Raw genomic sequence first — 57,671 nt, 5'->3', positions numbered from 1 at the left:
AAATTTTCCTTGTTCAGGGTTATTATTTTTTCATTGGCCATTTTTATTTCTCCTTCTTTTGCTAAAGTGCTCCATCATTATATAATACCTTTGATCAAGATAAAAGACAAATTTCTATAATTAAGAAAGATCCTTTGTGTTAAAATAGAAGGATGAAGAAAAGTATTTTAAAAAAACAATTAGATCATTTGAATAAAAACAATCATTTTCGTTTTCATATGCCCGGGCATAAAGGCTCTGGAAATGACTTTGATATTTTCACCTATGACACCACAGAAATACCCGGAGCAGACAATCTTCACGATCCTAAAGGGGTCATTGCAGAGGTTCAGGAGAAATGCGCAAAGGTTTATGGAAGTGAAGAAACAGCTATTCTTGTGAATGGCTCAACCACCGGCATCCAGAGTGCGATTTTAGGAGCCTGTTCTCCGGGGGAGCAGCTGATTGTGTCAGCCAATTGTCACCGATCTGTTTTTGGAGCCCTGGCGCTGGGGCGAATTAAAGGGGTGTTTATCACGCCTGAATTTGATGAAGTTATGGGCTTCGCAAAAGAAGTGTCTTTGGATAGTGTAAAGGAAGCCATTATAAAATACCCACAGAGCCGTGGAATGATATTGACCAACCCTACCTATTATGGGACAACCAGTGATGTTAAAGCTATTGGAGAGTTCCTGCATGGCCTGGGAAAATTTCTCATTGTGGATGAAGCCCATGGGGCTCATTTGCATTTTAATAAAGAACTTCCTCTGGATGCCATTGCCGCTGAAGCAGACGTGAGCATTCAAAGTACTCATAAAATTTTGGGATCTTTAACACAGAGCTCATTAATTCACTTCCAGGGAAGTCGGATCAATCGCCAACAGGTGAAGTTCTTTCTTTCCTTGCTCCAAAGTTCATCTCCCAGTTATCCACTGATGATTTCAGTGGAAGAAGCGGTGGATCAGGCTTGTGAAAAAGGGACAGAAATATTTAAAATAATAATCGATGCCCATGAGGATTTTTCCAAAAATCAAAGTCCGAACGCCCCGATTTCTCTTTACAAAGGGCATGACTCAGACAGCGGTTATGATCAGAGTAAATGGCTATTTCATACCCGGGGAATTTCAGGAGACCTGATAGAAGAGATTCTTTTAAAAACCTATCGTATTCAATGTGAACTTTCAGGCAATGATCATGTGTTGGCCATGACAGGCATTGGAACTACCCAGTCCGATATAGATGCATTAACCGGGGCCATCGACGATTTAAATAAAAAAATATTGTCAGGGGAATTAAAGGATCATGCTATTATTGCAAGTCCCGATTTACCAACAGAAAAATTGATAGCCGGAGCATTAAAAACTGAAGTTCCTTTATGGAAAGGAATTTATGATGAAAAAGAGAAATGCCCGTTGGCAGAAGCCAATGGGCGATTAGCAGGGGATTTTATTATCCCCTACCCACCGGGAATTCCGGTACTGCTTCCGGGGAGTCGAATTAATAAAGAAATGATTGCAGGTTTAAGCCATCTCATGGATAATGGGATTATAATAGTTGGTATCAACAAAAACCGGGAACTCTTACTGCTCGAGGAAAAAGGAGTCATAAATGATGCATAAAGGAAAACTCATTGTTATCGAAGGGGTGGATGGGAGTGGAAAACAAACCCAAACCGAACTTCTTTACAAGCGATTAATTGATAATGGACAAAAAGTGATGCTGCTTTCCTACCCCCGATATGACAAGGCGTCCTCGGCTATGGTAAAATTATATCTCAGTGGTGCTTTTGGAGAGAATCCCGGGGATGTCAGCCCTTACATTGCATCCACTTTTTATACTGCCGATCGGTATGCATCGTTCAAAGAAGATTATGAAGAATTCTTAAATGATGGCGGAATTGTTTTAGCTGACCGATATACCACATCTAATATGGTCCACCAGGCTGGAAAAATAAAGGATCCCATTGAGCGCAAACGATTTTTGACCTGGCTATGGGATTATGAATTCAATCTATTTGGGCTACCCATACCGGACAGGGTTTTCTTTTTAAATATTCCACCTGAGATTAACCTAAGATTAATGAAAAATCGTACTAATAAAATCACCGGAAAAGCTGAAAAAGACATCCATGAAAAAAGCCCGGAGCATTTAACAGATGCCTATGAAAGTGCTTTAGCATTAGTCGATGAATACTGCTGGACTGAGATACGCTGCATTAATCAGGGGGAACTCAGGAGCATTGAAGATATAAATGAAGAAATTTGGAACGAAATAAACAAAAAGGAGCGTAAAGCTGATGATTGAAAATCAATTTACATATTTAACAATGGCCCATTCGGATATAGATATGATCCTGTTAAAGAATTATTTAAGCGCTAATGGTATACCGGTCATTACCCGGGAAAAGGGTTTTGGTGGTCCTATTCGCAGTATTTTTATGGGAAGCTTTTCTCCGGCCCATATTGAAGTCTTTGTGAAAGAAAGTGATTATGATGAGGCCATGATGCTTATTGATTATGAGGAGTTCAGCGCTGAACTGGATGAAGAATTTTGGATGGAAGAAGAAGACAAACCAAAAAAATCCCATTAAAAATTGGAAGGGAAAAAAGATGCTTGAAAAAATTCAGGGACATCAAACCATTACAGAGCACCTTGAAAAGGAAATTCTCACAGGTGGGGTAAGCCACGCCTACCTATTTTCAGGTATTGATGGTGTAGGGAAGAAAAAAACTGCCCTGGAATTTGCCAAGGCGCTACTTTGCATGAGTGCGGAGAAGAAGCCTTGTGGTCATTGTTCAGTTTGCAGTCAAATTGAGCATGGGAATCATCCTGATGTTCAGGTGATTACATCAAAACAAGGTGAAACAACGATTAAAATTATTCAGGTTCGGGAAATGATCAGCGGACTGTCAATAAAGCCCTATACCGGAAATCAGCGAGTGGTTATCATTGATGGTGCTGATCATATGACACCGGAAGCCCAAAATAGCTTACTCAAATCGCTTGAAGAGCCGTTAAGCTATAATCTTTTCATTCTATTAACCAGTCATCCCCAGTCCATTTTGACCACCATTCGTTCCCGATGTCAGAGTTATTATTTTCATCCTCTGGATAACGACCTGGTGGCTGAGATCCTTAAAGAAGAAACTGAATATGACCGAGAATCCATTCAAGGGGTGCTACATCAAGCTGGAGGTTCTCCTGGGATGGGGATTTATCTTTTGGAAAACAGTGAGATTCAAAATGAAAGAAAACATTGCTTAAGGGATTTATACAGTCTTCTAAAAGGTGATGAGCTTAAAGTATTTTCATTGGCAGATACCTTATCAAAAGATAAAGCCACCAGTGAAGAAATCCTGGTTTTTTTAATTCAGTGGTTTTATGAGGTAGGGCTCCTTCTCCAAAGTCTTGAATTACCCGGAGCGGTGCAACCAGACAAAGCTCATATTGCCTACTTAAAAATACTGAATTATGAAAAGAATCAGGTCATCCTGAAAACTTTGTTTGATATGATGATGACTTTACAATATAATGTTAGTTTAAGACTACAGTGGGAAAAGGTTTTTATTAAAATAATGGAAACTCAGAAAGGATACAACTAATGGGAAAATCAGTCGTCGGCGTACGATTTAAAAAAGTTGGAAAAATATATTACTTCGATCCGATGGAATTTGAATTAAAACAATTTGATCCAGTGATTGTTGAAACCGTCAGGGGAATTGAATACGGACAGATTGCTCTGGAAGCCCGGGAAGTGGGCGAAGAAGAGATTGTGGCACCGGTAAAGCCGGTTATCCGTAAGGCAACTGAAAAGGATACAAAAGATTTTGAGAAACTTAAATCAAGAGAATCCGAAGCGAAGGAAATTTTCATTTCGAAAGCACAGAAGCACAAGCTTGAAATGAAGCTTGTTGATGTGGAGTATACCTTCGATCATAAAAAGGCGATTTTTTATTTTACTGCTGAGGGACGGGTAGACTTTCGCGAGTTAGTTAAAGATTTAGCATCAATTTTCAAAGTTCGTATTGAGTTAAGACAAATCGGCGTCCGGGATGAAGCAAAGCTTTTTAAGGGTCTCGGAGTTTGTGGTCGAACCACTTGTTGTGCCCAATGGTTAGGGGAGTTTACACCGGTTTCAATTAAAATGGCAAAGGAACAGAATCTTTCCTTAAATTCGACTAAGATTTCAGGTATTTGTGGTCGTCTGTTATGTTGTCTGACCTATGAACAGGAATTTTATGAAGAGGTATCAAAAAGGCTTCCTAAAGTGGGACAACGTGTTATTACCGCAGATGGTGAGGGAGAGGTCTTTAAACTCAGCATTCTGGAGGAAACCGTTTTCGTCAAAATACAGATAAATAAAGATGAAACTGAGGTTATGAAGTATAAGTTAGAGGAAATTGAAGTAAAAAAATTCGAAAAAATAAAAAAAGATAAATAATCATCTTGATTTTAGAATTAAAAAGGATATAATAAGAATGTTCTTAATGTTAAAAGGAGGGTTTTTCAATGGCTTATAAAATTTCAGACGAATGTATAGCTTGTGGATCTTGCGAGGATGTATGTCCAGTAGAAGCAATTTCTGAAGGCGACATCTACGTAATTGATCCAGCTAAATGTACCGACTGCGGCGCATGTGCGGATGAATGTCCAGTAGAAGCAATTGCGGCTGAGTAATTAGCAGCAATCAAAAAAGGACACCTTTTGGATTAAACAAAAGGTGTCTTTGGCGTTTTAAGGTAAAAATAATAGTTAAAAGTTTTCTTAAGTGTGGTAGAATGTCAAAAATTCGGGTATTTAAAAGACATAAAATAAAGAAAGTTGATATTGTTATAATATCAAATGGAGGAAGAAAATGCAAAAATATGTATGTGATATTTGTGGTTATGTGTATGATCCAGCCACCGGAGATCCAGATAATGGCGTAGCAGCAGGAACCGCGTTTAAAGACATTAAAGAAGATTGGGTTTGCCCAGAATGTGGCGTTTCCAAAGATGACTTCTCGCCAGAAGACTAAAATCCATTAAAAAAAATGATCAGCAAAAAGAGCCAAGGCTCTTTTTTTTTATGGTATTTATAGCTCATAAAAATATTTGAGACTGTTTTATTTCGTTTGGTTCGGGTATAATATGAGTATTATCATACATGAAAGGATAATCACTATGGAAATTTGTGCTATTATGGGAAGTCATCGGACTGGACACAATACTCAAAAAGCCTTGGACTTTTTTTTAAACGAAATCCAGGGAAATCATGAGGTAAATATCTATAATGTTAATAAAATAAACGTACAGCCGTGCAGGGCTGATGATTATTGCATACCGCATCAGGGAGAATGTATCATTAAAGATGATGATATGACAGAGATCTATGACAAATTTATAAACTGTGATTTACTGGTGATTGCAAGCCCTGTGTATTTCAGTGCTTTCCCTTCCAAGATTAAGTCTATCATTGATCGAACTCAAATGATTTATAATCTAAAGGATCGTTCAATTGTCAAAGAAAAGAAAGTGGTTGTCATTGCTCTTGGGGGTGCAAAACACTATCCACGGCAATTTCAGGGGGTTGATAATACATTGGAATGGTATAAGAAAGCTCTTAATTGTACCGAAATTGGCTTTGTTCAGTTTTCCCACACCGATGAAGTGGGAACCATGGAAAATAAGGCATCATTGAAAGCTCTGAAAGATCTTGGAAAAATAGTCAACGAATTAGCAATAAGCAAATAAAAACAGAAAAGGAGAAACGATTATGGCAAAGATAATTGATGCAAAAGAATTTGGTAATCTTGTATTAAAGAATAAAGGTGTTGTATTGGTGGATTTTTTCGCGACATGGTGCGGCCCCTGTAAAGCTCTGGCGCCTATATTAATAGAAGTTGGGGAAGAACTTAAGGATAAGGTTCAGATTTATAAGGTTGATATTGATCAAAACCAGGCTCTAGCCCAGGAATATAAGGTTATGAGTGTACCGAACATGAAGATCTTTAAAAATGGCGAAGTTGTAGAATCCATTGTAGGCCTTCAATCAAAGGGTGTATTAATTGAAAAATTAAATTACTATGCTGGATAGTCAGTATTTTATTTAAAAGATCATCTCAATAAATGAGATGATCTTTTTTTTTTGCAGTTTAACCGTTAGCTAATTAAAATAAGAGGCTTACATGTTATAATGATTTAGCAAATTATTGAGAGCTATTCTCGATTGTAAAAAGAGCAGGTTAAATGATTTATAGAAGATCTCAAAAGGAGAATAAAATGTATAAAAACGAAGACATTGAATTAAAGATAGAAGGCATTGTTTTTCCTGGAAAATCATGGGGAATGGCCGGTGAAAAGAAAATAGTAATAAAAAATGGTCTGCCAGGCCAACAGGTATTGGTACGCATGAAAAAGAATCGAAAAAAATATGAAGGTCAGATTGTAGAAGTTTTAGAAAAGGCGCCCAATGAAATTGAAGCGCTTTGTAATGTTTTTTCTAAGTGTGGAGGATGCACTTATCAAAATCTGCCCTATGTTGAGCAATTAAAACTCAAAGAAAATTATGTGCTGACACTTTTGGAAGAAGCAGTAATTGCAGATTTTGAGTATGAAGGCATTACCCCGAGCCCTGAAGTATTTGGATACCGCAATAAAATGGAATTTTCTTTTGGTGATAATGCAAAGGATGGCCCGTTAATGTTGGGACTTCATGAACAAGGGAGCTTTTATAATATTGTCAAAACAGACGATTGCAGGATAACGGATAATGACTTTAATCTCATCCAAAAGGCTGTATCGAAATTTTTTTCAGAAAGTGGGCTAACTTATTTTCACAAACGAAGCCACATCGGATTTTTAAGACATTTAGTCGTGCGTAAGGGCAAATATACCGGAGATATTTTATTGAACCTTGCCACAACAACCCAAGGGGAACTGGATGAATCGGTTTTTGTTAAAATACTCATGGATCTGCCGTTAGAAGGTCAGATTCGAGGTATTCTTCATACCAAAAATGATGGGGTTGCAGATGTGGTTAAAGCCGAAACCTCAACAATCCTCTATGGAGAGGATAAGATCGAAGACAAAATTTTAGGATTAACCTTTGAGATTTCCAGTTTTTCATTTTTCCAAACCAACACATTAGGCGCTGAAAAACTGTATTCGGTTATTCGGGACTTTGTCGGACAAGGTCAAAATGAGGTTATCTATGATCTGTATTGCGGAACCGGAACCATTGCCCAGGTTCTAGCCCCGTTGGCACAAAAAGTAGTAGGAATTGAATTAGTACCGGAAGCGGTTATGGCTGCCAAAGCTAATGCGGAGAAAAACGGGCTCTCAAATTGCAGCTTCATTGCCGGGGATGTAATGGTGGAGGTGGAAAACCTCTCATACAAAGCCGATGTGATCATATTGGATCCCCCCCGAAACGGCATTCATCCCAAAGCGATTTTTAAAATTTTGGATTTTAAACCTAAGCTGTTTGTATACGTGTCCTGTAAAGCCAGTTCTTTAGCCCGGGATCTGCCATATTTTGTTGCAGCCGGTTATGTAGTTAAAAAAGTACAGTGTGTGGATATGTTTCCTCATACCGGGCATGTGGAGACCGTTGTATTGATGGAGAAAAGATAGGCATATTGATTTTATAGGGATAGAGCATGAAAATTTTAAATTACTCTTGTTTCTTTTTGCCCATGCTCTTATAATTAGATTATCAACTTTGTCTGGTTGAAATAATTTGAAAAGTGGTAAAATCAATGACAAAACAAGAATTGATCGATATCTTCAACAATGTTCAAAAGAAATTTGATGACGAAATCACAGAAGATTATTTTCTTCAACGACTGAAACCTTATGCTGACAGTAACGGGCTAATTGATAATCATAAATTAGTCATGTTCGCATACAATGAATCATTAGCATCCTCAAAAGGGTTTCTCTTCGAAATCCTTGCTGAAGTATTGGTAGACAAAGAATAGAACGCATTGTTAAAAACCGAAAAAAAATAAGCCTCTACCAAACGGTATGGGCTATTTTTATGCCTGTTTTACAGAACTGAGATAATCAAGGATGCAAGTATGGATAATATTGTTCTCATCGGCGAGAAATGAATCTGATTATAAATTTCTGACTTCAGCAGCGGGAAGGATCCATATTGATTTAAGCGACGTTTTACAGTTTAAAAACTTAGAAAAACATTGCCTTCATTTTTTGAACAAAAATGGCTTTGTCATTAAAATTGATATATTTGTTTTTTTTTACGATTTATGGTATTCTTTTATGGGTGTCAAGGTATCAGGAAAGAAAAATAGATGAGGGAAATGTGAGCTTAAAATGAAAATACTTAGATATTTACTGATTTTTGTTCCAATAAGTATCATAGGAGAATTTCTACATCTTTCTCCGACATTAATGTTTGTTCTTGCGGCTTTGGCGATTATTCCGTTGGCAGGATTAATGGGGGAAGCAACAGAAGAAATAGCCTTCTATTCCGGGCCAAGGATCGGAGGATTTCTCAATGCAACCTTTGGGAATGCAACAGAGCTGATTATTGCTTTTTTTGCGTTAAAAGCAGGACTGTTTGAGGTCGTCAAGGCGTCTCTTGCCGGTTCGGTCATCGGCAATATTCTCATGGTGTTAGGTCTCAGCATGCTCGTTGGAGGAATCAAATATAAATCACAGTCTTTTAATAAAAAATCCATTGAAGTTTCTTCAAGTATGTTATTATTTGCAGTCATTGGATTAACGGTCCCAGCAATTTTCACACATACTGTTGCATCAGATCTTCTCAATACACGGTATGAGGGATTAAGTGTTATTGTTGCAGTAATTATGTTCAGTATTTACCTTTTAAGTTTATACTTTTCGTTCTATACCCACAAGGATATATATTTTGTGGAACATGATGAAGACGCGGTATCAAAATGGTCTCTTAAAAAAGCAATAACTGTATTAGTGGGAGCAACGGTACTCATTGGTATAGAAAGTGAGTTATTTGTAAGTGCGGTTGAACCCATGACCCAGGCGGTTGGGCTGAGTGAATTTTTCGTGGGTATTATTTTAGTACCGATTATTGGAAATGCAGCAGAGCATAGTACCGCTATTGTTATGGCATATAAAAATAAAATGGATGTCGCCGTTGAAATTGCTATTGGTTCAAGCTTGCAGATCATCCTTTTTGTGACACCGGTCCTCATATTTCTCAGTTTAATATTTACTCCCATGAGCATTGTATTCAATGAGTTTGAATTGGTCGCGTTATTATTTGCGGTTTTCATTGCCAACAGGGTAGCCAGTGATGGTGAATCCAATTGGCTGGAAGGTGTTCAGCTTCTTGCAGTCTATTTGATTATGGCCGTTTCATTTTTTGTGTTATAATTAAGAAGTGAAAGAAAAACTGAAAAGGAGAAAAATGTATGACTCGGATAAATCGTGTTAAAAGAGAAGTAATCAGATATATTTTCCTTTTTATTGGTTCAATCATTGCAGCAGTAGGTTTGGAAATATTTCTTGTTCCCAATAATATCATTGACGGAGGTGTTATTGGAATTTCAATCATTGCGAGCTATCTCACCGGAGTTCCTCTCAGTGTGTATATTATTGTTTTGAATCTTCCGTTTCTTATTTTTGGATATAAGCAGATTGGGAAGACATTTGTTTTTTCTTCATTATTTGCTATAATATCGTTATCATTCTGGGTGTCAGTTTTTCATCCCATACCTGGACTTACCAATGATATCCTCCTTGCAGCAGTATTTGGAGGGATTGTTTTAGGAATTGGCGTAGGTTTAATCATACGTAACAGTGGTTCACTTGATGGAACTGAAATGGTGGCCATTGTTTTTAATAAACGCACATCATTTTCCGTCGGCGAGATTGTTATGTTCTTTAATTTATTTATCCTAAGTAGTGCAGGACTTGTTTTTGGATGGGACAGGGCAATGTATTCACTTCTTGCCTATTTTATTGCTTTTAAAGTTATTGATGTGACCATTGAAGGTTTAAACGAGGAGAAAGCGGCTATTATTGTCTCGGATAATTCCTATGAGATTGCAGAGGCAATATTGGCCCGATTAGGAAGGGGTGTAACCTTTCTTGAGGGTAAGGGAGGGTTTTCTAAAGAGCCTAAAACCATCATATACTCAGTGATTACACGCCTGGAGATTGCCAAATTGAAAGCGATCGTATATGAAATTGATGAAAATGCATTTCTCACCATCAATGATGTCTTTGATGTGATGGGCGGAAAACAAAAAAAGCGAGCAATACATTAGCATTACGGATTGCTTTGGAAAAGCTCCAGGTCCTCAAATGTTTTTTTAGTACAGTTATAGGAGAAAGAATAATGCCAGAGTTAAGAAAAATACTTGTTTTTCTTTTTGTTTCCCTTCTGCTTATTTATACGTTTAAACTTCTTTACGCAACCCGATATAAAAAGGATAAATCATATATTTTTATTATCATGATTTGTGGTTTATTCCTATTAGTTGTTGCTACATTTTCAGATATGATTGCAAGTAATGCATGTATTGCCTATATTTATGTAATTATAAAATTATGTTTTACGTTGGGCTCAATATTATATATTATTGGGATAATACTATGGATGGATTTCACTAAAAAAATCATCGATGAGCTTGAAAAAATGGCTTCTACAGATTCCCTAACAGGAGTATTGAATAGAAATGGTTTTCTGAAAGTGTTTGATAAAGTGATAAAAAATATGAAGTCATTCTCTATTATAGTATGTGACCTCGATGGCACTAAATTAATTAATGATAACTTAGGGCACATAGAAGGTGATCAATTTATAATTAATTCATCTCAAATAATGGTTGATTCCATCAGAGATCATGGTAATATTTCAAGATTTGGCGGAGATGAGTTTATAATATTATTGAAGGATCAGGAATTACAGGAAGTTGAGACAATCATTGATAATATTAAAATGAAAGTTTTAAAGCTTTATCCACAATATAATAGTGGTGTCAGTATCGGTTATTCTTCTTTTCCCAAAGATGGCCAAAGTTTCGATGATTTATTTAAGGCCGCCGATACTAGGATGTACAGAGATAAAAAAAAAACATCCAATGACTTCTGAATAAATTTATTGAGAAAAAAAAGAGAGCTATACGAAACCAGTTTTCAGGTTTGTATAGCTCTCTTTTTCATAAATAATTTAGATGCAAATTCCTTACCCGGCAAGTTCGTAAAACCGCCGTAATAAAGCCACTCCATTGGGATTATGTTGATTTGAGCCACAGATGGAGTCATTTATGCATTCCGGATGAAACTGCACGCCCCAGACTTTTTCACCAAAAGAAATAGCATGAAAAGACTCGAAATCATTTTTTGCAAGAACACAGGCATTTTTGGGTAATTTTGTTACCGTTTGGGAATGAGATGCATATGCAGAAAACGTAGATGGCAATACACTGAGCAAGGGGTCGTTTTTTCCTTCTTTAGTAAGCTGAATTTCAACTTCCCCTTGTTCTTCGCCTAATGCGTGATAGTTTACGGTTCCACCTAGGGTATGAGCTAAAAGCTGATGTCCAAAGCAGATTCCCAGGATTGGTATATTCTTCTGAATAACGTTTTTGAGCCACTGTGATGTAGCGACACTCCAGGGTTCAGAGTCGGTGACCATTGATGGTGAACCGGTAATAATGATCGATGAGATATCTTCCTTGAGAACAGGTCTTATATTTTCATAGACTGAGATAACTTTTACATCTTCATAGGGAATTCCTGCACAGCTTGCAATGCGAACATCACAATCACCGCATTTTTTAATCACTGATTTATTGGAAACCCCTGTTTTAATAATAAGTAACTTGCCCATAAAAATACCTCGCTAATTCTATATATAATTATTTATATCATATTAAACCGATATGATATAAATAATTATAATCCAAAAGTTAAAGAAAGTCAAACTATTTAATAAAAAGACTTAGCAGTCAACTGAAAAAATGATATGAATGAAAGGGAGAGGTTGGAAAACCGGGATTGAAGTTTAAAGAGTTTGCAGGTACCATACAAGCTAATACTCAAGCTATCAATCAATGGCTTGGCAAGGGATTGACAAAATATAATAGAGTGATTGATTGACTGGAAAGGCATTATATAGGGGGCTATACCATTTGTGGATCAATCAGTTGACAAGAAAATTGACAAGAAATTGAAAAACTATTGAAAATAGAAAATGCGGAAATTAGCGATTTTCCGGTATTGATTTTCATTTAAAACTGCCACTGTTACCGATTGATTGGTTTGGGAATAGTTGGAAAGAAAAAGGACTGTTGCAAGGAGCATTTCCTTGTAGCAGTCCTGATTTTATTAATGTAAATATAAAATTATTGCGGTATAACTGAGGATGAAGACTTATAACGGCATAATTGTTTTTCCATACTCTGCATTGATAATCTGTCCCATTGCATTGTAAATAGCTGAAAGACCACAAACGATTCCAACATATCCGGCAAGGGTATGTAAAGATTCGATACCTGTGAAGTTAGCCAGAGCAAGAAGTAGGAATAGAATAGTCAGGGTACCGAATACTACCTGAGTAGCGCGGTTATGCTTTAGAGTTGCAATGAACATAAATCCGGTGAATATGCACCAAAGTGCTAAGTAATATCCCAGGCTCATAGGATCCACAGCATTTATTCCAGAAAATGGATTAATCCAGATTAAGATTAATGACCACCAAAAGAATCCATAAGCAGTGAATGCAGTTGCGGCAAAGGTGTTGCCTTTCTTGAATTCCATAATCCCTGCAATTATTTGAGCAGCGCCACCTACGGCAAAGCCCATTGAAATAATAACGATTGAAAGAGGAATGAAGCCGGCATTGTGTAAATTCAGTAAAACGGTTGTCATACCAAATCCTAAAAGACCAAGAGGCCCCGGATTAGCGATGTTTGATTGTGTTGTTTGTGTTGACATTTTTTCAGTAACATCCTTTCATGATTTATTTGTTAAAAAATCCACTCGGCATAGGATATCATCTTTCTGTCCAAAAATCAATAACTATTTAATAAATTTACTATAAGAAAAAGATGCTCTCATAGACTAAATTCAATGTAACAAAAAAAAGCCCCAGCGGGATAAAAAAAGGCGATGAGCAGAGGTGATAAACATGGATGATAGTCATTTACTATGAAAGAGCTAACAGATCTTCCAGGAAAAGCACTTAAGCGATTTATCAACCAATTGACAACACCTTGACAAGGATTTGCTGAATGCGATAAAGTCCTTGTATCGCTGAAAACGAGCAATATAAACAATTGTAACTGCTCTAAATTCAATCAGTTGAACAAGTTGTTGATCAACTGATTGACAAAAATTGAGGGATTGCTTTAAAATCTTTGGAAGCAGAAAAACCTTAATGGAAATGCTTTGGATTAAAATAGATTAAAACCAGCAGATCAACCAATTGGTAATAAATTGGCAGGAATTACAAAGAGGTGAAAGTTCAACAGCGATGAAAGTTGCTGAGTGTTAATCATTTATATAAAAAGGTCAAGGCAATACAACCCTTAGTTGCAATCATTTGAAACCCATATTTTCAATAATATTGCTTGACAAAAAAAAAATTTGGGATATGATAAATATTGCTACCTTACGATAGGTAGGCAACCTGAAAGAGAGGTTTTATCCTTGGAAACAAAGAAAAAGATTATGAACTCGGCATTCAGATTGTTCTCTGAAAAAGGGAATGAATTTTCATTAACTGAACTAGCAAATGAAGTTGGGATAAAAAAAGCTTCTATTTATGCTCATTTTGCAAGCAAAGAAGTTTTACTTTATGAAGTCATTGACCAGGAAATTTATGAATACTTTTTTGAGATTGATGAGCAAAGCCGTGATTTAAAAAGTACCTTCTATATGATATTAAATTATTATAATAAGTCTAAAACAAAGCGATATTTTTGGAAAAGACTATTATTGTTTCCGCCAGCAGCCTTTGAAACGACACTTATCCAGAAAATAAATAAGCTCTCTGAACATCGGTATGAAATAATAAAAGACTTAATTAAATCAAATATGGAAACGGGCATCATAAAACCTCAGGATCCGGGAACAGTCCTATACTCATTTCTTGCTATGATTCATGGGTTGGTATCAATCACAATGATTTATGAATCAGAGGATTTAACAATAAATTACGATGGACTATGGCAAAATTTTTGGAACGGCATCAGTTAAGGAGGTCAGAAAATGTTACTCATCATTCAAAAAATTGGCGAACAAAACAGTTTGTTTCTGGTTGCTATTTTACTTTATCTCATTGCTGCTGTTGTATCTCTTATTTTAATGAAGCAACATAAATTGTGTAATATCGCTTCAAATATCATATGTATGGTTGCAGCTTTATTTGGAGCTATCGCTTCAATAATCAAAATTTTTTCAGGTACAGCACAAACAGATATTCCCATGCTTCAATCCACAATTCCACTCATATCAATGGAACTAAAAATTGATAACCTTTCCGCTTTCTTTGTACTTTGCCTGTCGGTTCTTGTTATATGCGTGTCACTATATTCGATTGGCTATAATTCCCATTACTATGGCAAAAGAAATGTGGGATTCTTTAATTTTCTATATTCAACCTTTATTTTGTCAATGCTCTTCGTCATGATCTCCGGAAATGCGATATTTTTCTATATTGCCTGGGAGGCAATGTCTTTAATTTCATATTTTTTAGTTATTTTCGAGTCGGAGCACGAAGAAAATCAAAGAGCCGGTAAGCTTTATATAATTATGACGCATCTGGGTACGGCATTTTTATTAATCGGTTTTATGATAATGTTCAGTTATACAAAATCCTTTGATATATTTGGAAGTTCAGCTGCCATACCCGAATTTGCAAAGAATCTGATGTTTGTTTTTTTCCTGATTGGATTTGGTACAAAAGCCGGAGTGGTTCCACTTCATATCTGGTTGCCCTATGCACATCCGGCGGCACCCAGCAATGTGTCTGCCTTAATGTCCGGGATCATGATTAAAACAGCAATTTATGGAATGATACGTTTTATATTTTGTTATTTGCAGATACAGGATGTTTGGTGGGGGGTTGTTATATTATGTATCGGTATTATTTCCGCGGTTCTTGGGGTTGCTTATGCATTAATGGAGCATAATATTAAAAAGCTTCTGGCCTTTCACAGTGTTGAAAATATTGGAATTATCCTGATTGGATTAGGCGTATCCTTTATAGCATTTGCTCAGAACAATGAATTTTTAGGTGGACTGGCTTTGGTTGCAGCACTTTTGCATACCTTTAACCATACCCTGTTCAAAGGAGGTTTATTTCTTGGGGCCGGGTCCATACAATACGCCACTCATACAAAAGATATTGATAAACTGGGTGGATTGATTAAAAAGATGCCAATCACAGCGGTTATGGTATTGTGCTTTTCTCTGGCAATATCTGCAATTGTTCCTTTTAATGGATTTGTAAGTGAATGGCTCACTTATCAATCACTGTTTTTGAATATCGGTTCGGTTTCAGGAGGACTTAATATTCTATCGATCCTATCAATCGCTGCCCTTGGGTTGTCAGGCGCTTTGGCGGCAGCATGTTTTGTTAAGCTCTTTGGTATTTCTTTTTTAGGGCTGCCAAGAAGTGATCACGCATTAAATGCGAAAGAAGTTCCAGTTACAATGAATATCGGAATGGGAATACTTGCCGGGTTTTGTCTTGCAATCGGTCTTTTCCCTGCCTTTTTCATTAATATCGTTGATAAAGTTGTTTTCAGTCTGATCGGGTCATCAATCATGGGAAACCTTCAGGTCGGATTTTTAAACGCTTATTCGCCATTGCTTGTCTCAGGAAACAGTATTACTCCGGTAGAAATATTGATTGCTTTAGCAGTTGTCATTCTGGCGGCGCTTCTGATTACACGATTAATCGGCGGAAAATATGTTGAAAGAAAAGTCGGAACCTGGGATTGCGGCTTTGATGGACTTAATTCAAGGATGCAGTATACCGCCACTGGATTTTCAAAGCCCCTGAGAATTGTTTTTAGTATTTTATACCGACCCGGAAGAAAAGTTGAAATAGAGGAAGGGGTTTCTTCTTACTTTCCAACCTCAATTAAATATAAAGTATGGACAGAACCGATTTTCGAAAAGTATTTTTATGATCCGGTGTTGCGGTTGGTAAGAAACTTTTCATCGAAGATAATATATTTGGTACAGACAGGAAGTGTTCATGCTTACCTGATATACATTTTCATAGCTGTTTTAGCATTAATGCTTTATAACAGGCTTGCATAGAAGGAGATTCAGTAATGATTGAGGCTACATATATAATTGTTCAAATATTCGTTATTATTCTGGTTGCACCATTAGTCAATGGTATTATAAAAAAAGTCAAGGCATTAACCCAAAAAAGAAAGGGCGGACCTCTTTTACAAATGTATTTTGATTTGTTTAAAATGTTTGGGAAAACTGCGGTTGTATCGGATGTATCTTCATGGATATTCAGGGTGACCCCTTACATTGTATTTTCCACAGCAGTCGCCGCAGCCCTTATGGTTCCGGTTACGACGCTGATTAAACCGGTGTGGTATCCGGGAGACATCATTATGTTAGTCTACATATTCGCCCTGGGCAGATTTTTTATGATGCTTGCAGCTTTGGATACCGGCAGTACATTCGGAGGCATGGGTGCCAGCCGTGAGGCGATGATTTCATCACTCATCGAGCCGTCAATACTGGTTTCATTAATAACAGTTGGGCTCATTGCTAAATCAACTGCTGTTTATCAGATTATGATTTTTATGCAGGATGTGAATAATCCTTTAATTCATCCTGTTTATATCATGGCTTTCTGTGCACTGTTTATTATCATTATTGCAGAAACCTCGAGAATCCCTGTGGATGATCCAGGAACACATCTTGAGTTGACCATGGTCCATGAAGCCATGGTCCTTGAATATTCAGGAAGAAGTTTGGCATTAATGGAGCTTGGCGCGGCCATTAAGCAATTGGTATTTATTACCTTGCTGGTTAATATTTTCATTCCTCACGATCAGATCATCGGTCTGACAGGATTTGGTGCTGTTGGAATTTCACTGCTGATTTATTTGATAAAAGTTGTTCTGGCATCAATACTCATTGCCATAGCCGAGGTCAGTACCGTCAAACTCAGGCTTTTCAGCATTCCAAATCTTGCGGCGCTGTCGTTTATCTTATGTTTTATCGGATTTTTACAATATTTTGTTTTTGGAGGATAAAAATGTCGAATTATCTTGATGCATTATCAGTTTTAATCTTAACATCAGCTTTTATTCTGATGGGAAATAAAAGAATCAAATCCTATATTAATACCTTCAGATTTCAGTCAATCCTGATTGCCCTGTTAACAGGAATCATGGGAATAGACAATTTCTATAAAGAGGGAAATATTGATATCCTAGTGGTTTGTTTGGTTGTAATAGCCGTTAAAGTCATATATATACCTTTTCTTTTAAATAAAACGTATGAAAAAGTTGAGTATAAGGTTGAAAAGGATTTTTTTCTTAATATACCGATACTCATTGTCGGCTGTTGTTTTATTGTGGTATTTTCCTATTTTTCAATTTCAACGACTACCGGAATAAACTCGGGAACAATCAATACCCAAGTTGTGAATTCAATTTCACTTATTTTAATCGGTTTGTTTTTTATGATCAGCAGAAAAAAAGCAATCGGTCAAATCATCGGATTTCTGGTGATTGAAAATGGGATTTTTGTCACAGCTTTGTTTGCCACTCAGGGAATGCCATTTATCGTAGACATCGGCATATTAATCGACATATTGGTTGCAGTCATCATCATGGGTATCATGGTGTTTCGAATCGATGAAACGTTCGGATCTACTGACACAAATAAAATTAGAGATTTGAGAGGATAAAATAATGGGATTTGTATTACTGGCAGTACCAGTCATTGCAGTTGTGCTATTTTTTCTTTTAAAGAGAAAGCACTACCAACATGCAATCAGCGTAACTGCTTCAATTATCCTGATGCTGGCCGCGGCAGTTTTGACCCGGGACGTTATGCTTTTTGGGACAGTTGAATATTCTGCTTTAGGTGGTTTTTTTTATATTGACTCTTTGAGTATTATCGTACTGGATATCGTCGTCATTATTGGTTTTATGACAAGCGTTTATTCCATTGGTTATCTGGAAGAAGAATTAAAGCATGAGAAGCTTGATGAAGGCAGACTTCGAATTTACTATATGCTGATGTACTCTTTCATCTTTACCATGTTACTTGCATTGACCGTTAAAAATATCGGAATTATGTGGGTAGCCATTGAAGCCACCACACTGGCTTCTGCATTTCTTGTGGGTTTTTATAATGGGAAGGACGCCATTGAAGCCGCTTGGAAATATGTAATTATCTGTTCTGTGGGAATTGCCATAGCACTGCTGGGCATCATATTTTTGCAGCTTTCATCCATTGGCGTTTTAGAAAGCTCCCAGTTTTTGGACTGGACAGCATTATTTAACAATGCAACTGATTTAAAAGGTCCAACATTAAGATTGGCTTTTATATTTATTTTAATCGGCTTTGGAACGAAAGCAGGGCTGGCACCCATGCACACATGGCTTCCGGATGCACACAGTCAGGCGCCTTCACCCATCAGCACACTGATGTCGGGGGTTTTGTTAAACGGCTCAATGTACGGCATTATTCGAATCGTCGCCATTATCAACCATAGCTTTGGTAGCAGTGTCTTTGTTGGCAGAATTATGATCACCATCGGGGTTTTGTCTGTTGTCACTGCCGCAATATTTATTTTCACCCAAAATGACTACAAAAGACTGCTTGCCTATTCGAGTATAGAACATATGGGAATTATTGCCATTGCAATAGGATTTTTTACCCCGCTATCCATTTTCGGAGGATTGCTCCATATGATCAATCACTCATTTACAAAATCAATGCTGTTTTTGTCGACTGGGAACATACTGCAAAAATACCATACAAAAGAAATCCCGAAAATAAAAGGAATGTTTAAATTGCTCCCTGTGACAGGAACGGTATTTCTGCTTGGATTATTTGCCATCGGAGGAACACCGCCCTTTAGTGTTTTCGCCAGCGAATTAGTGGTGATATCATCGATTTTCCAGGAAAATAATTTTTTCGTTGGAATACTTTTAATTCTTCTTCTGGCAATCATTTTTACAGGAATTGTTCTAACCATGTTTAAAATGTTTTATGGCAATGATATTCCAAAGGATACAAGCCCGGGTGAATTAAATATTCCGGGAGTTTTTGTGATTGTTGGACTTTTAGTGATTATAACAGCTACGGGTCTTTATATACCAAATGAGTTGAGAGAGCTCATTGATAATGCTGTAAAAATAATTATTGGAGGATAAACTTTTAATGGACACTGAAATAAATATAAAACTAATGGAAATCTTTTCTGATGATATTATTAAAAGGTTGACTTGCAACTCTAATGAACTTTATATCACGATTAACCCTTCTAAAATATTGGAAGTTTCCAACTATATTAATAGTGAAATGGGTTACCCTCTGGTTTTAATGTTTGCCAATGACGAAACCGGCTTAGGCGAGAATTTTGCAATCTATTATGTCTTTGCGGACAGAGAAAGAGGGCTGTTTTTAACTATTAAAACCTTAATTGACCCGGCAAAAATGACCTTTAAATCAATCACCGGAGAGGTTCATGCAGCGGCACGTTATGAGCGTGAAATCAAGGATTTATTTGGGCTGACTCCGGTAGGACATCCCAATCCAAAAAGACTGGTGTTTCACGGCAACTGGCCGGATGAGGCATTTCCCATGCGTAAATCCTTTGATTTGAAACACAAGCCCGATTTAGCCAGAGAAACAATAAATTTTGCTAAAGTGCTCAGTGAAGGTGTTTATGAGATTCCGGTAGGTCCGGTTCATGCAGGTATTATAGAACCCGGGCATTTCAGATTCAGTGTTGCAGGTGAACCCATCATTAATCTTGAAGCACAATTATATTTTGTACACAAGGGCATTGAAAAAATGTGCGAGGGACAGAGCATTGAAAAGTGTTTGTATGTGTCTGAGCGCATATCCGGGGATGAAAGCTTTACAAACTCAGTTGCCTATTGTCAGGCCATTGAAAAGATTGCAAAGATCAAAATTCCGGAAAGAGCCGAATTTACCCGGGTTATTTTTGCGGAGCTTGAACGGCTGACAAACCACCTGGGAGACCTAGGAGGAATATGCACGGATGTGGCCTATGGCTTTGCTGCCTATCAATTTAGAATGATGAAAGGCTGGGCTTATTTAATTGCAGATGAACTCTGCGGTATGCGGTTTTTAAGAAGTGTGAACAAACCTGGCGGAGTAAAAAAAGATTTTATTGCCGGCAAGGAACTGAAACTCATCGAAGATCTGAAAAGAATAAGAACGGAGTTTAAGGACACGGTTGAAATCATCAAATCAAACACGCTGTTCATTGACAGAGTCGAAAACACCGGAATACTGAGTAAAAAAATTGCCACCGATCTAAATGCTGTAGGACCTGCGGCACGGGGATCCGGAATTTGTTATGATGTTCGGAAATCTTTTTCAAATGCGGCTTACAGGCAACTTGAATTTAAAATACCAAAGCATAACAATGGGGATGTTAACTGCAGAATCAATGTAAAAATAGAAGAGTGTTATCAAGCCATTGATTTAATACTGCAAGCCATTGAAATAATGCCAAAAGGCAGTGTTATTGAGCCTATTCACCGGGTAGAGCCTTACCAGTTCGCTTTTGGTATCACAGAGTCACCAAGAGGAGAAAACATCCACTGGGTGATGACAGGCGAAAATAACACACTGTTCCGGTACAAAATAAGAACACCATCATTTTGCAACTGGCCGGCATTGTGCCATGCCGTAAAGGGCAATATTGTACCTGATTTTCCCCTTATTAATAAGAGTTTTAATTTGTCATATGCTGGAAATGATTTATAAAGGAGGACAAAATGTTTAAAATAATCAAGAAAATACTAAAGTACCCAAGACTGACACAAAATTATCCCAAATATCCTCTTAAATCAATTCCGTTTATAGGCAAACCAGAAATTGATTTAGAAAAATGTACTCGATGTGGGGAGTGTGTGAAACGTTGCCCTTCAAATGCCATTGTGTTGGATAAAGAAGCAAAAGACATTGGCATCAATTATGATGACTGTGTATTCTGTAGTTTATGTGAAGAAGTTTGCCCGGTTGGGGCAGCACAAATGACATCAAAGTTTGAACTTGCGCAAAAAAATAGAAACGACCTCAGGAAGAGTCCAATCATCATTGAAGAAAGCCGGTTTTTAGATCAATCATACGAATTAGTGTGCAGTGAGCTAAGGACAAATATTAGGAAGACCTTCGGAAGAAGTCTTCATATAAGAGAGGTGGATGCAGGGTCCTGCAACGGCTGTGACAGTGAAATCAACGCTTTGAGCAACCCGTTTAACGATATTGAACGATTGGGAATTAATTTTGTAGCATCGCCAAGGCATGCAGATATGCTGTTGGTTACAGGTACAGGAACAAGAAATATGCAACGGGCACTGGTTAAGACATACAACGCAACCCCTGATCCAAAGCTTGTGGTTGCGGTCGGCGCCTGCGCCTGCAGCGGGGGAATATTTAAAGATACCTATGCCACAGGCAACGGCATTGACTGCATTGTTCCAGTTGACGTCTATATCCCCGGCTGTCCGCCAAGGCCCCAGGCCATAATTTACGGTATATTAAAAGCCCTGGACAGAGTTTAACCAAGTAATATTTTGAATAAAAAATCAGCCCGGCAACTCACGACTTAGGTCATGAGTTGCCGGGCTGTTATTATGCTTAACTTATTTTTTAATTTTACATTCTTTGTGTGGCATCCAGCGCCAATGCAGAACGCAGGCATTCATCCACGAACATGGTCAGCTGGAAACACAAAGGGCTTCCTTTCATTTTTTCAGAAGCGTAGCTTAAGCCGTTTGTTTTCTCGTCCAAAAGAGGATGGTCTATCTGCTGGGGATCTCCAAGCAAAACAACCTTTGTGCCTTTACCGACCCGGGTGATTATGCCTTTAACCTGTTTTGGAGTAAGGTTCTGGGCTTCATCGATAATTAAATAGGTATGGGTAATCGAACGCCCTCTGATAAAGTTCATCGCTTCTGCAGCAATGACGCCATGTTCAAAAAGTTCTTCGATTTTGCGATGGGCTTCAACCTCATTTTGAAATCGCGATTTATCGCTGCGGTCCATTAAAACCTCTAAATTGTCAATGATGGGGCGTAATAACGGGGCAATCTTTTCCTGTTCGCTCCCAGGCAAGAAGCCAATATCATCATCAAACTGCACGTTTGGACGGGTAATTAAAATTTTACGATAGCTTCTTAAATCCGGGTCCAGAGTCTGATCCAACCCTGCCGCCAAAGAATAAAAAGTTTTTGCCGTTCCGGCAGGGCCTTTGACAATGACCAGGGGCGCTGTTTTTGCATCCTGCATTAAAGCTTCCTGCAAAAAACGCTGGCCGACGTTTTTAGGTTTCACGCCAAATGGTTCCTGATTTGAGCTTTTTAAGGCTACGATTTTTTTCCCGTCAAACCGGCCAAGCAATGTTTTCTTTTCCTTTGATTCTGAATGTATGATAAAAAATTGATTGTTTTCGGGTGATATATCACATTTATTTCTACCGTCCATCACATAGAGTTCTTCAGGTAAAATTCCTTTTTTTTTGAATTCATCCATTATTGCATCTGGAGCATAGACTTCCATTCTACCGGTATACTGTTCTTTAAATACAGGGGACTGTTCAGCGGTAAAATCCTCGGTTGGAATAGTAAGCATTTGAGCTTTGAGCCGTACAATGATGTCTTTAGTAACAAGAATAACCGGTTCGTCTTGATTGATCAGACCTTTGCATACTTTCAAGATCCGATTATCATTGGTATCATTTTTAAAGCCGTAGGGAAGTTCAACTGAGGCAAAATTTGCTTCAATTTTAATGATGCCACCTGTTTCAAGCGGTACACCCTCAAATAAATTCCCGATTTGTCTTAAACCCTCTAAAAATCGAATCGATTGCCTTGCATTGGCACCACGTTCACCATCATCGTTTTTAAGTTTGTCCAGATCTTCCAATACAGCTATTGGAAGTACGATTTTGTTGTCTTCAAAGGACAACAATGCGTAAGGAGACTGGATTAACACATTAGTATCAAGAACATACGTTTTTTGCATAAAAACCTCCATAAAGTCTGTTTTATGTTTTTTGTTCCATTTTAACTTTACCATAAAAAAGGAAATGAAATGTTGGCTGCATGTTAAATTTACTCAAGTATATTTTCATAAATACTTGAGTTAGCATAAAAGGGCAAAAGAATACAGAATAACGAGTTCAAAATTAATAATATTGACAACGAGATCACTTGTGGATAGAATTAGAGTCAGTTATCGATAAAGAGAGTGTAAAAAATTTAAATGTTAAGATTTAACTGTACAGGTAAAATAAAAAATAAGGGGGATATGAAATGTTAAACATTGCTTCGCGTATTGATAAACTGCCAATGACGCCTATGCTAAAGAAAATTCTTCTCTTGACTGGTATTGGCTGGATGTTCGATGCTATGGATCAGGGGATGATATCCGGGGTTATGGCTGCCATAGGGACAGAGTGGGCCCTGAGCATCACTCAGTTAGGCCTTCTTGGCAGTATAGGACTGTTGGGAATGGGCTTAGGAGCTGGATTATCAGGTATGGCGGCGGACAAATGGGGAAGAAGAACCGTCATTATGTGGACTTTAATTATTTATGGCGTAGGAAGCGTACTTTCCGGCTTTGCTGTTAATTTCACCATGCTTTTAATATTGAGATTTATAACCGGCTTTGGCCTTGGCGGTGAATTACCGGCTGCGTCCACTTTAGTCAGTGAGTACTCACCAACGAGAATACGTGGTCGAAATGTTATTATTTTAGAAAGCTTTTGGGCCTGGGGCTGGATTGTAGCTGCACTTATTGCTTATTTGCTTATTCCGGTTTACGGTTGGAGAATGGCTTTTTTTATCGGTGGCGTACCGGCACTATTTGCTGCTTATTTAAGACAGGCTGTTCCTGAATCCCCACGTTTCCTGGAGTCAGTCGGAAAAATCAAAGAAGCGGATGATTTAGTCAGCAAAATGGAAAAACAGGCAGGGATCAGGGATCAGTCTGTAGACCACTCCACACCATTACAAAACCAAGTCAATAAAGTGCGCATATCATTTCTGGATTTGTGGTCAAAAAAATATGTCAGAACCACAATAGTCTTGTGGGTGATCTGGTTTGGAATCAATTTCGGTTATTACGGTTTTGTTTTATGGACACCGACCCTGTTGGTGGCCAAAGGTTTTACTCTGGCAAAAAGCTTTGAATTCACACTCATTATGTGTTTGGCGCAGCTGCCGGGATATTTCAGTGCGGCATATCTGGTCGAACGGGTTGGACGAAAAAAGGTATTAGCCATTTACTTTGCCGGTACAGCATTGGCAGCCTGGTTGTTTGGGCATGCCGGAAGTATCAGTGAAGTTTTAATATTTGGCTGTTTACTTTACTTCTTTAGTCTGGGAGCATGGGGATGTGTTTATGCCTATACTCCAGAAGTATATCCCACCGCTTTCAGAGCCAGCGGTTCAGGTTGGGCAGCGGCTTTCGGCCGGATTGGCGCGTTTATTGCACCGTTTATCGTACCGGTTATTTATAAGTTTTATGGAACAGAAACGGGTTATACCTACGTCTTTATCATGCTGACAGGAGTATTTGCAGTGGTTGCTCTGGTTGTAGCACTCTTTGGAAGAGAAACCATGGGCTTATCGCTGGAAGAAATTTGCGATAGTTAAAAATTCATACAAAATTTCAAAGTATTGGCTACGAATGAAAATCAACGACAGGGCTCGGAATTTAACCTGGCTCCTGGCGTTTTTTTATTTTAATAACTTTTCTGATATTTTCAAGACCGTCATGTGGTAATGTTTTTAAAAATAAAAATTAATGGGTATATAGTAATTGAGTTATTATAAAGTTAAATCCATATTAAACAAATTAGCTGAAAACATCCAGAGAGAAGAAAACAAAAATTGATTTTACTCCAGGCTCATAAAAGAAAGGATCTATATGCTTACATTCGACATATCAAACCATTATAAAGGAATTGGAGTTTCTCATGGACTTGATCGGGGACTTCTAGTGTATAGTGACGATAATTTGCTATTGGAAGAGGGAATGGGCCTTGGGGCCTGTGCGTTACAAACAGATGGATATACCTATTTCACATCAATAAAAAGCATTAAAAAAGTGAAAGATTCGTTTGAGGTGGAATGCACCATAGACAAGAAACTTGTATGGCAGGTATTAGGGATCAAATCCAACTTTTTCACAAAGATCCTGGAAGATATGACCACAAACATCTATATGAAGCAAGAGAAAAGACAAAAGAAAATCCTTAGGCAAGGAGACCTTTTACGCAAGCTTTTCAACGTGAAAGCGTGTTTTGTCAATGTTTCGAGTCATGGAAAAGTCATGATCACATATAAAGTAGGCGACAACGAGATATTGGTGGATTTAAGCTGTGAAACAGAAAAAACCGGAAACAAGTTGTTTGTGATGAACGAACTGGGAGGAAGCATATTTGACAAGGGCATCATAAATGACGAATTGACAGCGTCACCAACAGGATGGCAGAAAATCGAGAGACCATGTGAACTTTACAGCCCCAGTCTTGCACTGGCATTTACGCTTATTGAAACACATGTTCCGAAAAATGTCCAGAGCACTTTATACTGGGGCAGGGAGTTTGCCAGCAATAATTATTGCTGGGCTGGATTTGAAAGCGAGATTTTATGCGATTCAAGCAAATTTATAAATTACAGATATTCGATAAAATTCAGAGAGGTTGCGAAATGAAAATGAAAAGGGTTATGCTGGTGTATCCATACTTTTATACGGGAATAATAAAAGACCAGCTTTTTACGCCAATTGGCATAGGCATCCTTTCTGCGGTGTTAAAGCAAAATGGAATAGATGTGATGAAGCTGGACTGTACCTTTCTGACAGAGGAAGAGGCAATTGATAAAGCAGCAAAGTATAAGCCGGACATTACCGGTATCTATGTGATGACGACGCTTGCAAAAAATGCATTAGGATTACTCGAGAAGTTAAGAGAAGTTAATCCGAAGAGTATTTATACAGTAGGAGGGCCTTTGCCTTCGCTTTATCCTGGAAAGTTTGCAAAGAAATTCGATTATGTGTTCAAAGGAGAAGCCGCTAAAAGCTTCCCTGATTTTTGCCGGGATTTTTTCAATGCTGCAAACAGAATTGAATTCCTGGAAGAGATTAAGACATCAAAATATTTGGGAATAGTCAGCAGTCAAATGGGAATTGCGGATTCTACAGTTATGCATCTTACCAAGAAAGAAATTGATGCATGCCCAACTCCTGACAGAGAGGGATTTGACCATGAAAAGTACCAGGAATTATGTTATGAATGCACCGGTACAAAAAGAGCTTCTATTATGATGACTTACGGCTGTCCGTTTTCGTGTGATTTCTGCTCCAAACCCATCTTTGGCAATGAGGTCAGATTCAGAAATCTCGACAGGATTTTTGAAGAAATAAGAGATATCATTTCTTACGGCTATGACTCGCTTTGGATTGCAGATGATCTTTTCACTCTTGATCCAGAATTTTTAAAAAGCTTTTGCACAAGACTTATAGAAGAAGACTTGAAAATTTCCTGGAGCTGCCTTTCAAGAGTTGACAGTGTAACAGATGACATTGTTAAGGTGATGAAAAACGCAGGCTGCAACAAAGTGTACTTTGGGATAGAATCTGGAAACGACGATGTTTTAAAGCTCATGAATAAGAAAATTGATATAGCAAAAGTAAGAAAAGGAGTAGAAGTCTTCAATAATAATGGCATAGACTGTGCCGGATTTTTTATTGTCGGTTATCCTGGGGAAACCATCAAAACAATAGAAGAAACATTCGAGTTTGCATTGTCCCTGGGCCTTGATGAAAGTTCATTTAACGTTCCTTATCCATTGCCCGGCTCGAAGCTTTACGAAAGAGTGTCGGGTGTCAGTGATGATGACTGGACGATTGAAAATGAAACACGATTTTTATACAAAAGCGAATTCGATGAAAAATGGCTAACGAAGAGAATCCAGGAAACCCATGAGACAATGAAGCAATTGAAACAATTAAAGCCAGGATTGGAAATACCATGACCCACTAGGGCGGAGCAGCCACTGTGTTCATAAAGAGCCACTATTACAGAAGGCGGTAACGGACATGGATAATAATGAAATAATTTATCAACGACTATGGAATCAATTGATTTCGAAACCAGAGTTTAAGACCCCTGCAGAAGTGGTTTCATGGCTTGGCGCAATCCAGGCACAGAATTATGCCAGTGCCAAATGGTCAATCGGTGCCCGGAACCCTGAGATTACCAATGCTGATGTGGAACAGGCAATTATTGATAAAACAGTCATTCGAACATGGTTGATGCGGGGTACACTTCATTTTGTAGCAAAAGATGATATTCATTGGATGCTGGAATTGCTTACCCCCAAACTAATTGCAAGGAGTGCGCTTCGTTATCGGCAGCTTGATCTTGACAATCCAACATTTGAGAAAAGCAAGGAAGTTTTTTATAGAGAATTGATGGTTGCCAAGCAGTTGACAAGGCATGAAATGGTTTTAGCACTTGAAAAAGCAAAGATTTCTACATCTGGACAGAGAGGTTATCATTTACTGGCACGAGCCGCACAGGATGGTTTGATTTGCTTCGGACCGCAACGAGGGAAGCAGCAAACTTTTGTGCTTCTTGATGAATGGGTTTCAGATGCTAAATCCATGGAACCCAGTCTTGCACTTTCAGAGCTTGCATTAAGGTATTTTACAAGTCTTGGTCCAGCCACATTGAAAGATTTTGTATGGTGGTCCGGACTGAAAGTTTCTGATGCAAAGCAGGGACTTAGTGCAATTTCATCCAGACTTAAAAGTGAAGAGATTAAAGGTCGGATTTACTGGATGCCTTCATATCAGGAGAATACCCGGGAAAGCTTTTCGAAAACACATTTACTTCCAGGTTAGGATGAGTATCTCCTCGGTTACAAAGACCGTGGGGCTGTGGTTGATAAACAGAATGGCGCAAAAATATCTCCTGGTAATAATGGGGTATTCAATCCAACCATTGTTATCAATGGTCGGGTAGCCGGGATATGGAAGACGCATTTAAAAAAAGATGTGTTATCTATTACGTCCTATCCCTTTGTTCCATTTACCGAATTAGAAAAAGGTGCATTTATTAAAGCTGGAGAGAAATACGGAAAATTTCTTGGGAAATCGGTTATTATTTCCTATTAGTCCTACCTATTATGCAGTATATTTTGAAGATCCCTGCGGGAATAAGTACGAAATGGTCCACCGTCTAAGCTAACAATGTTTTGATAAACAGTCAACCAGTTGTTCAATGCCTTGACAAGGAATTTAGAATTTAATGAATTGAATCAAGTGTTCAAGCGAATAAAGCCATGTATTTAGGCATTTATAGGTATTTTCAAGTCAGCTTGTTGATCAATTAGTTGACAATCAATTGACTGCTATTTAACTTGAGAATCTAAACATTTATGTTAGGAAAAAATGTTGCTAAAGGTGTGATATCAAAATAGATCAAAACTCCTTTTTTATACATGATCAAAAAAGATGAAAAACAGTTACTATAATTATAGAACCTCTATATAATAGAAGGTGTTCTGGTTTGATTTACAGTGTTATGGAAGGAAATAAAATGAAATATTATGAAACAGAAATTAAGGATTTTAGAATACGGGTTGCAGAAGAAACAGATGTAAGCCTGATATTAGATTTTATTCGAGAATTAGCTGATTATGAAAACTTATCAAATGAAGTTGCTGCAAGTAAGGATGTTTTATTGGATTCATTATTTGTGAAACATCAGGCGGAAGTGATTATCGCAGAGTACAAAGAAAAACCTGTCGGTTTTGCAACGTATTTTTTTAGTTTTTCAACGTTTCTCGGGAAAGCAAATTTATACATAGAGGATCTTTATATTAAAAAAGAATTTCGCAGATTTGGATTGGGTAAAGCCATATTTTCCTGTTTGGCCAGAATTGCTGAAGAACGAAATTGTGAACGATTGGATTGGTCGTGCCTGGATTGGAATGAACCATCCATTAAATTCTATAAAAAGATGGGGGCTAAACCGGTAACCGATTGGACAGCATTTCGGGTTGAAGGGGAAGCCTTAGATAATTTATCGCGAATGAAATAATGTTTATTTTGAGGGCGTTTAATGTGATTAAGTTACTGTCAATTTTTTTTATTTCGATATAATTAGGTTATAGATTAAAATTTAAAGAAATAAGGAGATAATAAAATGAGCGTACTTACAATCACAAAAGATAATTTTGAAGTAGAGGTTATGCAATCAGATAAACCGGTTTTACTGGATTTTTGGGCACCATGGTGCGGACCCTGTAAAATGGTTTCACCGGTTGTGGATGAAATAGGGGAAGAGGTAACCCATGCCAAGGTTGGTAAAATCAATGTGGATGAACAGCCGGAACTTGCAGCTCAATTTAAGGTCATGAGCATACCGACCCTTGCAGTTATTAAGGATGGCAAGTTGGTACAAAAATCAGTAGGCGCTAAACCAAAGGCGGATATTCTAGATATGCTAAAGGTATAAAAAATAGTGGCAGACTCACAAGGGTCTGCTTTTTTTTATGTTAATTTTCCAAGACGGTTTTTATCAATAACATTAACAACACCTCTTGATAGTTTTACTAAACCTTCCTTTTCAAAATATTTTAACATGCGAGAAACAACTTCTCTTGCTGAGCCCACATATTTCGCAATTTGCTCGTGGGTAAGAGCTATGGAATCCGTGCCATTTCGTGAGAGTTCATCCAATAAAAAAAGGGCAAGTCGTTTATCAAAGCTCATGAAAAGAATTTGCTGCATTGCCCACATTACATCAGAAAACCGATCTGTAGCTAACTTGTAAGAAAAGTTTTCTGCATAAATATTGGCATTGCTTATCTGTTGAAAAATTGATGAATTAATGAGAAGGACTTCACTGTCGGCGGCTGCATCAATAAGGACCTCAAAAGTAATGTTTTTTAAGATGCAAGAAGCAGAAAGAATGCAGATATCACCTGTAGTGAGTCGATAAAGTGTAATTTCTCGACCGTCCTCAGAGAGGATATACGTCCGAAGTTCACCGCTTTTAACAAGCAGGACACCGATACAATCATTCTCCCCACTGTGAATATTTTCACCGTGCCCATATTTTACAGACATGACATTACCTAAAATCAGGGATTGTTGTTGGGGGGTTAATCGATTCCAAAATGTAAAAGCTGATTCAATAAATGCAATATCCTTTTGAGTCACCATTTTTCGCTGACCTCTCTTTTTGAATTGTTCTTTAGTATATCATAACCCTTCTTTGATTAAAACATATGGAGGAGGGTAAATATAATAGTGTTTTAATGTGATTTTTGAGTTAAAAAACGGACAAAAATGATATAATTGAATTTTGTTAATATGAAAGGGGAATTCTGATGGATGAGGATATAAAAAAGAATCTTGAATTAAGGAAGCTTGAGCCAAAAGATTTAACTCAATTTAATGATATTCTGAGATATGCATTTCAGGTAACAGATGAACGACTCTTAAAAGTGGGATGGAAACATGACGAAATTAAACGTTCAAAATTTCCAATATTAGAAAAAGCAGAGGTTTTGGGTTGGTTTGAAGAAGAAAGATTGGCTGCTCAAATTGCCGTATATCCCCTTCAGATTAATATTTGTGGGAGCATTTACGATATGGGCTACATTACCGGTGTCGCCACCTATCCTGAATATATGGGATTAGGTTTAATGTCAGGATTAATGAAAAAAAGTTTAGAAAATATGCAGGAGCGAAAACAAAGCATTTCTTTTTTATTTCCTTATTCCATACCGTTGTACCGTCATAAAGGATGGGAAGTGGTATCAGATAAAATGACGTATCGCATCCGTGATGACCAGTTACCCACAGATATTGACGTATCAGGCAGAATAAGAAGGGTTTCGGAAGATAGTGAGGATTTAATTAATCTACACGATGCTTATGCAAAAAAAACTCATGGCTGTCTTGTTAGAACTGAGTTGGTGTGGGAAGAATACTGGCGTTGGGATGTAGAGGATGTCACCGTTGCTATTTATTATAGTGAAGATGATGAGCCACTTGGTTATCTGGTGTACCTTATCGAAAATGATGTTTTTCATGTTAAAGAGATGGTCTACTTAAAACAGGAGGCGAGAAAAGGGTTGTGGGGTTATATTGCGGCCCATGAATCCATGATTAATGAAGTGGTTGGAAATAATTATAATAATCATACTGTTTCTTTCTTATTCGGAGACAGTGATATGAAGGAGACGATTCGACCTTATATTATGGCGAGAATTGTGGATTTCGAGGAGTTTATAAAACAGTATCATTTTGCTGACATAGAAATCAATGATTCGGTAACCTTTGAGGTCTCAGATTCGGTGTTGGAATTGAATAATAAAAGCTTTACTATTGGGTTTAAAAATGGGGAGGAGCCGATTTTAAGGTCTCGGCCATCAGAAAACCGAGTTAAGTTGGAGATCGGTATATTAACCACTATGCTATTGGGCTATGAGCGACCAACTTATTTGCAAAAAATTGAACGCATTGAAGCCGATAAAAAAACGGTTGCAATATTAGAAAGCATTATTCCAAACGATAAGGTATATTTTTCTGATTACATTTAAAATAAGTAAAAAACAAAATAAAAGCGGTTCGGGAAATTCCCAACCGCTTTTATTTTGTTTAAAGTCTTTGTTTCTCTTTCAATAGTGTCAACTTTTTATTTTTTTATTGAATCAATTCCTGAAATGAGTGCTTCCTTATTAATTGCGCCTTGGTTCGAAGAGACAATGTTGCCATCCGAATCAATGAAAAGTGTGGTGGGAATGGCTGAAATCTTGTAAGCACTGCCAGCCTCCTGGTCATTGTCGAAATATATCGGGAAGCTAAAGCCCTGATCATCGACATATTGCTGACCCTTTGCCTGGGTTTCCCGCTGACCATCAACCTGGTCGATCATTAAAAATACAATGTCATTTTTTGAATCGGCATAGACTTCGTTAAAAATCGGCATTTCAGCTTTGCAGGGAGGACACCAGGAAGCCCAAAAATTCAGAACGACCGGTTGTCCGGCAAAGTCGGACAACTTTACTTGGTTGCCCTGGGCATCAAAGACGGTGAAGTCAGGTGCTGGAATTTTTTTAACTTCTTGTTGAGATGTGCTTTTTCCCGCCAGGTTTTCATTATTTGTCTTATAGTTACTTGACAAAGCAGCATATGCAAAATATGCAATGCCGAGAAAGGCTGCAAACAGAATAATGCCTAAAATTGTTTTTGATTTCGTATTCATAAGTTTCTCCTAAAAAGTAAGTAGGGATAGAAAATATCCCATAAGTCCTGTTGCCATCATTAAACCAATGATAACAAGGAAACCACCTGAAATTAAATTAATAACCCGATAGTGGTTCTTGATAAAATCAAAAGTCGACTTCAATTCGTCGATTAAAATGGCGCTGGCAATAAAAGGAATACCCAGTCCCAAAGAAAAGCATAAAAGCATGAGGATTCCTTTCAGGCTTTCACCGCTTGAAGCAGCAAGCATTAAAGCCGATCCTAAAAATGCGCCGACACAAGGCGTCCAACCAATTGAAAACACCACACCAAATACCAGTGAAGAGAAAAATCCTACTTTAAATGGCTTCATATGCAATTGCCGGTTTTTATTAATCAACGGAATCCGAATGATCTCCATAAAATTGAGGCCAAAAAGTATGACGATGATCCCAGTTAATATATTTACAACCGTGTTGTATGCCCATAAAAATCTTCCAATTGCTCCGGCAAATGCGCCCAGCAATATAAACACAAGGGTAAAACCTAAGACAAAGCCAATAGCATTAATAACCGCTGATTTCCTATTGCTATCACTGGTCTGGCCTGCAAAATACGAAATGTAGATTGGGAGCATCGGCAGCAGACAGGGTGAAATGAATGTAATGATGCCTTCCAAAAATGATATGAGATAATCCATGCCAGCAACCTTTCAATGAGTTTTCTGTTCCAGTACATGTGCTTGGTTATTTATATCATTGTTATCTTTATTATTCGCTATATCTTTTTAAAGATCACTGTTCTATTTTTTTCATTTGAAGACTTGTCTTTCACTTCAAAACCATAAGCTCAATAGTTGAATAATAAGCAGGGTTGTATTACAATGGAAAGGAAATTAATAAATCCACAAAGAATTGATTTAGAATTCTCTTATTGTTTATAATTGTTTATAGATGAGCCTGATTAATTAAAGACTGATTTTCACCCAAGAATATTCAATTTGTAATATACGATAATTTCATAAAAACTATTGCAATTAAATAATTAACAGGTATAATAAAGAGCAGACTATGTATATACAAGTACTAACATTTAATTTTTAGCACTTGATATTGGTGGGTTATAATTATTGTAGGGAATTTTATCATTAGTAAACTACAATAATCCATTTATTGTAGTAGTAAAATATTTTCCAGGAGGTGGCTAAAGTTATGAGAAAAGAGGAGGTCGGTATAGTAGTTGAAATCAATGGAAATAAAGCAAAAGTCAGGGCTAGCAGACATGGAGATTGTGAAAACTGTGGTGTCTGCGATGGTGACAATGCCATAATGTTGGAAGTTGAAAACTCGCTTTCAGCTAAGCCGGGACAAAAGGTAGCTTTTGTAATACCGGAAGCTAACATGCTCCAAGCGGCATTTGTGGTATATATACTGCCACTTATTGCATTATTTGTCGGAGCATTTATTGGATGGTTTATTGCCAATAAATTTGGGCAACCTTTGATTCCATTTGAAATAGTTGGTGGAATATTAGTTTTTATTTTATCAATAGTTTATGTAAGATTATATGATAGTGCTGCGAGAAAAAACCATAGAATGCAGCCAAGGATAACCAAAATATTATCTGACTAATTGATTTATTCAGTCCAATATTTTTGATTATATCTTTTGACGGATTTTAATAAATTAAAGAGAGGATTTAAAAAATGACAAATAGTTTTCGCGGTGGAGTGCATCCAAACGGTAGCAAGAGTTATACCGCTAGTAAACCCATAGAAATTGCACCTTTGCCAAGTAAGGTAATCATTCCTTTAAGACAGCATATTGGTGCGCCTGCCATATCGATAGTGAATAAAGGCGACTTAGTAAAAAAAGGACAAGTCATTGGGACCAGTGAGGCATTTGTTTCCAGTAATGTCCATGCATCCATGTCTGGAAAAGTTATTGATGTAGCCGATTATCCTCATCCAGTATTTGGAACGTGTCTTGCAATTGTGATTGAAAACGACGGCAAAGATGAATGGTTAGAAGGTATTCCCTTAAAACGTGATTGGAAGAGTTTGGACCAAAACATGATTCGTAACATTATTAAAGAAGCAGGAATCGTTGGAATGGGTGGAGCAACCTTCCCGACACATGTTAAAATATCCCCACCACCAGAGAAAAAGATTGATCTGCTTATTTTAAATGCTGCGGAATGTGAACCTTATTTAACAGCTGATCATCGAATGATGCTTGAAGAATCAGATCGCATTGTAACAGGCGTTAAAATAATGATGAAAGTACTTGGCGTTACCAAAGGTTATGTTGGAATTGAAGATAACAAGAAAGACGCTATTGAAGTAATGAAAAAAGCTTTTAAAGGGTCTGGGGTGGAAGTCATAGCACTGCCAACAAAGTATCCTCAAGGTGCTGAAAAAATGTTAATTAAAGTACTCACCGGCAAAGAGGTACCATCTGGCGGACTGCCAATGGATGTTGGGGTTGTTGTTCAAAACGTCGGTACCGTAGCAGCAGTATGTGATGCTGTAACCCAGGGAATTCCACTTATTCAGAGAGTTGTTACGATCAGTGGTAAAGCTGTAAAAGAGCCTAAAAATCTATTGGTTAGAATAGGAACAACATTTAAGGATGCCATTGATTTTTGTGGAGGTCTGGTAAGCAGGCCTGAGAAAATTATTATGGGTGGCCCCATGATGGGAATGGCCCAGGCAAGTCTGGACATTCCAATTATAAAAGGGGTATCCGGGATACTTGCGCTGGCTGAAGGAGAAGCAAACACGGGCACGGAATCACCATGTATACGATGTGGAAGCTGTCTCAAAGCCTGTCCGATGGGATTAAATCCCAGTATGCTTAGTATTTTAGGAGAACGGAATTTTTATGAAGAAGCAATCGAAGATTGCAGTCTTCTTGATTGTGTTGAATGCGGAAGCTGTGTGTATGTCTGTCCGGCAAAACGAAATATAGTTCAATACATAAAAGATAGTAAAGCACAAAATATTGCCGCAAACGCTGCAAAAAAATAGGAGGTGAGTTATAATGGCAGAAGTAGAATTAAAAGAAAAATTATTTGATGTATCTGTATCACCACATATCCGTTCAAAGGAATCAATTGCAAAGATCATGTGGACTGTAAACTTAACTTTAGCTCCGGCTGCATTGTTTGGAGCATATAATTTTGGTATTAACGCGTTCATTATTATTGTAGTAGGTATTTTGTCTGCTGTACTTTTTGAATATTTGGTAGAAATAATAAGAAAAAAACCGATTACCATCAGCGATGGCAGTGCCGTTTTAACAGGTTTATTACTGGCAATGTGTTTACCCCCAACAATTCCATTCTATATGGCGGCAGTCGGTTCTTTCATTGGAGTCGTCGTTGCAAAACATGCCATGGGCGGGTTAGGGTACAATATCTTCAACCCTGCACATATTGGAAGAGCGGCGTTAATGGTTTCATGGCCAGTAGCGATGACAACCTGGAGTGCAATGACCACAAAGATTGACGTTGTCAGTGCTGCAACACCACTTAATATACTGAAGCAACAAGGCTATTCAGCATTAATTGATACTTTCGGTGGAGCATCTAACATGTATCAGTCACTACTCATTGGAACGCGTAATGGCAGTATCGGTGAAACTTCCACAATTCTATTGGTTTTAGGTGGACTATTTTTAATTTATAAGGGTTACATTAACTGGCAGGTGCCTGTTGTTATGATAGGGACTGTTGGTGTTTTAACCTGGATCTTTGGACCAGCGGGTTTCTTTACCGGAGATCCACTTTTTCATATGATGGCAGGGGGTTTAATCATTGGAGCATTCTTTATGGCTACAGATATGGTTACCATACCAATTACCGTAAAAGGACAAATAGTATTTGCCTTGGGTGTTGGGTTGTTAACAACCTTAATAAGGCTAAAAGGCGGCTATCCTGAAGGGGTTTGTTATGCAATATTATTAATGAACAGTGTTACACCTCTGATTGACCGTTTTTTTCAACCCGTTAAATTTGGTACCAAGGGGGTAATTAAAGATGTCGGCTGATCATACTAAAAAAGAATATTCTATTTTTGCGATAGCATTAAACTTAATGTTAGCTTGTTTTGTATCCGGTTTGGTTATTGCGACCACATATTTTTTCACAGCACCTTTAGCTTTAGAAAAAGCTGCCATTACAAAGACCCAAGTTATGAAAACACTGGTAACTGAGGCGGATACCTTTACACCTATTGACGGTAAAACCGATTGGTTTACTGCATCTAAGAGTGGACAAACCATTGCTTTAGTAGTCCCTGGAGAATCAAAGGGATATGGCGGTAAAATAACAATGCTTGTTGCTGTTTCTCCTGAGGGAAAAGTTATGAATTTTGAAATATTAAAGGCCAATGAAACGCCGGGTCTTGGCGATGGTGCTAACAAAGAACCATTTAAAAAGCAGTTTACTGACAAAAATTCAGAAGCCTTGATAGTAACAAAAGATCCTTCAAACACAAAAAATATTCAGGCGATGACTGGAGCTACAATTTCCTCAAAAGCTGTAACTTTAGGCGTTAAGGGAGCTGTGGATGAAGTTGTACAGTTTGAGGGAGGTAAATAATATGAAAAATATATGGAACATATATAAAAAAGGTCTTATTGCAGAAAATCCAATCTTTGTTCTGGCACTTAGCCTATGTCCCGCTTTGGCTGTTACAGCTTCAGTGATAACGTCTATAACGATGGGGCTTTCAGTTATGTTTGTTATTACTATGAATAATGTGATCGTTTCACTAACCAGAAAACTTGTGAACCCAAAAGTACGGGTACCTGTTTATATCACATCAATCGCAACCATCGTTACTGTTGTGCAATTGTTGCTTCAGGCCTTTTCGCCTGTGTTATATAAAGCACTGGGTATATATCTTGCATTGATCGTTGTTTTTGCAATAATATTGGCAAGAGCAGAAGTATTTGCCTCAAAAAACAAAGTCATACCTTCTTTCTTTGATGGATTAGGGATGGGTTCTGGTTTTGCGATAGCACTTGTTGGCATCGGAATTATCCGAGAAGTTACGGGAGCCGGTACAATACTTGGAATACAGGTCATTGGTGACTGGTATGATCCAGCATTGATTATGATTTTGCCTGCAGGGGCATTTATCCTAATAGGATACCTATGTGCCGGGTTTAAAATGTTAACTTTGCATATGGAAAAAAAGGAAAATGAAAAAGTTAAAAGGGGTGAAGCATAATGGAATATTTAACCCTGTTTATAAGCGCAGTGGTTGTTAATAACTTTGTATTAACAAAATTCTTGGGCTTATGTATATTCTTTGGCGTATCAAAAAACTTAAATGCTTCTATCGGCATGGGTATGGCTGTTACCTCAGTCATGACTCTGAGCTCAATATTGGCATGGCTGGTTTATCATTTTGTTTTAGCACCGTTCGGTTTAACATTCATGACAACTGCTGTTTTTGTTTTGCTGATAGCAAGCTTTGTTCAGTTGCTTGAAATGATCATAAAAAAACAGGCACCGGCACTTTACAATATGTGGGGGATCTATTTATTATTAATCGCTACAAACTGTGTTGTTCTGGCAGTGCCACTTTTAAATGCTGAATCTAATTCTGCATTCTTATTCAGTGTGGTATATTCTATTGGATCCGGTTTGGGATTTGCATTAGCGATCATTCTAATGGCAAGTTTAAGAGAAAAGTTGAGATTGGCAGATGTTCCTAAATCATTAGATGGCCTTGGCATTGCCTTTATTTTAGCGGGTATGCTAGCGTTGGCGTTTCTAGGTTTTTCAGGAATGATAGGATAATAGAAAGGAGATAATCATGGAAACTGCGATACTGGTTGTAGTAGTAATGACAATTATTGGTTTGATTTTCGGTTTAATATTAGCTTTTGCTAATAAGATTTTTTCCATCGAAATCAATCCACTTATTCATATAGTAGATGACATACTTCCTAAGGGACAATGTGGTGCTTGTGGTTATGCCGGCTGTATGGCTTATGCTGAAGCAGTTGTTACAAAGGCGGATGTACCTCCGAATCTTTGTATCCCAGGCAAGAAGCCTGTAGCGGATTTGGTAGCACAATTAACAGGAAAAACACCTCTTGAAATTGAGCCAAGAATTGCCTATGTAAAATGTAATAATTCAATATTACATGCAATAAAAAAATATAACTATGTCGGAATTGAAGATTGTTTTGCTGCTAGTCTCGTTCAGGGAGGCCCTAAAGCATGTCAGTATGGATGCGTGGGTTTTGGAACCTGTGCAAGAAGCTGTCCATTTGATGCCCTTACCATGAGCGAAGATGGTTTACCGATTATAGATGAAGCTAAGTGTACAGGCTGTGGAATATGTAGTTTGGCTTGTCCAAAGCACGTTATTGGAATGCAACACATTGGAGCGCCGGTAGCAGTTCTTTGTAACTCAGCAGATAAAGGGGCAAAAGCTCGTAAACTTTGTGCAGTAGCTTGTACAGGTTGCGGACTTTGTGAAAAAAATTGTCCATATGGTGCAATTAAGATTGAAAATAATTTAGCATGGGTGGATGCAAGTATTTGTTTGGAAAAATGTAATAATCCAACCTGTTTAGCAAAATGCCCAACTGGTGCTATAGAACCTTTAACGGCTGATGCAAAAAAGATAGCATTAGTTCAAAAGGAAGCTGCAGCAAAAGCGAAAAAAGAAAAATTAGAACAAAAAGAACAGAAATAAATTCTGATTCAATGATTAAAAAGATAGTTAAGGCTGCAAAAGTTGATTGTTAAATCAGCTTTTGCAGTTTTTTTATTTTAAATATAACTGTAATTATACTGGAAATAAGCGTATCATAGAGTATGGACTAATGAAGAACACACACTATGAGGAGTGGCTATGAAAATTCAAATATCAAATATCAGTAAAAGTTTTGGGAAAAACATCATATTAAAAGACATAAATTTAGAGGCTTGCGCCGGTGAAATATTATGTTTATTGGGGCCATCAGGTGCAGGAAAAACGACGTTGATCCGCCTGATTATTGGAGCAATGAAAGCAGACGCCGGGACGATTTTAATTGATGGAAAAAGAATGCCCAATATGGTTTCAATAAGGGAGATTGGATATATGCCTCAAAATGACGCCGTGTATAATGACATCAATGGTTATGATAATTTGACGTTTTTTGGAAAAATGTATGGATTGAAAAATAAAAAATTAAAACAAAGGGTTGAGGAGATGCTGTCTCTGGTTAATCTTACCGAGGAAAAAAATAAGTTGGTTTCAAACTATTCCGGGGGAATGAAAAAGCGTCTTTCTTTGGCGATTGCTCTTTTACATGATCCGGAAATACTGATTTTAGATGAGCCCACCGTTGGAGTAGACCCTGTTTTAAGAAAAACCATTTGGGACGAGTTTGACATATTATGCGGTGCCGGGAAAACAATTATTATTTCGACACATGTCATGGATGAGGCAGGAAAATGCCAAAAGGCTGCATTAATATATGGTGGACGTTTAATTACCCATGATAGGGTTGAAACCTTAAAAGCAAAAACAAAAACAGGCAATCTTGAAGAACTATTTTTTGATGCTCTGAAAGATAGGGAAGAACAATGAACGGTCTGATAATACGCATTATAAAACAAATGCTAAATGATCGACGATCAATTGCACTTATTATACTTGCTCCGATTTTGATTTTGACTCTGATGTACCTTCTATTAGGAGACAGTTCCTATGAACCTAAAATTGGTATTGATGAGGGTTTCCCGCCAACTTTTTTATCGGCTCTGGAAGAAGAAGATGTTTCAATAATTGTGTTGCCGGAAGGTGAAGATATTAACGCAAAGCTTGAAAACAATGAAATTGATGCGATGATAACAATGGATGCCCAGGGGTTGACAATCAGAATGCTTGAGGCAGATGGCATCAAAGTAACTAAAGTTACGGATGCTTTAAAATCTGCAATGACAACCATCAATCCTGGCGCCAGTATGGGAATCACCTTCATATATGGTGATTCCAAGGCAAGCATGTTTGATAATTTAGGTTATATATTACTTGGCGTGATTTCGTTCTTTTTTGTGTTTTTATTGTCAGGGGTTTCATTTATACGTGAAAGAACCACAGGAACATTGGAACGGCTTATGCTGACGCCTATAAGGCGATATGAAGTCGTTAGCGGTTATACCCTGGGCTTCGGTATCTTTGCCGTTATTCAAAGCATTGCCGTTGTTTTATACTGCCAATACGTTCTTCATATGCAGTTCACCGGGTCTGTTTTGCTTTGTATTCTTATTATGATCCTGCTGGCATTTACCGCGGTTTCAACAGGAACCCTTATTTCTATCTTTGCAAATAATGAATTCCAGGTGGTACAGTTTATTCCGATTATTATCATTCCCCAAATATTTTTTTCGGGGCTTATTCCGTTAGACACACTACCCTATCATTTGGGAATGCTTTCCTATATTATGCCAGTTTATTATGGTTGTTCCGCACTTTATGATGTTATGTTGAAAGGTTACGGTATTGCACAAATATGGGATTATCTGGTTGCACTCCTTATATTTATCATCGTATTATCTGTGATTAATACCTTTGCACTCAAAAAGTATCGAAAGATGTGATTAAAAAAATAAAAAGGGTATATATAGAGAGATAAGAAAGACCCATCGTTAAATTAATTGATTTACGAATAATGCAAAATCTGAATTAGGAAAAAATATATTGGAGGTGTAAAATGGCAGATTTAAAAAACAAAATTGAAAATGCGAAAGATAAAGTTGTTGGAAAAGCAAAAGAAACTTTCGGAAAAGTAACTGGGAGCGAAAAGACAGAACTTAAAGGTAAGATTCAGTCCAAAAAGGCTGATTTAAAAGAACAGTTTGACGACACCAAAGAGAAGATTGCAAAAAAAATCAATGACATGGATAAAGATAAATAAACGATTCAAAAACAGTATACGGGTCTTTCCTGATATTAAACTGGATAAAAATCCAAATATAGAAAGGGTGAAAAGTCATGTTGTGGATCATTGCTGCAGTTCTCATAATCTTATGGATTCTTGGTATGGTTACCTCTTATACACTGGGAGGATTTATTCACATTCTCATTGTTATTGCTGTAATTGTAATTTTGATTAAAATAATTACAGGAAGAAGAGTACTTTAACTTCGTCTTGTTTTAAAACTGCTGGTAGTAAGTCCGGGAAGGGTCTTTGTCAATGGCATCTATGGCTTAACCAAGCCTATCGCAGGAATCTTTGAGGGCATTTTCGCTCAAGGTGCCCTTCCCAGCATTAACGCCACAGCGATTTTTGAACCTGCAACCTTGATTGCGCTGGTTGTGGTAGCCTTGATTGCCTGGATTCTGCAGAAGATTTTTTAATCCTGCTTAAGAATAATACAATCAGAAAAAACCATGAGGATGACATAAATCAATCCGTATGGTTTTCTTCTATTTAATAACTTGCAATAAATTAAGAGATTACTGTATAATGTAATTTCGAAAGTACAGAAATACTAATATACAAAAAAAAGATTTAAATTGGCCAGTTATTTCTGAGAAACATTATTTGAAATCACTAAGAAAAATAAGCCAAATATTGACAAGTTTGATGAATTGATAATTATGGATCCATACAGTATAATAAGTATGTAATTGATATCCAGGAGGTTCAATCATGTCCCATATATTAGCTAAATCCGCCTACAAAAGTTTAGAGGAGCGTTTGAACCGATTCCCCCAGGGGGCGCCGGCTTCAGATACTTTATACAAAATTCTTGCCATCCTTTTTTCAGAAAAGGAGGCTGTTCTTGTAGCCCAACTGCCCATTAAACCCTTTACAGCAAGAAAAGCTGCTGCTATCTGGCGAATGCCTGAACCGGAAGCCAGAAAGATCCTGGGCGACCTGGCATCAAGATGCATCCTCATGGATATGGAAAGCAGCAAAGAGACACGTTATCTGCTCCCCCCACCAATGGCAGGATTTCTGGAATTTTCCATGATGCGTACCAGAAATGACATCGATCAGAAGCTGCTGGCTGAGTTGTTTTATCAATACATGAATGTTGAGGAAGATTTTGTCAAGGAGCTGTTCTTCAGCACAGAAACCCGCCTCGGAAGAGTGTTCGTCAACGAAAGCGTACTTGATGTCGGGAACACCGTTCAGATCCTTGATTTTGAAAAAGCCAGCCACATTATAGAAACTGCAGAACATATGGGTATCGGCATGTGCTACTGCCGTCACAAGATGGAACATGTCGGGAAGAACTGTCATGCTCCCATTGATGATATTTGCATGACTTTCGGTGATGCCGCGGATGCATTAATTCGGCATGATTATGCCAGGAGTGTTGATGCCTCAGAGGGTATGGAAATCCTTCATAGAGCTTATGACTATAATCTGATCCAGTGCGGTGAAAACGTTCAAAATGGTGTTTCCTTTATTTGCAACTGCTGCGGCTGTTGTTGCGAGGCCCTGGTTGCCACCAAAAAATTCGGGAACCTCCATCCTGTTGAGACTTCCGGGTTTCTGCCGGTTCTGAATTCAGACACCTGTATTGGCTGCGGGAAATGTGAAAAAGCCTGTCAGATTGAAGTCATAAAAATGAAGCAATTAAACGGGGAAAAAGTTCCGGTTATTGACGAAAATGTATGCCTTGGTTGCGGTCTATGTGTCCGTGCCTGTCCGAATAAAAGTCTGCTGTTAAAAAGTACGGGAAAAAAGGTTATTACACCCTCCACATCCGTGCATCGGGTGGTACTTATGGCCATTGAAAAGGGCATGCTCCAGGAATTGATTTTTGATAACAAGGCATTATTCAGCCACAGAGCCATGGCCGCCATTCTTTCATCGATTCTCAAAATGTCGCCGATTAAAAAAGCCATGGCCAGCGAACAGATGAGATCTGTTTATTTAAGGAAACTCATCGAAAGTCAAAAAATCTGATATAAAAAAAACCGCTCTCTATTATGGGTGCTTTTTATGGTATCATTATTAAGACATTTGATACAAGGAGAAATTAAATGCCTAAAATCGGAATGAGAATAATTAAAACATGTATAGCGGTATATATCTGTTTTTTAATCTATTTGCTGCGAGGGGAACAAGGTGCTCCGTTTTATTCTGCAATCGCTGCGATTTTATGTATGCAACCTTATGTTTCAAATAGTCTGAAAGTTGCGTTAAACAGAACAATAGGAACTTTTATTGGTGGTGCAATGGGAATGTTTATTTTACTTGTTGAGCAAAGTTTTGTTCCAACAGATATGCTTGCCTTACAGTATCTTATAGTCTCCCTGGCCATTATCCCGTTGATTTACATTACGCTGCTGATAAATAAACCCACGACTTCTTTTATAGCCTGTGTCGTATTTTTGAGCATTGCCATATCTCACGGTGCTGACGTCAACCCATCGCTCTTTGCTCTTAACAGAATTCTGGATACATTAATTGGTATTTTTGTGTCTCTTGGAGTGAATGCTCTTCATTTTCCCAGAAAGAAAAACTCACGGATTCTATTTGTCAGTGATTTGGATGGGACTTTATTAAATTCACAAAATGAAATCAGTAATTATTCAAAAATAAAATTGAATAGAATGCTAAACCATGGTGCACTCATTAGTGTTAAAACAAACCGCAGCATTGCTACGCTTCTTCCGATTTTCGACGGAGTGGAACTGAATTTACCTATTATTATAATGAACGGTGCCTCGCTTTATGATTTAAAAAAGAACACATACATGCATTGCAAGGCTATAAATTATTCAATCGCCCAGGAGGTGCTAGAGGTTTTTAAACATCAGAGCGTCAATTGTTTTACCCACACCATTATTAATGATATGCTCCATATTTATTACACTAAATTAATCAATCCGGTTGATAAAGAACTCTATCGTTCAAAGAAACTTCATCCTCAGAAAAACTATATCTGCGCCGATTTGCCTAAAAATCAGGATGTGCTGTATATTATGGCAGTGGATAAACCTGAGTTAATAAAAAAACTGCATAACGAAATTACTCGCCTTCATTGTGCGTATCTCATTAAGAGCATCACCCATAAGGACGAAGAACATCCGGGGTATTATTATTTGGAAATTTATAGTGTGGAAGCTTCAGTAGAGGAAGCGATTATGGAAATGAAAGAGAGACTATCGGCGGATACGCTTGTTGTTTTTGGGAACAGTGAAAATGATATCCCAATGATGGAAGTTGCAGACTTTGGCTATGCAGTTGCTAATGCATCAGAAGAATTAATGGCAATTGAACCGCGTACTATAGGAGATAATAATAGTGATGCCGTAGTTAAAAAAATGGAAAAGCATTTTCATTCCAAAAGTTTATTTTAACCAGAAGTCATAGTTAAGTTATCAGTCATGAAAGAAAAGATAAGACACAGCGAGAATCATTGAAACCACAATTTTATGTGGTTGTGGCATTTGGGGTCTCACAAAAATACTCGAAGTAAAGATAAATGAACAGACCCCTTAAAGCAAAACCATTAAGGGGAATTTTAAGTAAAAGGTGCTAAACTAATGCTTGTTAGCAACGCCAACGCACAATCCTCTTTATGACGCTTCGAAAATTGGTATTTATGTATTAGCCTTAAGGGGCAGGAATGGAGACAAACTATTATGAAATCCAATGAAAAAAATATGTCTGAAAAATCAAAAAAGACTTCTAGTTCCATGATTCTATATGTTGCCGGTTCAATTGTAGCAGTGATTGCAGTTGCGTTATTGATTGATAATATTATGCTATTTTACACGAATCTTAACCAATATGTAACTCAGGGGTATGCAGCGGCAGATGTTATTAAACAATTATTGCCAGGACAACTACTTCCAGGAATATTCGAACCAATCGCCGTTTATGGAGGTATTGCACTTCTTTTATTCTATGCTGGTTTTATAAATCAAAAAGTATCAAAAGGCCTGATGTTATTAACTGAAGTGAAATCTTTTGATGATCCCACTGTGGAAAGAATTACTGTAGAAAAAACAACAGTAATCACTGACATGGAACCAATCAATCAAGAAGAAACTTTAGTAGAAGATGAAAAAGCGTTAGACGAAAATAAATAAAATTTAGAGGAGTTGGCTATCTTATTTATAGGGTTTTGTAAGTTCTGAGATTTTCAGAATGAGCAGCCCTTTTTTTATTGGGAAAGGTTTTTATACCTAAGGATACATCAATGAAGCCATGGAGCATTCCGGGAACTTCTAAAAATGAGCAGCCCTCATTAATAAAGAAGAAGGTCGGAATCGTGTTGTCATTGCAGAAGTAAAATATCTTTTAATATTCAAAAAATCATACTTAATTCAAATTGAAATTTATCCTTAACTATTTTGTTAATAATGTGTTATAATTTAGAGATTAAGAATTGATTATTCGACAAAATTAAAAAGATAGGTGTCTTGATGACAAAGGTAAGAGAAAATGAGTAAAAAAAGCAGCACAATGAAGAAGATTTTGATTCCCCTTTTTATAGTTATCATTCTAGCAGCCTCGGGATTTTATTATGTTTATAGTACGTATCTTGGGAAAATTAATACGGTAAAGATTACGAAAAATGAAGAGGAACTACAAATCCAGCCAGTAGTTGCTGATAAAAGCAAGGATATTATTAATATAGCCTTATTTGGCATTGATACCAGAGCGGATGATTATGATGGTTCCAGGACGGATTCAATTATAATCGCTTCTTTGGATTTATCACATAAAAAATTGAAACTGTCTTCTATTATGCGGGATAGCTTTGTAAGCATACCAGGGGAAAAATATGACAAAATAAATCATGCCTATGAAGTTGGAGGACCTGAATTAACAGTTAAAACACTCAATGAAAACTTTGATATGAATATTAAGGATTATATGACTGTGAATTTCAGTGCTTTGGAAGAAATAGTGGATGCCGTGGGTGGAGTAGAGATTAATGTGAAAGATTATGAAGTAGATCTTCTCAATAAAACCAGCGGTTCAAGTTCTGTTGGTACAGGAGTACAAACACTCGATGGACAACAGGCCTTAGCTTACAGTCGGATACGCTATTCTGGTGATGCGGATTATGAAAGAACACTGAGACAAAGAACTGTCTTACAGAGTGTTATAAACAATGTGCTGAAAAGCAAGTCATTGCCACAAGCCTTATCATTAATTGAAATACTGTCACCTTACGTACAAACGAGTCTTGATCAAGGAGCACTGATTGGATTGGGCACTAAGGTATTTTCAGCTGGGGGTATAACCATGGAAGATACCAGATTGCCTGTTGATGGACAATATATTCCTGGTGTATGGGATGAGGTATTTTATTTAAAATATGATACTTTAAGTGAAAATGTATCCTATTTACATGACTTTATCTATGAGGAAAAGGGATATGTGCCATCTCCTGCAGTTGAAGAAATCAGTAACACAATCTTAAGCACTGTTTCAAAAAATTAGTTTTCACAGGACAAAAATTGTTCTTGATTTTTATATTTTTTTATAGTACAATTCGGTTCGTATGATAAGGTGGATTAAAACCTTTTTGAAGTGTCCGCAAACACAGGGTTTATGGATACTTCAAAGATATAAAATGCCATACAGAAAACTGGGTCAAGTGCCGATTGGTAGCTTTTGTTGCCTTATTGATTGAATGATTGCTTGAATTTTATAAGTTGGTTACTTACAACCGTGTGCCCTGCCGCACATCACACTTGTGAAATAATCAATAAGAGTAGTAAAAGTAAATTCTTGCTATATAGACTCTAATCTCTACATTTTGAATAAATAGAAAATGAATGGATGTTTCAGTTCATTTAATGGTAAATAAAACAAAAATCGTAGAAATGAAACTCAAGTGGAGAAACAACACAAAATGTTGTTTTCATTTGAGTTTTTTGTTTTGTCGATAGAAAATATCCGAAACGAGGTGGATTATGGAAAATAAATTAAAATTGAGTGGTTTCAACAATCTGACTAAATCCCTTAGCTTTAATATTTATGATGTATGTTATGCGAAAAGTGAACGTGAACAACGTGATTATATTGCCTATATTGATGAGCAGTACAATTCTGAACGCCTCACCAAAATTTTACTCCATGTTACAGAAATGATTGGTGCCCATGTGCTGAATATTTCTAAGCAGGACTATGATCCCCAGGGAGCCAGCGTTACTTTTTTAATTGCCGAAGAAACCTTTCTTCGGGAATGCAGGGAAGTCGGTGGAGCTAAAGCAGATCTTCACGGGGAAACCATGGTAGCCCACTTAGATAAAAGCCATGTAACTGTTCACACCTATCCCGAATATCATCCGGATACCAGTCTGGCCACATTTCGGGTGGATATTGATGTAGCCACCTGTGGTGAAATAACACCACTGAGCACACTGGATTATCTCATTGGCAGCTTTGATTCGGACATCATCACTATGGACTATCGGGTCAGAGGTTTTACCCGGGATGTCAGCGGAAAGAAATTGTTCTTGGATCATAAGATTACCTCGATTCAGGATTATATTAATGATGAAACCCTGAAAAAATATGATGCCATTGATATTAATGTTTATCAGTCCAATATATTTCATACGAAAATGATGTTAAAAGAAATTTGTTTACAAAACTATTTGTTCAATACTGATGTCTATGAGCTGCCGCCAAAAACACGATTGGAAATTTCCAGCAGCCTTCGTCAGGAAATGATCGAAATTTTCAGTGGAAGCAATATCTACTAATAGGTAATTGCGAAAGTACCGTGAGCTTCACTGTCAGTTTTCATGAAACAATTTTTCCACTATACGTCGGACAGTTCTTCGAACTGTTCGCCTATACGTTACATAATTGTTTATGAAAACTGACATCAAAGCAATTTACGATTGTGTTTGTGAATTGGGCAATTACCTAATCTACTCAATGAAGGGGGCAATAAAAAATGACAAAGTTATCCCAGGACAGAATTCCTATTTTAGAGGCACTTAACCGATTTAAACAAATGCGGGTGGTTCCTTTTGACGTTCCGGGACATAAACGAGGGAAGGGCAATAAAGAATTAACGGATTTTTTAGGGGAGCGGTGCATGTCTGTGGATGTAAACTCCATGAAACCCCTGGACAATTTATGTCATCCCATTTCGGTGATTAAGGAAGCTGAGGAATTGGCTGCAGAGGCCTTTGGTGCGAAACACGCATTCTTTATGGTAAACGGCACCACATCAGCTGTCCAGAGCATGGTTCTGTCTGCCTGTCAGGAAGGGGATAAAATCATTCTTCCGAGAAATGTCCACCGAAGCGTTATTAATGCTTTAATTCTTGGAGGGGCGATTCCTGTTTATGTGAATCCTGAGATTAACCATGAGCTGGGAATCTCCCTGGGCATGACATTGACCGGGGTGAAAAAAGCGATTTCTGAAAATCCCGATGCCAAAGCGGTGCTTATTAATAATCCCACTTATTATGGGATCTGTTCCAATATTAAGGCCATCACCGACCTGGCACACCAACAGGGAATGCTGGTATTAGCGGATGAGGCTCACGGCACTCACTTTTACTTCGGCAAAAATCTGCCCTTAAGTGGTATGGCGGCAGGCGCTGACATGGCATCGGTGAGTATGCACAAGTCTGGCGGGTCTTTAACCCAAAGCTCTTTTCTTTTAGTGGGAAACGAGGTGAATCCCGGTCATGTCCGTCAGATCATTAATCTGACTCAGACCACCAGCGGTTCCTATCTGCTGCTGTCCAGTCTGGATATTTCCAGAAAAAATCTGGCGGTTAATGGAGAACGGATTTTTCAAAAGGTTTACCAAATGGCTCAGTATGCGAGGGATGAAATTAACCAGATTGGCGATTATTATGCTTATTCCCGGGAACTCATTAATGGCGATACAATCTATGACTTTGATGTTACCAAATTATCCATTAATACCTTAAATGTAGGACTTGCCGGTATTGAAGTATATAATATTCTCAGGGATGAATATGACATTCAGGTGGAATTTGGTGATATCGGAAATATCCTTGCCTATATTTCGGTCGGGGACTGCCAGCGAAATTTAGAACGCCTGGTCAGTGCATTGGCTGAAATCCGTCGGCTGTATAAGTGCGATAAATCGGGGTTGCTTCAGTACGAATATATTAATCCGGAAGTTGTTGTGGCGCCACGAAAAGCTTTTTACGCCGAAAAGGAATCCCTGGAACTCAAAAAAACAAAAGGGCGAATTTGCAGCGAATTTGTGATGTGCTATCCCCCGGGGATTCCCATTCTTGCGCCAGGGGAGCGGATCACCCAGGAAATTCTTGATTCCATTGAATATGTTAAGGAAAAAGGCTGTTCTGTTACCGGTCCGGAAGATATGGATATTAAGGTTTTAAATGTACTGAAGGAGGTCAAATGACATGGAGCTATGGTTTACAGAAAGTCACACACCCAGCGTGAAATTCTCAATTCAGGTGGATCGCCAGCTTTATTGCGGACAAAGTGAATTTCAACGCATTGATATCTTTGATTCAAAAGAGTTTGGGCGGTTTTTAACCCTGGACGGCTATATGATGCTCACTGAAAAAGATGAGTTTATTTACCATGAAATGATTGTTCATGTACCCATGGCCGTCCATCCTTTGGTAAAGCGGGTACTTATTATTGGCGGTGGAGATGGCGGCGCAATCAGGGAGTTGGTCCGTTACCCAACAGTGGAACACATTGATCTGGTCGAAATTGATGAATTGGTGGTGGAGGTCTGTAAAAAATATCTGCCTCAAACAGCCTGTTCTTTCAATGATGAGCGTGTCCACTTACATTTTCAGGACGGATTACGGTATATCAGGCATTGTGAAAATGAATATGATTTGATTATCGTGGATTCCACAGATCCATTTGGGCCTGGAGAAGGGCTGTTTACAAAAGAATTTTATGGCAACTGCTACAAGGCATTAAAAGAGGATGGCATTATGGTCAACCAGCATGAAAGCGCCTTTTATGCCGATGACGCAATCGCCATGCAACGTGCCCACAAACGGATTGTGGGATCATTCCTGATAAGCAAAGTCTATCAGGCTCATATCCCGACCTATCCGTCAGGCCACTGGCTCTTTGGGTTTGCATCTAAACAGTATCATCCTGTCCATGATTTAAAAGCGGTTAAATGGAATGCATTAGGTTTCAAAACCCATTATTACAATACGAGACTTCATACCGGAGCCTTTGCATTGCCAAACTATGTAGAGGAGCTGTTAAGAGATGCTGAGTAAAAATATAGAAACCTTTATTGGCTGCGATAATGACTATGATGATGCCCGTACTGTTATTTTCGGAGCGCCCTTTGATTCCACCACTTCTTATCGCCCGGGAACCCGTTTTGCCAGTCGAACCATGCGCATGGAATCCTTTGGTCTTGAAACATACAGTCCTTATCAGGACAAGGATCTAGAGGATATTTCTGTATTTGACGGCGGCGATCTGGAGCTTTGTTTCGGAGACACTCAAAAAGCCTTAGAGCAAATTGAAGAGTTTGTGACGACCATCCTTTCCGATGGGAAATTGCCGATTATGATCGGAGGGGAGCATCTGGTGACGCTCGGGGCGGTTCGGGCAGCGGTTCAGAAATATCCGGATCTTCATGTGATTCATTTCGATGCCCATGCCGATCTAAGAGACGATTATCTGGGGGTGAGTCTATCCCATGCAGCGGTTATGCATCGGGTTTGGGATTTAGTGGGAGACCACAGAATTTTTCAGTTTGGCATTCGTTCAGGGGACCGCAGCGAATTTCTCTGGGGGAAAGATCATGTAACTACTCAAAAATTCAACTTTGAGGGTTTAGCAGAAATTGCAGCAATGCTTAAAGATAAACCGGTATATTTCACATTGGATTTGGATATACTGGATCCTTCGATTTTTCCGGGAACTGGAACACCAGAGGCTGGAGGGGTCAGTTTTTTGGAGCTCCTGGACGCCATCCAAATCGTGAGTAAACTCAACATTGTCGGGTGTGATATCAATGAGCTATCCCCTATATATGACCAAAGTGGGGCTTCTACAGCAGTGGCATGTAAGGTATTTCGAGAGTTATTGTTAGTGATTGTTTAAAAGATTAGATAGTAAGGAATTGTGAAACGAATACAAAACCTCATACTTGGATGTCGGTTTATAAAAACAATTATGTAACGTCTTAGGTGGACATCTCGGAGAGTGTCCGATGAAGAGTGGAAAAATTGTTTCATATAAACCGGCAGTAAGGAAGAGCCTACATTCGCAAATGCATGAATTAAATTTTACAAGGAGGTTATTATGGGAAAAGCATTAATTATCGGTTGTGGCGGTGTTGCCAGTGTGGCCATTCATAAATGCTGTCAGAATAGTGAAGTATTCAGTGAAATATGTATTGCCAGTCGTACAAAAAGCAAGTGTGATGCACTAAAAGCCAAGCTGGACGGTGGAAAAACAAAAATCACCACAGCCCAGGTGGATGCCGATCATGTGGATGAGTTGGTAAAATTGATTGAGAAATTCCAGCCGGATGTGGTTCTTAATCTGGCCTTGCCCTATCAGGATCTCACCATTATGGATGCCTGCCTGGCCACCAAAACCAATTATGTGGATACCGCAAACTATGAACCAAAGGATACTGCGAAATTTGAATATAAATGGCAGTGGGATTACCGGGAACGTTTCGAGAAGGCAGGAATCACAGCCCTGCTGGGAACCGGTTTTGATCCCGGGGTTACCGGAGTGTTCTGTGCCTATGCACAAAAGCACCAGTTTGATGAGATCAATACCATTGATATTCTTGACGCCAATGCAGGGGACCATGGCTATGCTTTTGCGACCAATTTTAACCCTGAAATTAATATACGTGAAGTAAGCGCCGATGGCAGTTACTGGGAAGATGGGAAGTGGATTGAAACTGAACCTATGGAAATCAAGCGAGTTTACAACTTTCCAGAAATTGGGGAGAAAGATATGTATTTGCTCCACCATGAGGAATTGGAATCATTAGGCCTTAATATCAAGGGTATTCGTCGGATTCGTTTTTTCATGACTTTTGGACAAAGCTACCTAAACCACCTGAAATGTTTGGAAAATGTGGGGATGACTTCCATAAAACCCATCGAGTTTGAAGGCAGACTAATTGTACCTCTTCAATTTTTGGCAGCAGTGTTACCTGATCCCTCATCACTGGGACCAAGAACCAAAGGGAAAACCAATATCGGTTGCATCTTTCAAGGGAAAAAGGATGGAAAAGATAAATCCTATTATCTCTATAATGTCTGCGACCATGAGGAATCCTATAATGAGGTTGGATCCCAGGCAATTGCGTATACAACCGGTGTTCCGGCCATGATCGGAACCATGATGGTGATGACTGGAAAATGGAACAAACCCGGGGTACATAACATCGAGGAATTTGATCCGGATCCGTTTATGGAAGCCCTGAACAAGTGGGGACTGCCCTGGCAGGAAAGCTTTGAACCGGAGCTGGTTGATTAAAACATGGATATTAACCAGGCATTCGACCAGTTACCGACGCCCTGTTATGTAGTGGATGAATCCCTGCTTATCAAAAACCTGAAACTGCTGAATCAGATCCAGCAACAAACAGGGGCCCATATTTTACTGGCGCAAAAGGCCTTTTCCATGTTCTCATTATATCCCCTGATCGGGCAGTACCTGTCCGGCACCACAGCCAGCGGTTTGTTTGAAGCAAAGCTGGGATATGAGGAAATGGGAAAGGAAAATCATGTTTTTTCAACCGCCTATCTGGAAAGAGAATTCAATGAGATCGTAGCCATTTGTGACCACATTGTTTTTAATTCCTTTGCCCAATGGATGAAATATAAAAACCAGGCACTGGCTGGGGGATGTTCCTGTGGGATCCGGATTAATCCGGGGTGTTCCACCCAGGATCATGGCATCTACGACCCCTGCGCTATGGGCTCCCGGTTAGGGGTCACAACCAGGCAATTTCGTCCTGACCAGCTTAAGGGTATTACCGGACTGCATTTTCACACCCTTTGCGAACAAAATGCCGATGCCCTGGAGCTTACGTTAGAGGCAGTGGAAGCCCAATTCGGCAATGTTCTTCACCAAATGGAATGGCTGAATTTGGGGGGAGGCCATCACATTACCCGATTTGATTATGATGTTGAAAAGTTGATTGTCTGTATTACGCATATCCAGGAAAAATATGCTGTAAGAGTCTATTTGGAGCCGGGAGAGGCCGTGGCGCTCAACACTGGATTTCTGGTGGCGACGGTGCTGGACATCGTTGATAATGGCATTCAGATTGCTATTTTGGATGCCTCGGCGGCCTGCCACATGCCGGACGTTCTGGAAATGCCCTATCGACCAGAGATTATCGGAGGAGGTATGCCTGAGGAGAAACCCTTTACCTATCGTTTGGGCGGCCCCACCTGTTTGGCAGGGGACATTATCGGGGATTATTCCTTTGATGCGCCACTTGAAACAGGAGACCGGCTGGTTTTTTGCGATATGGCGCATTATACCATGGTAAAAAATAATACCTTTAACGGCATGAATTTACCAGCCATCGCAATTTTCACCCAACAAAAAGACATCCGCATGGTTCGACAATTCGGGTACGACGATTTTAAGAACAGACTATCCTAGTGCGTAGAGAAAAGGTGTTCCAACTGTTGAGAAAGAGCTTATTGCCATGGGAAAATAGCAGTCATGGAAGTTGCTTTGCCTAGGGATATGCCATATTATTGTAATGACTGTTTTTTTATGCATTTAAATTATTTTAATGTTTGAAAATGTTTGAAATTGAAAGGAATTATGTGAATAAAATGAAAAGAAACAAAAAACGATTGATATTAAGTTCAAGTTTAATCCTAATCAGTCTGGTACTTCTCCTGTTATTAACAGGATGTAAGGTAAATGTGGATAAAATTAATCAACCGTCCTATTCAGTGAACGAAGGAACCTACACAACACCCATCACAGTGGAAATCAATAAACCGGATGGTACAGACATTTCGATTTACTATACCATTGATGGTACTGACCCAACAGTGACCGCCACTAAGTACACTGGCCCAATAACACTTGCAATGAATACTACTTTAAAAAGTATCGCAGTTGATAAAAATGGTTCAATTTCTGAAATTAAATCAGCGGTATACACAATTTCAGTTCCAACTGAAAATATACCGGATGTTAATACACCTGATCAAACCAGTGATCAAACAAATGATGTAAATACTGATGAAAAATTCATGAACACGGTTCAGGGGACATGGGTTTCATCACAACAAGGCTGGACGCTAACATATTCATTTACTCCAACTGACCCAGCGAGTGGAACTCTTATTCATTCCGAAGTGGCCCCAAATGGAAACGGAGATGGATACAGTGCAAATTATACAGTTACCACCACGGGTGGCAGTGATACAGGAACCATAAATATGAAAGATGTTGAAAACGCTGGCATTATGCCATCCAGCACCGAGCTTAACATTGATTTCGATTCTGATAACTCAAACCAAATTCACATTAATGGCATTTTATTCACAAAAAATAATTAAAGCGAAGATTTTTTGAAAGGAAGAATAGCAATGAAAATAACAGTCATTAACGGAAATACACGCCATGGCAGCACATGGCATTGCATGGATTTGTTAAAACAAGAGCTTTCACGCAATGGGAAAATAGAAGTGACTGAATTTACTTTGCCCAGGGATATGCCGCATTTTTGTCTTGGCTGTTTTTCATGTTTTTTAAACGGTGAGCATACTTGTCCCCACTCGGAACAGGTCAGTCCCATTGTTGCAGCCTTGGAAGCAGCTGACCTCATCGTTTTAACGTCACCTGTTTATGCTTTAGATGTAACAGGTCAACTTAAAACATTGTTTGATCATTTGTGTTTTATGTGGTTAAGCCATCGGCCCAACCCAAAGATGTTCAATAAGGTCGGGTTGACACTTTCTACTTCCGCAGGTGCGGGACTGACCCATACAAGAAAAACAATGCAAAATAGTTTGAAATTCTGGGGGGTTAAAAAGCGATTTTCTTTGAAGGAAGCTGTTGCAGCCATGAAGTGGGAAGAGGTACCTCTAGAAAAACAGGCTAAGATAAAACGGGATATTAAGATCATGGCAAAAAAAGTCACTAAAACAGTGAACAATATCGATCATCTTCCATCACCTGTATTCAGAAGTTTTATGTTTGTGGTCATGAAACAAATGATGAAAAAAAACACATGGAATCCTACCGATAAAAACCATTGGGAATCACAAGGTTGGCTTAGTGGCAATAAACCCTTTTAAGGTAGAATGATTTTGTAATCCCTGGAATAGTCACTAAGTATTTTGTGCATCTTATATTATTTCAATATTTGAACCTGTTGTCTGAATCTGTTCTATTCTGTTTTCAGGCATGGTTTGGAGATAATTGTCCAGATATTGCTGCAATATGATTTCAGGTTCAGAAAATGCGATGGCATTTATTTCTGGGTGGTAGGGATGACGCTTGACTAAAACCGAAAGCTCAACATCATCAAGCATGCTGAAAATGACAAAAGCTTCAGATTCACTCAATGCGCAGTCCAGAAGGATATCCTCTATATCGGAAAGTGTTTTGAACTGTTCTTTAATGATTTCAATTTTATCATCAGAATATCTGCAGGAACGGACCTCATTAACGATTTTTCGGTAACTTTCATCATCTGTTTTTGTCCCTATAGAATACTGAATGATCTCATTTGAAGAGGTCTTAACGCGAGGCACTAATACTTTTTGCAAGGTATCGTTTTTTATTGCAAAGTGAATATTTGATGTAAATTCCGGTAAACTTGCCCAGATATAGGATTTTAATGATGTACTCGTTATTCCTAAAGTCTTTATAATTGCGGCAGCATTTTGCTGTGAAATTTCAAGAATTGATTCTTTGGTTTCGTTTTTCAAGTCGTTTTTAATTTTTCGAATATCCGAAGCTTCAAGGTTTAAATCGAGTATTTCTTTGTGTAATATCGCACATCCCAAAGCATTTTGAAGGGCTTGTCCAAAGATATTGACAAGTAAGTCTGCATAGGTCGCATGGTAGCCACACATAACCTCGTGGAGGATGACAGGTTCAAACTTTGAACAAAACAAATTTTCCAGGTGTAAGTTTTGGAGATATTGAATGATAAATTCGACACCGGCTAAGTCAGTTATTGGGTGGATGAGCTGATAATCAATAGAGCCTGAAGTTTCATGTGCTTCATAATCAGCATGATAGTCCTTGAAAAATCCCTTGATGCCTTCCTCTCCGATGGTATCGTTGTAGGAGGCATTGATGGTTTGAATTTTAGTTTTGCATACAAGATGATATAAATACTTTGCAACATTGAGTTTTGTATTGATCATGCTCCGACCCAATGAATAAAGGTCTGAGAGCGGTTGGCTTTTTACAGCATCAAGGGAAGAGTCAGGTTCCGGGAAGGATTTTAGATAGAGGCTGAGGGTATACATGTTAGACTTCATAATCGTTTGTGCAACCTCAACTTTAACAGAACTGCTGAGACCTTTGTTATAGACCTCTGTGTTATCTGCCAAAAGCTTAATGATTTGCATTTGAATGCTTTCTATTTCCAAATCATTTAATTCTCCTTGATTATGGGCTTCTTGTAAAAGAGACTGGAAATAAAATTCATTACTTAGGAGTTGTTTGTTAATTTTTGAATGTTTTTCAATAGATTGCATTGCTTTTTTCCTCTGCTTCCTGGGTATCAATTTCTTCATATTCGGGATCATAACCATTGCGAAGGTTTCTAGCCATTTTCTCCAGTTTCCGATATTTAAGAAGATCTAATGAACCTGCGCTTTTTCCATTAAAATGCTTTTTCATAAACTGAATTAAATCATCATCACTCATTTGGTCAAGAGTCTCGTTTTTATAATAATAGAAAATTTCAACAAGCTCATGCAACACCTCTTGATAATTGTAATGCGAAATGTAGGGCGAATCACAAAAATATTTGATTATTTTATCAAGAACGCCACCGCTAAATTCAATTCTTCCCGTATTTTTCAAAGCATAAGATCGGGTTTCCACAAGCTCAAGGGCCTGAGGTTCGGTCAAGATGAGACCAAATTGTTCGGTTCTTTTGTTAATCATCATTATTTCTGAAACGGCTTGTTTTTCAAGCAGAGAACCATCAAATAGCATTAAATCAAAGGACATAGTGATTACCTCCATAAAAATAATTAAAAAACGGAATTAAATTGACAATTGATAAAAAATATGATATGATGATAAAGGAAAT

Annotated in this window: 59 protein-coding genes and 1 pseudogene (1 of these 60 running past the window's edge); 51 read left to right on the top strand and 9 right to left on the bottom strand. The window is 38.1% G+C overall.

The annotated features are described in order from the left end of the window. A protein-coding gene (gene trxA, locus VIK44_RS04300) for a thioredoxin (RefSeq protein ID WP_331552612.1) crosses the window boundary here: on the bottom strand, window positions 1-41 show its 5' end (the start). Its footprint begins 286 nt before the window's first position; the window shows 41 of its 327 coding nt (coding positions 1-41); its start codon is at window positions 39-41; its stop codon lies off the left edge, out of view. 111 nt (window positions 42-152) lie between these two features. On the opposite strand from trxA (VIK44_RS04300), the gene VIK44_RS04295 reads away from it, so the two are divergent. The 14 genes from VIK44_RS04295 to VIK44_RS04230 all read left to right on the top strand — a co-directional run bounded on the left by VIK44_RS04295 (window position 153) and on the right by VIK44_RS04230 (window position 11,061). Beyond that, a complete protein-coding gene (locus tag VIK44_RS04295; RefSeq protein ID WP_331552611.1) occupies window positions 153-1,598 on the top strand; it encodes an aminotransferase class I/II-fold pyridoxal phosphate-dependent enzyme in 1,446 nt (481 codons plus the stop codon). After that, complete coding sequence (locus VIK44_RS04290) at window positions 1,591-2,283, top strand: thymidylate kinase (RefSeq protein ID WP_333783795.1); 693 nt, start codon at window positions 1,591-1,593, stop codon at window positions 2,281-2,283. Before VIK44_RS04295 ends, VIK44_RS04290 begins: the two co-directional genes overlap by 8 nt. Beyond that, window positions 2,276-2,569: a hypothetical protein gene (locus VIK44_RS04285; RefSeq protein ID WP_331552609.1), complete on the top strand. Its 294-nt coding sequence runs from the start codon at window positions 2,276-2,278 to the stop codon at window positions 2,567-2,569. Before VIK44_RS04290 ends, VIK44_RS04285 begins: the two co-directional genes overlap by 8 nt. A 19-nt stretch (window positions 2,570-2,588) precedes the next feature. Further along, window positions 2,589-3,581, top strand: a complete 993-nt coding sequence (gene holB, locus VIK44_RS04280; protein WP_331552608.1) for a DNA polymerase III subunit delta' — start codon at window positions 2,589-2,591, stop codon at window positions 3,579-3,581. Beyond that, on the top strand, window positions 3,581-4,420 hold the full coding sequence (locus VIK44_RS04275; protein ID WP_331552607.1) for a stage 0 sporulation family protein: 840 nt from the start codon (window positions 3,581-3,583) through the stop codon (window positions 4,418-4,420). Before holB ends, VIK44_RS04275 begins: the two co-directional genes overlap by 1 nt. Before the next feature lie 68 nt (window positions 4,421-4,488). Then, the gene (locus VIK44_RS04270; RefSeq protein ID WP_331552606.1) at window positions 4,489-4,656 is read left to right on the top strand and encodes a DUF362 domain-containing protein; all 168 of its coding nucleotides are present in this window, start codon (window positions 4,489-4,491) and stop codon (window positions 4,654-4,656) included. A 178-nt stretch (window positions 4,657-4,834) separates the two neighbouring features. Beyond that, entirely contained in the window at window positions 4,835-4,996 is a 162-nt protein-coding gene (gene rd / locus VIK44_RS04265; protein WP_331552605.1) for a rubredoxin, read from the top strand. A gap of 145 nt (window positions 4,997-5,141) precedes the next feature. Continuing rightward, entirely contained in the window at window positions 5,142-5,711 is a 570-nt protein-coding gene (locus VIK44_RS04260; RefSeq protein ID WP_331552604.1) for a flavodoxin family protein, read from the top strand. A 22-nt stretch (window positions 5,712-5,733) separates the two neighbouring features. Further along, a complete protein-coding gene (trxA, locus tag VIK44_RS04255; RefSeq protein WP_331552603.1) occupies window positions 5,734-6,054 on the top strand; it encodes a thioredoxin in 321 nt (106 codons plus the stop codon). A 185-nt stretch (window positions 6,055-6,239) separates the two neighbouring features. Next, window positions 6,240-7,592, top strand: coding sequence for a 23S rRNA (uracil(1939)-C(5))-methyltransferase RlmD (gene rlmD / locus VIK44_RS04250; protein WP_331552602.1), 1,353 nt, complete (start codon window positions 6,240-6,242; stop codon window positions 7,590-7,592). Window positions 7,593-7,717: 125 nt separating this feature from the next. Then, a complete protein-coding gene (locus tag VIK44_RS04245) occupies window positions 7,718-7,939 on the top strand; it encodes a hypothetical protein (RefSeq protein ID WP_331552601.1) in 222 nt (73 codons plus the stop codon). Window positions 7,940-8,294: 355 nt separating this feature from the next. Further along, window positions 8,295-9,338, top strand: coding sequence for a calcium/proton exchanger (gene cax / locus VIK44_RS04240; RefSeq protein ID WP_331552600.1), 1,044 nt, complete (start codon window positions 8,295-8,297; stop codon window positions 9,336-9,338). A gap of 38 nt (window positions 9,339-9,376) precedes the next feature. Further along, on the top strand, window positions 9,377-10,234 hold the full coding sequence (locus VIK44_RS04235; protein ID WP_331552599.1) for a YitT family protein: 858 nt from the start codon (window positions 9,377-9,379) through the stop codon (window positions 10,232-10,234). Window positions 10,235-10,305: 71 nt separating this feature from the next. Continuing rightward, complete coding sequence (locus VIK44_RS04230) at window positions 10,306-11,061, top strand: GGDEF domain-containing protein (RefSeq protein ID WP_331552598.1); 756 nt, start codon at window positions 10,306-10,308, stop codon at window positions 11,059-11,061. 93 nt (window positions 11,062-11,154) lie between these two features. Here VIK44_RS04230 and VIK44_RS04225 read toward each other — a convergent pair whose 3' ends face one another. Together VIK44_RS04225 and VIK44_RS04220 are read right to left on the bottom strand one after the other, a co-directional pair. Beyond that, window positions 11,155-11,802 carry a glutamine amidotransferase gene (locus VIK44_RS04225; protein ID WP_331552597.1) on the bottom strand — a complete coding sequence of 216 codons (648 nt, stop codon included), beginning with the start codon at window positions 11,800-11,802 and terminating at the stop codon, window positions 11,155-11,157. A 542-nt stretch (window positions 11,803-12,344) separates the two neighbouring features. Next, window positions 12,345-12,908: an acetate uptake transporter gene (locus tag VIK44_RS04220; protein WP_331552596.1), complete on the bottom strand. Its 564-nt coding sequence runs from the start codon at window positions 12,906-12,908 to the stop codon at window positions 12,345-12,347. Window positions 12,909-13,622: 714 nt separating this feature from the next. Between VIK44_RS04220 and VIK44_RS04215 the strand changes: the two genes are divergently transcribed. Genes VIK44_RS04215 through nuoB form a run of 7 tightly spaced genes read left to right on the top strand, consistent with a single transcriptional unit; the run spans window position 13,623 to window position 21,730 of the window. After that, window positions 13,623-14,171 (top strand): TetR/AcrR family transcriptional regulator, encoded by a 549-nt coding sequence (locus VIK44_RS04215; protein WP_331552595.1) that lies wholly within the window; start codon window positions 13,623-13,625, stop codon window positions 14,169-14,171. Window positions 14,172-14,183: 12 nt separating this feature from the next. Further along, complete coding sequence (gene hyfB, locus VIK44_RS04210; protein WP_331552594.1) at window positions 14,184-16,244, top strand: hydrogenase 4 subunit B; 2,061 nt, start codon at window positions 14,184-14,186, stop codon at window positions 16,242-16,244. A gap of 14 nt (window positions 16,245-16,258) precedes the next feature. Beyond that, window positions 16,259-17,206 (top strand): respiratory chain complex I subunit 1 family protein, encoded by a 948-nt coding sequence (locus tag VIK44_RS04205; protein WP_331552593.1) that lies wholly within the window; start codon window positions 16,259-16,261, stop codon window positions 17,204-17,206. A 2-nt stretch (window positions 17,207-17,208) separates the two neighbouring features. Then, window positions 17,209-17,865, top strand: a complete 657-nt coding sequence (locus tag VIK44_RS04200) for an NADH-quinone oxidoreductase subunit K (protein ID WP_331552592.1) — start codon at window positions 17,209-17,211, stop codon at window positions 17,863-17,865. Between the two features lie 4 nt (window positions 17,866-17,869). Next, a complete protein-coding gene (locus VIK44_RS04195; protein WP_331552591.1) occupies window positions 17,870-19,342 on the top strand; it encodes a hydrogenase 4 subunit F in 1,473 nt (490 codons plus the stop codon). A gap of 7 nt (window positions 19,343-19,349) precedes the next feature. Beyond that, window positions 19,350-20,930 carry an NADH-quinone oxidoreductase subunit C gene (locus VIK44_RS04190; RefSeq protein WP_331552590.1) on the top strand — a complete coding sequence of 527 codons (1,581 nt, stop codon included), beginning with the start codon at window positions 19,350-19,352 and terminating at the stop codon, window positions 20,928-20,930. Window positions 20,931-20,941: 11 nt separating this feature from the next. Further along, a complete protein-coding gene (nuoB, locus tag VIK44_RS04185) occupies window positions 20,942-21,730 on the top strand; it encodes an NADH-quinone oxidoreductase subunit NuoB (protein WP_331552589.1) in 789 nt (262 codons plus the stop codon). Between the two features lie 94 nt (window positions 21,731-21,824). Here nuoB and VIK44_RS04180 read toward each other — a convergent pair whose 3' ends face one another. Continuing rightward, window positions 21,825-23,192: a PhoH family protein gene (locus VIK44_RS04180; RefSeq protein ID WP_331552588.1), complete on the bottom strand. Its 1,368-nt coding sequence runs from the start codon at window positions 23,190-23,192 to the stop codon at window positions 21,825-21,827. A 290-nt stretch (window positions 23,193-23,482) separates the two neighbouring features. Between VIK44_RS04180 and VIK44_RS04175 the strand changes: the two genes are divergently transcribed. From VIK44_RS04175 to trxA (VIK44_RS04150), 6 genes and pseudogenes are all read left to right on the top strand, one after another. After that, entirely contained in the window at window positions 23,483-24,826 is a 1,344-nt protein-coding gene (locus VIK44_RS04175) for an MFS transporter (RefSeq protein WP_331552587.1), read from the top strand. Between the two features lie 274 nt (window positions 24,827-25,100). After that, complete coding sequence (locus tag VIK44_RS04170; protein WP_331552586.1) at window positions 25,101-25,889, top strand: hypothetical protein; 789 nt, start codon at window positions 25,101-25,103, stop codon at window positions 25,887-25,889. Continuing rightward, on the top strand, window positions 25,886-27,211 hold the full coding sequence (locus VIK44_RS04165; protein ID WP_331552585.1) for a B12-binding domain-containing radical SAM protein: 1,326 nt from the start codon (window positions 25,886-25,888) through the stop codon (window positions 27,209-27,211). Before VIK44_RS04170 ends, VIK44_RS04165 begins: the two co-directional genes overlap by 4 nt. A gap of 64 nt (window positions 27,212-27,275) precedes the next feature. Then, a pseudogene (locus VIK44_RS04160) lies at window positions 27,276-28,355 on the top strand (winged helix DNA-binding domain-containing protein). 424 nt (window positions 28,356-28,779) lie between these two features. Further along, window positions 28,780-29,283 carry a GNAT family N-acetyltransferase gene (locus VIK44_RS04155; protein ID WP_331552584.1) on the top strand — a complete coding sequence of 168 codons (504 nt, stop codon included), beginning with the start codon at window positions 28,780-28,782 and terminating at the stop codon, window positions 29,281-29,283. A gap of 105 nt (window positions 29,284-29,388) precedes the next feature. Beyond that, window positions 29,389-29,700 carry a thioredoxin gene (gene trxA, locus VIK44_RS04150; RefSeq protein WP_331552583.1) on the top strand — a complete coding sequence of 104 codons (312 nt, stop codon included), beginning with the start codon at window positions 29,389-29,391 and terminating at the stop codon, window positions 29,698-29,700. A 35-nt stretch (window positions 29,701-29,735) separates the two neighbouring features. On the opposite strand, the gene VIK44_RS04145 is transcribed toward trxA (VIK44_RS04150), so the two are convergent. Next, window positions 29,736-30,410: a Crp/Fnr family transcriptional regulator gene (locus tag VIK44_RS04145; protein WP_331552582.1), complete on the bottom strand. Its 675-nt coding sequence runs from the start codon at window positions 30,408-30,410 to the stop codon at window positions 29,736-29,738. Between the two features lie 167 nt (window positions 30,411-30,577). On the opposite strand from VIK44_RS04145, the gene VIK44_RS04140 reads away from it, so the two are divergent. Then, window positions 30,578-31,795, top strand: coding sequence for a GNAT family N-acetyltransferase (locus VIK44_RS04140; RefSeq protein ID WP_331552581.1), 1,218 nt, complete (start codon window positions 30,578-30,580; stop codon window positions 31,793-31,795). A gap of 95 nt (window positions 31,796-31,890) precedes the next feature. On the opposite strand, the gene VIK44_RS04135 is transcribed toward VIK44_RS04140, so the two are convergent. Both VIK44_RS04135 and VIK44_RS04130 read right to left on the bottom strand, forming a co-directional pair. Further along, window positions 31,891-32,460 carry a TlpA disulfide reductase family protein gene (locus VIK44_RS04135; RefSeq protein WP_331552580.1) on the bottom strand — a complete coding sequence of 190 codons (570 nt, stop codon included), beginning with the start codon at window positions 32,458-32,460 and terminating at the stop codon, window positions 31,891-31,893. A 9-nt stretch (window positions 32,461-32,469) separates the two neighbouring features. Next, complete coding sequence (locus VIK44_RS04130) at window positions 32,470-33,141, bottom strand: cytochrome c biogenesis CcdA family protein (RefSeq protein ID WP_331552579.1); 672 nt, start codon at window positions 33,139-33,141, stop codon at window positions 32,470-32,472. Window positions 33,142-33,652: 511 nt separating this feature from the next. Between VIK44_RS04130 and VIK44_RS04125 the strand changes: the two genes are divergently transcribed. The 23 genes from VIK44_RS04125 to VIK44_RS04015 all read left to right on the top strand — a co-directional run bounded on the left by VIK44_RS04125 (window position 33,653) and on the right by VIK44_RS04015 (window position 55,692). Further along, window positions 33,653-34,072: a SoxR reducing system RseC family protein gene (locus VIK44_RS04125; protein ID WP_331552578.1), complete on the top strand. Its 420-nt coding sequence runs from the start codon at window positions 33,653-33,655 to the stop codon at window positions 34,070-34,072. 74 nt (window positions 34,073-34,146) lie between these two features. After that, on the top strand, window positions 34,147-35,469 hold the full coding sequence (rsxC, locus tag VIK44_RS04120; RefSeq protein WP_331552577.1) for an electron transport complex subunit RsxC: 1,323 nt from the start codon (window positions 34,147-34,149) through the stop codon (window positions 35,467-35,469). Between the two features lie 13 nt (window positions 35,470-35,482). Next, window positions 35,483-36,490 (top strand): RnfABCDGE type electron transport complex subunit D, encoded by a 1,008-nt coding sequence (locus VIK44_RS04115; protein WP_331552576.1) that lies wholly within the window; start codon window positions 35,483-35,485, stop codon window positions 36,488-36,490. Further along, window positions 36,480-37,043 carry an FMN-binding protein gene (locus VIK44_RS04110; protein WP_331552575.1) on the top strand — a complete coding sequence of 188 codons (564 nt, stop codon included), beginning with the start codon at window positions 36,480-36,482 and terminating at the stop codon, window positions 37,041-37,043. Before VIK44_RS04115 ends, VIK44_RS04110 begins: the two co-directional genes overlap by 11 nt. A 1-nt stretch (window position 37,044) precedes the next feature. Continuing rightward, window positions 37,045-37,677: an electron transport complex subunit RsxE gene (gene rsxE / locus VIK44_RS04105; protein WP_331552574.1), complete on the top strand. Its 633-nt coding sequence runs from the start codon at window positions 37,045-37,047 to the stop codon at window positions 37,675-37,677. Beyond that, a complete protein-coding gene (locus VIK44_RS04100) occupies window positions 37,674-38,252 on the top strand; it encodes an electron transport complex protein RnfA (protein ID WP_331552647.1) in 579 nt (192 codons plus the stop codon). Before rsxE ends, VIK44_RS04100 begins: the two co-directional genes overlap by 4 nt. A 16-nt stretch (window positions 38,253-38,268) precedes the next feature. After that, on the top strand, window positions 38,269-39,159 hold the full coding sequence (gene rnfB / locus VIK44_RS04095) for an RnfABCDGE type electron transport complex subunit B (protein WP_331552573.1): 891 nt from the start codon (window positions 38,269-38,271) through the stop codon (window positions 39,157-39,159). A gap of 159 nt (window positions 39,160-39,318) precedes the next feature. Beyond that, complete coding sequence (locus tag VIK44_RS04090; protein WP_331552572.1) at window positions 39,319-40,041, top strand: ABC transporter ATP-binding protein; 723 nt, start codon at window positions 39,319-39,321, stop codon at window positions 40,039-40,041. Beyond that, a complete protein-coding gene (locus tag VIK44_RS04085) occupies window positions 40,038-41,054 on the top strand; it encodes an ABC transporter permease (protein ID WP_331552571.1) in 1,017 nt (338 codons plus the stop codon). Before VIK44_RS04090 ends, VIK44_RS04085 begins: the two co-directional genes overlap by 4 nt. 113 nt (window positions 41,055-41,167) lie before the next feature. Continuing rightward, window positions 41,168-41,371, top strand: coding sequence for a CsbD family protein (locus VIK44_RS04080; RefSeq protein WP_331552570.1), 204 nt, complete (start codon window positions 41,168-41,170; stop codon window positions 41,369-41,371). A 77-nt stretch (window positions 41,372-41,448) separates the two neighbouring features. Further along, window positions 41,449-41,598, top strand: coding sequence for a lmo0937 family membrane protein (locus tag VIK44_RS04075; protein WP_331552569.1), 150 nt, complete (start codon window positions 41,449-41,451; stop codon window positions 41,596-41,598). 511 nt (window positions 41,599-42,109) lie between these two features. Then, entirely contained in the window at window positions 42,110-43,378 is a 1,269-nt protein-coding gene (locus tag VIK44_RS04070; RefSeq protein ID WP_331552568.1) for a 4Fe-4S dicluster domain-containing protein, read from the top strand. Window positions 43,379-43,455: 77 nt separating this feature from the next. Further along, window positions 43,456-44,778, top strand: coding sequence for an HAD-IIB family hydrolase (locus VIK44_RS04065; protein WP_331552567.1), 1,323 nt, complete (start codon window positions 43,456-43,458; stop codon window positions 44,776-44,778). 285 nt (window positions 44,779-45,063) lie between these two features. Beyond that, window positions 45,064-45,513 carry a hypothetical protein gene (locus tag VIK44_RS04060; protein WP_331552566.1) on the top strand — a complete coding sequence of 150 codons (450 nt, stop codon included), beginning with the start codon at window positions 45,064-45,066 and terminating at the stop codon, window positions 45,511-45,513. Between the two features lie 355 nt (window positions 45,514-45,868). Beyond that, window positions 45,869-46,876, top strand: a complete 1,008-nt coding sequence (locus VIK44_RS04055; protein ID WP_331552565.1) for an LCP family protein — start codon at window positions 45,869-45,871, stop codon at window positions 46,874-46,876. A gap of 476 nt (window positions 46,877-47,352) precedes the next feature. Next, window positions 47,353-48,147: an adenosylmethionine decarboxylase gene (gene speD / locus VIK44_RS04050; protein WP_331552564.1), complete on the top strand. Its 795-nt coding sequence runs from the start codon at window positions 47,353-47,355 to the stop codon at window positions 48,145-48,147. A 197-nt stretch (window positions 48,148-48,344) separates the two neighbouring features. Continuing rightward, entirely contained in the window at window positions 48,345-49,802 is a 1,458-nt protein-coding gene (locus VIK44_RS04045) for an aminotransferase class I/II-fold pyridoxal phosphate-dependent enzyme (RefSeq protein WP_331552563.1), read from the top strand. 1 nt (window position 49,803) lies between these two features. Continuing rightward, window positions 49,804-50,655, top strand: coding sequence for a polyamine aminopropyltransferase (gene speE, locus VIK44_RS04040; RefSeq protein WP_331552562.1), 852 nt, complete (start codon window positions 49,804-49,806; stop codon window positions 50,653-50,655). Beyond that, window positions 50,648-51,493 carry an agmatinase gene (gene speB, locus VIK44_RS04035; RefSeq protein WP_331552646.1) on the top strand — a complete coding sequence of 282 codons (846 nt, stop codon included), beginning with the start codon at window positions 50,648-50,650 and terminating at the stop codon, window positions 51,491-51,493. The genes speE and speB overlap by 8 nt, the downstream gene beginning before the upstream one ends. A gap of 201 nt (window positions 51,494-51,694) precedes the next feature. Beyond that, window positions 51,695-52,894, top strand: coding sequence for a saccharopine dehydrogenase family protein (locus tag VIK44_RS04030; RefSeq protein ID WP_331552561.1), 1,200 nt, complete (start codon window positions 51,695-51,697; stop codon window positions 52,892-52,894). Between the two features lie 3 nt (window positions 52,895-52,897). Then, window positions 52,898-54,034 (top strand): carboxynorspermidine decarboxylase, encoded by a 1,137-nt coding sequence (nspC, locus tag VIK44_RS04025; RefSeq protein ID WP_331552560.1) that lies wholly within the window; start codon window positions 52,898-52,900, stop codon window positions 54,032-54,034. 179 nt (window positions 54,035-54,213) lie between these two features. Continuing rightward, a complete protein-coding gene (locus VIK44_RS04020) occupies window positions 54,214-54,951 on the top strand; it encodes a chitobiase/beta-hexosaminidase C-terminal domain-containing protein (protein ID WP_331552559.1) in 738 nt (245 codons plus the stop codon). Between the two features lie 30 nt (window positions 54,952-54,981). Further along, a complete protein-coding gene (locus tag VIK44_RS04015) occupies window positions 54,982-55,692 on the top strand; it encodes an NAD(P)H-dependent oxidoreductase (RefSeq protein ID WP_331552558.1) in 711 nt (236 codons plus the stop codon). Window positions 55,693-55,743: 51 nt separating this feature from the next. Here VIK44_RS04015 and VIK44_RS04010 read toward each other — a convergent pair whose 3' ends face one another. Both VIK44_RS04010 and VIK44_RS04005 read right to left on the bottom strand, forming a co-directional pair. After that, window positions 55,744-57,108 (bottom strand): DUF6179 domain-containing protein, encoded by a 1,365-nt coding sequence (locus tag VIK44_RS04010; RefSeq protein WP_331552557.1) that lies wholly within the window; start codon window positions 57,106-57,108, stop codon window positions 55,744-55,746. After that, window positions 57,095-57,589: a DUF6323 family protein gene (locus VIK44_RS04005; RefSeq protein ID WP_331552556.1), complete on the bottom strand. Its 495-nt coding sequence runs from the start codon at window positions 57,587-57,589 to the stop codon at window positions 57,095-57,097. The genes VIK44_RS04010 and VIK44_RS04005 overlap by 14 nt, the downstream gene beginning before the upstream one ends. Between the last annotated feature and the right edge of the window lie 82 nt (window positions 57,590-57,671).

Source organism: Acetobacterium sp., from assembly GCF_036508315.1.
Taxonomy (GTDB): Bacteria; Bacillota; Clostridia; order Eubacteriales; family Eubacteriaceae; genus Acetobacterium.
This window is presented reverse-complemented; position numbering and strand designations above follow the sequence as displayed.

Bases quoted from the DNA above. Each gene is read 5' to 3' on its own strand.
- VIK44_RS04245 (WP_331552601.1), top strand. From the start codon at position 7,718: ATGACAAAACAAGAATTGATCGATATCTTCAACAATGTTCAAAAGAAA.
- rsxE (WP_331552574.1), top strand. From the start codon at position 37,045: ATGAAAAATATATGGAACATATATAAAAAAGGTCTTATTGCAGAAAAT.
- VIK44_RS04285 (WP_331552609.1), top strand. From the start codon at position 2,276: ATGATTGAAAATCAATTTACATATTTAACAATGGCCCATTCGGATATA.
- VIK44_RS04225 (WP_331552597.1), bottom strand. From the start codon at position 11,802: ATGGGCAAGTTACTTATTATTAAAACAGGGGTTTCCAATAAATCAGTG.
- rsxC (WP_331552577.1), top strand. From the start codon at position 34,147: ATGACAAATAGTTTTCGCGGTGGAGTGCATCCAAACGGTAGCAAGAGT.
- VIK44_RS04110 (WP_331552575.1), top strand. From the start codon at position 36,480: ATGTCGGCTGATCATACTAAAAAAGAATATTCTATTTTTGCGATAGCA.
- VIK44_RS04190 (WP_331552590.1), top strand. From the start codon at position 19,350: ATGGACACTGAAATAAATATAAAACTAATGGAAATCTTTTCTGATGAT.
- VIK44_RS04065 (WP_331552567.1), top strand. From the start codon at position 43,456: ATGCCTAAAATCGGAATGAGAATAATTAAAACATGTATAGCGGTATAT.
- hyfB (WP_331552594.1), top strand. From the start codon at position 14,184: ATGTTACTCATCATTCAAAAAATTGGCGAACAAAACAGTTTGTTTCTG.
- rd (WP_331552605.1), top strand. From the start codon at position 4,835: ATGCAAAAATATGTATGTGATATTTGTGGTTATGTGTATGATCCAGCC.
- nspC (WP_331552560.1), top strand. From the start codon at position 52,898: ATGGATATTAACCAGGCATTCGACCAGTTACCGACGCCCTGTTATGTA.
- VIK44_RS04195 (WP_331552591.1), top strand. From the start codon at position 17,870: ATGGGATTTGTATTACTGGCAGTACCAGTCATTGCAGTTGTGCTATTT.
- speD (WP_331552564.1), top strand. From the start codon at position 47,353: ATGGAAAATAAATTAAAATTGAGTGGTTTCAACAATCTGACTAAATCC.
- VIK44_RS04275 (WP_331552607.1), top strand. From the start codon at position 3,581: ATGGGAAAATCAGTCGTCGGCGTACGATTTAAAAAAGTTGGAAAAATA.
- VIK44_RS04200 (WP_331552592.1), top strand. From the start codon at position 17,209: ATGTCGAATTATCTTGATGCATTATCAGTTTTAATCTTAACATCAGCT.
- rlmD (WP_331552602.1), top strand. From the start codon at position 6,240: ATGTATAAAAACGAAGACATTGAATTAAAGATAGAAGGCATTGTTTTT.
- VIK44_RS04125 (WP_331552578.1), top strand. From the start codon at position 33,653: ATGAGAAAAGAGGAGGTCGGTATAGTAGTTGAAATCAATGGAAATAAA.
- VIK44_RS04090 (WP_331552572.1), top strand. From the start codon at position 39,319: ATGAAAATTCAAATATCAAATATCAGTAAAAGTTTTGGGAAAAACATC.
- VIK44_RS04170 (WP_331552586.1), top strand. From the start codon at position 25,101: ATGCTTACATTCGACATATCAAACCATTATAAAGGAATTGGAGTTTCT.
- VIK44_RS04270 (WP_331552606.1), top strand. From the start codon at position 4,489: ATGGCTTATAAAATTTCAGACGAATGTATAGCTTGTGGATCTTGCGAG.
- VIK44_RS04060 (WP_331552566.1), top strand. From the start codon at position 45,064: ATGAAATCCAATGAAAAAAATATGTCTGAAAAATCAAAAAAGACTTCT.
- VIK44_RS04145 (WP_331552582.1), bottom strand. From the start codon at position 30,410: ATGGTGACTCAAAAGGATATTGCATTTATTGAATCAGCTTTTACATTT.
- VIK44_RS04220 (WP_331552596.1), bottom strand. From the start codon at position 12,908: ATGTCAACACAAACAACACAATCAAACATCGCTAATCCGGGGCCTCTT.
- VIK44_RS04290 (WP_333783795.1), top strand. From the start codon at position 1,591: ATGCATAAAGGAAAACTCATTGTTATCGAAGGGGTGGATGGGAGTGGA.
- VIK44_RS04030 (WP_331552561.1), top strand. From the start codon at position 51,695: ATGGGAAAAGCATTAATTATCGGTTGTGGCGGTGTTGCCAGTGTGGCC.
- VIK44_RS04070 (WP_331552568.1), top strand. From the start codon at position 42,110: ATGTCCCATATATTAGCTAAATCCGCCTACAAAAGTTTAGAGGAGCGT.
- VIK44_RS04235 (WP_331552599.1), top strand. From the start codon at position 9,377: ATGACTCGGATAAATCGTGTTAAAAGAGAAGTAATCAGATATATTTTC.
- nuoB (WP_331552589.1), top strand. From the start codon at position 20,942: ATGTTTAAAATAATCAAGAAAATACTAAAGTACCCAAGACTGACACAA.
- VIK44_RS04010 (WP_331552557.1), bottom strand. From the start codon at position 57,108: ATGCAATCTATTGAAAAACATTCAAAAATTAACAAACAACTCCTAAGT.
- VIK44_RS04295 (WP_331552611.1), top strand. From the start codon at position 153: ATGAAGAAAAGTATTTTAAAAAAACAATTAGATCATTTGAATAAAAAC.
- VIK44_RS04085 (WP_331552571.1), top strand. From the start codon at position 40,038: ATGAACGGTCTGATAATACGCATTATAAAACAAATGCTAAATGATCGA.
- VIK44_RS04180 (WP_331552588.1), bottom strand. From the start codon at position 23,192: ATGCAAAAAACGTATGTTCTTGATACTAATGTGTTAATCCAGTCTCCT.
- rnfB (WP_331552573.1), top strand. From the start codon at position 38,269: ATGGAAACTGCGATACTGGTTGTAGTAGTAATGACAATTATTGGTTTG.
- trxA (WP_331552583.1), top strand. From the start codon at position 29,389: ATGAGCGTACTTACAATCACAAAAGATAATTTTGAAGTAGAGGTTATG.
- cax (WP_331552600.1), top strand. From the start codon at position 8,295: ATGAAAATACTTAGATATTTACTGATTTTTGTTCCAATAAGTATCATA.
- VIK44_RS04005 (WP_331552556.1), bottom strand. From the start codon at position 57,589: ATGTCCTTTGATTTAATGCTATTTGATGGTTCTCTGCTTGAAAAACAA.
- VIK44_RS04155 (WP_331552584.1), top strand. From the start codon at position 28,780: ATGAAATATTATGAAACAGAAATTAAGGATTTTAGAATACGGGTTGCA.
- VIK44_RS04135 (WP_331552580.1), bottom strand. From the start codon at position 32,460: ATGAATACGAAATCAAAAACAATTTTAGGCATTATTCTGTTTGCAGCC.
- speE (WP_331552562.1), top strand. From the start codon at position 49,804: ATGGAGCTATGGTTTACAGAAAGTCACACACCCAGCGTGAAATTCTCA.
- VIK44_RS04140 (WP_331552581.1), top strand. From the start codon at position 30,578: ATGGATGAGGATATAAAAAAGAATCTTGAATTAAGGAAGCTTGAGCCA.
- VIK44_RS04075 (WP_331552569.1), top strand. From the start codon at position 41,449: ATGTTGTGGATCATTGCTGCAGTTCTCATAATCTTATGGATTCTTGGT.
- VIK44_RS04165 (WP_331552585.1), top strand. From the start codon at position 25,886: ATGAAAATGAAAAGGGTTATGCTGGTGTATCCATACTTTTATACGGGA.
- VIK44_RS04115 (WP_331552576.1), top strand. From the start codon at position 35,483: ATGGCAGAAGTAGAATTAAAAGAAAAATTATTTGATGTATCTGTATCA.
- VIK44_RS04045 (WP_331552563.1), top strand. From the start codon at position 48,345: ATGACAAAGTTATCCCAGGACAGAATTCCTATTTTAGAGGCACTTAAC.
- VIK44_RS04020 (WP_331552559.1), top strand. From the start codon at position 54,214: ATGAAAAGAAACAAAAAACGATTGATATTAAGTTCAAGTTTAATCCTA.
- VIK44_RS04175 (WP_331552587.1), top strand. From the start codon at position 23,483: ATGTTAAACATTGCTTCGCGTATTGATAAACTGCCAATGACGCCTATG.
- VIK44_RS04130 (WP_331552579.1), bottom strand. From the start codon at position 33,141: ATGGATTATCTCATATCATTTTTGGAAGGCATCATTACATTCATTTCA.
- VIK44_RS04055 (WP_331552565.1), top strand. From the start codon at position 45,869: ATGAGTAAAAAAAGCAGCACAATGAAGAAGATTTTGATTCCCCTTTTT.
- VIK44_RS04260 (WP_331552604.1), top strand. From the start codon at position 5,142: ATGGAAATTTGTGCTATTATGGGAAGTCATCGGACTGGACACAATACT.
- trxA (WP_331552603.1), top strand. From the start codon at position 5,734: ATGGCAAAGATAATTGATGCAAAAGAATTTGGTAATCTTGTATTAAAG.
- VIK44_RS04015 (WP_331552558.1), top strand. From the start codon at position 54,982: ATGAAAATAACAGTCATTAACGGAAATACACGCCATGGCAGCACATGG.
- VIK44_RS04205 (WP_331552593.1), top strand. From the start codon at position 16,259: ATGATTGAGGCTACATATATAATTGTTCAAATATTCGTTATTATTCTG.
- VIK44_RS04230 (WP_331552598.1), top strand. From the start codon at position 10,306: ATGCCAGAGTTAAGAAAAATACTTGTTTTTCTTTTTGTTTCCCTTCTG.
- holB (WP_331552608.1), top strand. From the start codon at position 2,589: ATGCTTGAAAAAATTCAGGGACATCAAACCATTACAGAGCACCTTGAA.
- VIK44_RS04080 (WP_331552570.1), top strand. From the start codon at position 41,168: ATGGCAGATTTAAAAAACAAAATTGAAAATGCGAAAGATAAAGTTGTT.